Origin of the sequence: Roseovarius sp., from assembly GCF_965228755.1 — a bacterium.
Lineage (GTDB): Bacteria > Pseudomonadota > Alphaproteobacteria > Rhodobacterales > Rhodobacteraceae > Roseovarius.
Genome location: NZ_CBDDIG010000013.1, coordinates 671,928 through 724,145 on the forward strand (window position 1 = coordinate 671,928; position 52,218 = coordinate 724,145).

General features: G+C 66.0%; 67 protein-coding genes (2 of these 67 running past the window's edge). 44 read left to right on the forward strand and 23 right to left on the reverse strand.

What is annotated here, in order from left to right; genetic code table 11:
• The 6 genes in view from ACO07J_RS21480 to ACO07J_RS21505 are tightly spaced (at most 49 nt apart) and all read left to right on the forward strand, a layout consistent with a single transcriptional unit that may run on beyond the window.
• Window positions 1-419, forward strand: the 3' portion of a protein-coding gene (locus ACO07J_RS21480; RefSeq protein ID WP_422032789.1) for an NADPH:quinone oxidoreductase family protein. It extends 586 nt beyond the left edge of the window; only the last 419 of its 1,005 coding nucleotides appear in the window; its start codon lies beyond the left edge, outside the window; the stop codon is at window positions 417-419.
• Entirely contained in the window at window positions 416-838 is a 423-nt protein-coding gene (locus ACO07J_RS21485; RefSeq protein ID WP_422032791.1) for a PaaI family thioesterase, read from the forward strand. Before ACO07J_RS21480 ends, ACO07J_RS21485 begins: the two co-directional genes overlap by 4 nt.
• 49 nt (window positions 839-887) lie before the next feature.
• Window positions 888-1,811, forward strand: coding sequence for a branched-chain amino acid ABC transporter permease (locus tag ACO07J_RS21490; RefSeq protein ID WP_422032793.1), 924 nt, complete (start codon window positions 888-890; stop codon window positions 1,809-1,811).
• Between the two features lies 1 nt (window position 1,812).
• Window positions 1,813-2,772 carry a branched-chain amino acid ABC transporter permease gene (locus ACO07J_RS21495; protein ID WP_422032795.1) on the forward strand — a complete coding sequence of 320 codons (960 nt, stop codon included), beginning with the start codon at window positions 1,813-1,815 and terminating at the stop codon, window positions 2,770-2,772.
• Complete coding sequence (locus tag ACO07J_RS21500) at window positions 2,769-3,530, forward strand: ABC transporter ATP-binding protein (RefSeq protein WP_422032797.1); 762 nt, start codon at window positions 2,769-2,771, stop codon at window positions 3,528-3,530. The genes ACO07J_RS21495 and ACO07J_RS21500 overlap by 4 nt, the downstream gene beginning before the upstream one ends.
• A complete protein-coding gene (locus ACO07J_RS21505) occupies window positions 3,530-4,216 on the forward strand; it encodes an ABC transporter ATP-binding protein (protein ID WP_422032799.1) in 687 nt (228 codons plus the stop codon). Before ACO07J_RS21500 ends, ACO07J_RS21505 begins: the two co-directional genes overlap by 1 nt.
• Before the next feature lie 212 nt (window positions 4,217-4,428).
• Here ACO07J_RS21505 and ACO07J_RS21510 read toward each other — a convergent pair whose 3' ends face one another.
• Window positions 4,429-4,950, reverse strand: coding sequence for a PIN domain-containing protein (locus tag ACO07J_RS21510; RefSeq protein ID WP_422032801.1), 522 nt, complete (start codon window positions 4,948-4,950; stop codon window positions 4,429-4,431).
• 65 nt (window positions 4,951-5,015) lie between these two features.
• Window positions 5,016-5,453: an excisionase family DNA-binding protein gene (locus ACO07J_RS21515; RefSeq protein WP_422032803.1), complete on the reverse strand. Its 438-nt coding sequence runs from the start codon at window positions 5,451-5,453 to the stop codon at window positions 5,016-5,018.
• Between the two features lie 303 nt (window positions 5,454-5,756).
• Here ACO07J_RS21515 and minC point away from each other — a divergent pair, with 303 nt between their 5' ends.
• From minC to minE, 3 genes are read left to right on the forward strand one after another with little or no spacing between them, the layout of a single operon-like run.
• Window positions 5,757-6,503: a septum site-determining protein MinC gene (gene minC, locus ACO07J_RS21520; RefSeq protein WP_422032805.1), complete on the forward strand. Its 747-nt coding sequence runs from the start codon at window positions 5,757-5,759 to the stop codon at window positions 6,501-6,503.
• A gap of 26 nt (window positions 6,504-6,529) precedes the next feature.
• Window positions 6,530-7,348: a septum site-determining protein MinD gene (gene minD, locus ACO07J_RS21525; RefSeq protein WP_422033484.1), complete on the forward strand. Its 819-nt coding sequence runs from the start codon at window positions 6,530-6,532 to the stop codon at window positions 7,346-7,348.
• Window positions 7,345-7,626, forward strand: a complete 282-nt coding sequence (gene minE, locus ACO07J_RS21530) for a cell division topological specificity factor MinE (RefSeq protein ID WP_057818387.1) — start codon at window positions 7,345-7,347, stop codon at window positions 7,624-7,626. The genes minD and minE overlap by 4 nt, the downstream gene beginning before the upstream one ends.
• Before the next feature lie 138 nt (window positions 7,627-7,764).
• Here the strand turns inward: minE and ACO07J_RS21535 are convergent, their stop codons facing one another.
• From ACO07J_RS21535 to ACO07J_RS21545, 3 genes are read right to left on the reverse strand one after another with little or no spacing between them, the layout of a single operon-like run.
• Entirely contained in the window at window positions 7,765-8,271 is a 507-nt protein-coding gene (locus ACO07J_RS21535; RefSeq protein WP_422032807.1) for a (2Fe-2S)-binding protein, read from the reverse strand.
• Window positions 8,268-9,086 (reverse strand): FAD binding domain-containing protein, encoded by an 819-nt coding sequence (locus ACO07J_RS21540; RefSeq protein WP_422032809.1) that lies wholly within the window; start codon window positions 9,084-9,086, stop codon window positions 8,268-8,270. Before ACO07J_RS21540 ends, ACO07J_RS21535 begins: the two co-directional genes overlap by 4 nt.
• The gene (locus ACO07J_RS21545) at window positions 9,083-12,046 is read right to left on the reverse strand and encodes a xanthine dehydrogenase family protein molybdopterin-binding subunit (protein ID WP_422032811.1); all 2,964 of its coding nucleotides are present in this window, start codon (window positions 12,044-12,046) and stop codon (window positions 9,083-9,085) included. The genes ACO07J_RS21540 and ACO07J_RS21545 overlap by 4 nt, the downstream gene beginning before the upstream one ends.
• 133 nt (window positions 12,047-12,179) lie before the next feature.
• On the opposite strand from ACO07J_RS21545, the gene ACO07J_RS21550 reads away from it, so the two are divergent.
• From ACO07J_RS21550 to ACO07J_RS21560, 3 genes are read left to right on the forward strand one after another with little or no spacing between them, the layout of a single operon-like run.
• Window positions 12,180-13,106: an alpha/beta fold hydrolase gene (locus ACO07J_RS21550; protein WP_422032813.1), complete on the forward strand. Its 927-nt coding sequence runs from the start codon at window positions 12,180-12,182 to the stop codon at window positions 13,104-13,106.
• A gap of 33 nt (window positions 13,107-13,139) precedes the next feature.
• A complete protein-coding gene (locus ACO07J_RS21555) occupies window positions 13,140-14,723 on the forward strand; it encodes a class I adenylate-forming enzyme family protein (protein WP_422032815.1) in 1,584 nt (527 codons plus the stop codon).
• 35 nt (window positions 14,724-14,758) lie between these two features.
• Window positions 14,759-15,535 carry a GntR family transcriptional regulator gene (locus ACO07J_RS21560; protein WP_422032817.1) on the forward strand — a complete coding sequence of 259 codons (777 nt, stop codon included), beginning with the start codon at window positions 14,759-14,761 and terminating at the stop codon, window positions 15,533-15,535.
• A 43-nt stretch (window positions 15,536-15,578) separates the two neighbouring features.
• Here ACO07J_RS21560 and ACO07J_RS21565 read toward each other — a convergent pair whose 3' ends face one another.
• Window positions 15,579-16,106 carry a hypothetical protein gene (locus ACO07J_RS21565; protein WP_422032819.1) on the reverse strand — a complete coding sequence of 176 codons (528 nt, stop codon included), beginning with the start codon at window positions 16,104-16,106 and terminating at the stop codon, window positions 15,579-15,581.
• Between the two features lie 180 nt (window positions 16,107-16,286).
• Here ACO07J_RS21565 and ACO07J_RS21570 point away from each other — a divergent pair, with 180 nt between their 5' ends.
• Window positions 16,287-16,877, forward strand: a complete 591-nt coding sequence (locus ACO07J_RS21570) for an exopolysaccharide biosynthesis protein (protein WP_422032821.1) — start codon at window positions 16,287-16,289, stop codon at window positions 16,875-16,877.
• Between the two features lie 84 nt (window positions 16,878-16,961).
• Here ACO07J_RS21570 and ACO07J_RS21575 read toward each other — a convergent pair whose 3' ends face one another.
• The 4 genes from ACO07J_RS21575 to ACO07J_RS21590 all read right to left on the reverse strand — a co-directional run bounded on the left by ACO07J_RS21575 (window position 16,962) and on the right by ACO07J_RS21590 (window position 19,681).
• Window positions 16,962-17,096, reverse strand: a complete 135-nt coding sequence (locus tag ACO07J_RS21575) for a hypothetical protein (RefSeq protein ID WP_422032823.1) — start codon at window positions 17,094-17,096, stop codon at window positions 16,962-16,964.
• Window positions 17,097-17,178: 82 nt separating this feature from the next.
• Window positions 17,179-18,939, reverse strand: coding sequence for a sensor histidine kinase (locus ACO07J_RS21580; RefSeq protein WP_422032825.1), 1,761 nt, complete (start codon window positions 18,937-18,939; stop codon window positions 17,179-17,181).
• Window positions 18,936-19,490, reverse strand: coding sequence for an RNA polymerase sigma factor (locus tag ACO07J_RS21585; RefSeq protein ID WP_422032827.1), 555 nt, complete (start codon window positions 19,488-19,490; stop codon window positions 18,936-18,938). The genes ACO07J_RS21580 and ACO07J_RS21585 overlap by 4 nt, the downstream gene beginning before the upstream one ends.
• Complete coding sequence (locus ACO07J_RS21590) at window positions 19,487-19,681, reverse strand: NepR family anti-sigma factor (RefSeq protein ID WP_422032829.1); 195 nt, start codon at window positions 19,679-19,681, stop codon at window positions 19,487-19,489. The genes ACO07J_RS21585 and ACO07J_RS21590 overlap by 4 nt, the downstream gene beginning before the upstream one ends.
• Before the next feature lie 128 nt (window positions 19,682-19,809).
• Here ACO07J_RS21590 and ACO07J_RS21595 point away from each other — a divergent pair, with 128 nt between their 5' ends.
• Window positions 19,810-20,622: a response regulator gene (locus ACO07J_RS21595; RefSeq protein ID WP_422032831.1), complete on the forward strand. Its 813-nt coding sequence runs from the start codon at window positions 19,810-19,812 to the stop codon at window positions 20,620-20,622.
• Between the two features lie 75 nt (window positions 20,623-20,697).
• Here the strand turns inward: ACO07J_RS21595 and ACO07J_RS21600 are convergent, their stop codons facing one another.
• Window positions 20,698-20,859, reverse strand: a complete 162-nt coding sequence (locus ACO07J_RS21600) for a DUF1328 domain-containing protein (RefSeq protein WP_074940246.1) — start codon at window positions 20,857-20,859, stop codon at window positions 20,698-20,700.
• A 205-nt stretch (window positions 20,860-21,064) separates the two neighbouring features.
• Here ACO07J_RS21600 and ACO07J_RS21605 point away from each other — a divergent pair, with 205 nt between their 5' ends.
• Window positions 21,065-21,388, forward strand: coding sequence for a DUF883 family protein (locus tag ACO07J_RS21605; protein ID WP_422032833.1), 324 nt, complete (start codon window positions 21,065-21,067; stop codon window positions 21,386-21,388).
• 3 nt (window positions 21,389-21,391) lie between these two features.
• Window positions 21,392-21,781: a hypothetical protein gene (locus tag ACO07J_RS21610; RefSeq protein WP_422032835.1), complete on the forward strand. Its 390-nt coding sequence runs from the start codon at window positions 21,392-21,394 to the stop codon at window positions 21,779-21,781.
• 6 nt (window positions 21,782-21,787) lie between these two features.
• Here the strand turns inward: ACO07J_RS21610 and ACO07J_RS21615 are convergent, their stop codons facing one another.
• Window positions 21,788-22,186: a hypothetical protein gene (locus ACO07J_RS21615; protein ID WP_422032837.1), complete on the reverse strand. Its 399-nt coding sequence runs from the start codon at window positions 22,184-22,186 to the stop codon at window positions 21,788-21,790.
• A gap of 87 nt (window positions 22,187-22,273) precedes the next feature.
• On the opposite strand from ACO07J_RS21615, the gene ACO07J_RS21620 reads away from it, so the two are divergent.
• On the forward strand, window positions 22,274-23,005 hold the full coding sequence (locus tag ACO07J_RS21620; protein WP_422032839.1) for a Crp/Fnr family transcriptional regulator: 732 nt from the start codon (window positions 22,274-22,276) through the stop codon (window positions 23,003-23,005).
• Between the two features lie 495 nt (window positions 23,006-23,500).
• On the opposite strand, the gene ACO07J_RS21625 is transcribed toward ACO07J_RS21620, so the two are convergent.
• Complete coding sequence (locus tag ACO07J_RS21625; RefSeq protein ID WP_422032841.1) at window positions 23,501-24,475, reverse strand: glutathione S-transferase family protein; 975 nt, start codon at window positions 24,473-24,475, stop codon at window positions 23,501-23,503.
• 295 nt (window positions 24,476-24,770) lie between these two features.
• On the opposite strand from ACO07J_RS21625, the gene ACO07J_RS21630 reads away from it, so the two are divergent.
• The 9 genes from ACO07J_RS21630 to ACO07J_RS21670 all read left to right on the forward strand — a co-directional run bounded on the left by ACO07J_RS21630 (window position 24,771) and on the right by ACO07J_RS21670 (window position 32,574).
• Window positions 24,771-25,007, forward strand: a complete 237-nt coding sequence (locus ACO07J_RS21630; RefSeq protein ID WP_422032843.1) for a DUF6732 family protein — start codon at window positions 24,771-24,773, stop codon at window positions 25,005-25,007.
• A 5-nt stretch (window positions 25,008-25,012) separates the two neighbouring features.
• Window positions 25,013-26,326 carry a sirohydrochlorin chelatase gene (locus ACO07J_RS21635; RefSeq protein WP_422032845.1) on the forward strand — a complete coding sequence of 438 codons (1,314 nt, stop codon included), beginning with the start codon at window positions 25,013-25,015 and terminating at the stop codon, window positions 26,324-26,326.
• 75 nt (window positions 26,327-26,401) lie between these two features.
• Window positions 26,402-27,049, forward strand: coding sequence for a precorrin-8X methylmutase (locus ACO07J_RS21640; RefSeq protein ID WP_422032847.1), 648 nt, complete (start codon window positions 26,402-26,404; stop codon window positions 27,047-27,049).
• Window positions 27,042-28,244, forward strand: a complete 1,203-nt coding sequence (gene cbiE, locus ACO07J_RS21645) for a precorrin-6y C5,15-methyltransferase (decarboxylating) subunit CbiE (RefSeq protein WP_422032849.1) — start codon at window positions 27,042-27,044, stop codon at window positions 28,242-28,244. The genes ACO07J_RS21640 and cbiE overlap by 8 nt, the downstream gene beginning before the upstream one ends.
• Before the next feature lie 97 nt (window positions 28,245-28,341).
• Window positions 28,342-29,043: a precorrin-2 C(20)-methyltransferase gene (gene cobI / locus ACO07J_RS21650; RefSeq protein WP_422032850.1), complete on the forward strand. Its 702-nt coding sequence runs from the start codon at window positions 28,342-28,344 to the stop codon at window positions 29,041-29,043.
• Window positions 29,034-30,842, forward strand: a complete 1,809-nt coding sequence (gene cobJ / locus ACO07J_RS21655) for a precorrin-3B C(17)-methyltransferase (RefSeq protein WP_422032851.1) — start codon at window positions 29,034-29,036, stop codon at window positions 30,840-30,842. The genes cobI and cobJ overlap by 10 nt, the downstream gene beginning before the upstream one ends.
• The gene (locus tag ACO07J_RS21660; protein WP_422032853.1) at window positions 30,839-31,369 is read left to right on the forward strand and encodes a DUF6882 domain-containing protein; all 531 of its coding nucleotides are present in this window, start codon (window positions 30,839-30,841) and stop codon (window positions 31,367-31,369) included. Before cobJ ends, ACO07J_RS21660 begins: the two co-directional genes overlap by 4 nt.
• Complete coding sequence (cobM, locus tag ACO07J_RS21665) at window positions 31,366-32,133, forward strand: precorrin-4 C(11)-methyltransferase (RefSeq protein ID WP_422032855.1); 768 nt, start codon at window positions 31,366-31,368, stop codon at window positions 32,131-32,133. The genes ACO07J_RS21660 and cobM overlap by 4 nt, the downstream gene beginning before the upstream one ends.
• Window positions 32,134-32,223: 90 nt before the next feature.
• Window positions 32,224-32,574: a hypothetical protein gene (locus ACO07J_RS21670; RefSeq protein WP_422032857.1), complete on the forward strand. Its 351-nt coding sequence runs from the start codon at window positions 32,224-32,226 to the stop codon at window positions 32,572-32,574.
• Between the two features lie 9 nt (window positions 32,575-32,583).
• Here the strand turns inward: ACO07J_RS21670 and ACO07J_RS21675 are convergent, their stop codons facing one another.
• Together ACO07J_RS21675 and ACO07J_RS21680 are read right to left on the reverse strand one after the other, a co-directional pair.
• A complete protein-coding gene (locus ACO07J_RS21675) occupies window positions 32,584-33,117 on the reverse strand; it encodes a L,D-transpeptidase family protein (protein WP_422032859.1) in 534 nt (177 codons plus the stop codon).
• Complete coding sequence (locus ACO07J_RS21680) at window positions 33,114-34,283, reverse strand: MalY/PatB family protein (protein WP_422032861.1); 1,170 nt, start codon at window positions 34,281-34,283, stop codon at window positions 33,114-33,116. The genes ACO07J_RS21675 and ACO07J_RS21680 overlap by 4 nt, the downstream gene beginning before the upstream one ends.
• A 99-nt stretch (window positions 34,284-34,382) precedes the next feature.
• On the opposite strand from ACO07J_RS21680, the gene def (ACO07J_RS21685) reads away from it, so the two are divergent.
• From def (ACO07J_RS21685) to ACO07J_RS21705, 5 genes are all read left to right on the forward strand, one after another.
• Window positions 34,383-34,901 (forward strand): peptide deformylase, encoded by a 519-nt coding sequence (gene def, locus ACO07J_RS21685; protein ID WP_422032863.1) that lies wholly within the window; start codon window positions 34,383-34,385, stop codon window positions 34,899-34,901.
• Window positions 34,898-35,392 carry a peptide deformylase gene (def, locus tag ACO07J_RS21690; RefSeq protein ID WP_422032865.1) on the forward strand — a complete coding sequence of 165 codons (495 nt, stop codon included), beginning with the start codon at window positions 34,898-34,900 and terminating at the stop codon, window positions 35,390-35,392. The genes def (ACO07J_RS21685) and def (ACO07J_RS21690) overlap by 4 nt, the downstream gene beginning before the upstream one ends.
• A 78-nt stretch (window positions 35,393-35,470) precedes the next feature.
• On the forward strand, window positions 35,471-36,376 hold the full coding sequence (fmt, locus tag ACO07J_RS21695; RefSeq protein ID WP_422032867.1) for a methionyl-tRNA formyltransferase: 906 nt from the start codon (window positions 35,471-35,473) through the stop codon (window positions 36,374-36,376).
• A 13-nt stretch (window positions 36,377-36,389) separates the two neighbouring features.
• The gene (locus ACO07J_RS21700) at window positions 36,390-36,632 is read left to right on the forward strand and encodes a hypothetical protein (RefSeq protein WP_300891248.1); all 243 of its coding nucleotides are present in this window, start codon (window positions 36,390-36,392) and stop codon (window positions 36,630-36,632) included.
• Between the two features lie 6 nt (window positions 36,633-36,638).
• Window positions 36,639-36,881: a GlsB/YeaQ/YmgE family stress response membrane protein gene (locus tag ACO07J_RS21705; protein ID WP_422032869.1), complete on the forward strand. Its 243-nt coding sequence runs from the start codon at window positions 36,639-36,641 to the stop codon at window positions 36,879-36,881.
• Window positions 36,882-36,989: 108 nt separating this feature from the next.
• Here the strand turns inward: ACO07J_RS21705 and rnhA are convergent, their stop codons facing one another.
• From rnhA to ACO07J_RS21735, 6 genes are all read right to left on the reverse strand, one after another.
• Window positions 36,990-37,451, reverse strand: a complete 462-nt coding sequence (rnhA, locus tag ACO07J_RS21710; protein WP_422032871.1) for a ribonuclease HI — start codon at window positions 37,449-37,451, stop codon at window positions 36,990-36,992.
• Complete coding sequence (locus tag ACO07J_RS21715; RefSeq protein ID WP_422032873.1) at window positions 37,444-38,037, reverse strand: class I SAM-dependent methyltransferase; 594 nt, start codon at window positions 38,035-38,037, stop codon at window positions 37,444-37,446. The genes rnhA and ACO07J_RS21715 overlap by 8 nt, the downstream gene beginning before the upstream one ends.
• Window positions 38,034-38,489, reverse strand: coding sequence for a DUF3429 domain-containing protein (locus tag ACO07J_RS21720; RefSeq protein WP_422032875.1), 456 nt, complete (start codon window positions 38,487-38,489; stop codon window positions 38,034-38,036). The genes ACO07J_RS21715 and ACO07J_RS21720 overlap by 4 nt, the downstream gene beginning before the upstream one ends.
• A 124-nt stretch (window positions 38,490-38,613) precedes the next feature.
• Entirely contained in the window at window positions 38,614-39,225 is a 612-nt protein-coding gene (locus ACO07J_RS21725) for a LysE family translocator (RefSeq protein ID WP_422032877.1), read from the reverse strand.
• 342 nt (window positions 39,226-39,567) lie between these two features.
• Window positions 39,568-40,518, reverse strand: coding sequence for a 4-hydroxy-3-methylbut-2-enyl diphosphate reductase (ispH, locus tag ACO07J_RS21730; RefSeq protein WP_422032879.1), 951 nt, complete (start codon window positions 40,516-40,518; stop codon window positions 39,568-39,570).
• A gap of 133 nt (window positions 40,519-40,651) precedes the next feature.
• Entirely contained in the window at window positions 40,652-41,227 is a 576-nt protein-coding gene (locus ACO07J_RS21735) for an NYN domain-containing protein (protein ID WP_422032881.1), read from the reverse strand.
• Window positions 41,228-41,394: 167 nt separating this feature from the next.
• Between ACO07J_RS21735 and folK the strand changes: the two genes are divergently transcribed.
• Window positions 41,395-41,961, forward strand: coding sequence for a 2-amino-4-hydroxy-6-hydroxymethyldihydropteridine diphosphokinase (gene folK, locus ACO07J_RS21740; protein WP_422032883.1), 567 nt, complete (start codon window positions 41,395-41,397; stop codon window positions 41,959-41,961).
• A 5-nt stretch (window positions 41,962-41,966) separates the two neighbouring features.
• On the opposite strand, the gene ACO07J_RS21745 is transcribed toward folK, so the two are convergent.
• Complete coding sequence (locus ACO07J_RS21745) at window positions 41,967-42,500, reverse strand: RICIN domain-containing protein (RefSeq protein ID WP_422032885.1); 534 nt, start codon at window positions 42,498-42,500, stop codon at window positions 41,967-41,969.
• 208 nt (window positions 42,501-42,708) lie between these two features.
• Here ACO07J_RS21745 and rpoZ point away from each other — a divergent pair, with 208 nt between their 5' ends.
• The 12 genes from rpoZ to ACO07J_RS21805 all read left to right on the forward strand — a co-directional run bounded on the left by rpoZ (window position 42,709) and on the right by ACO07J_RS21805 (window position 52,031).
• Window positions 42,709-43,065: a DNA-directed RNA polymerase subunit omega gene (gene rpoZ / locus ACO07J_RS21750; RefSeq protein WP_422032887.1), complete on the forward strand. Its 357-nt coding sequence runs from the start codon at window positions 42,709-42,711 to the stop codon at window positions 43,063-43,065.
• 32 nt (window positions 43,066-43,097) lie between these two features.
• On the forward strand, window positions 43,098-45,233 hold the full coding sequence (locus ACO07J_RS21755) for a RelA/SpoT family protein (RefSeq protein WP_422032889.1): 2,136 nt from the start codon (window positions 43,098-43,100) through the stop codon (window positions 45,231-45,233).
• An 18-nt stretch (window positions 45,234-45,251) separates the two neighbouring features.
• Window positions 45,252-45,914 (forward strand): DUF2062 domain-containing protein, encoded by a 663-nt coding sequence (locus ACO07J_RS21760; protein WP_422032891.1) that lies wholly within the window; start codon window positions 45,252-45,254, stop codon window positions 45,912-45,914.
• Between the two features lie 45 nt (window positions 45,915-45,959).
• Window positions 45,960-46,730 (forward strand): pyridoxine 5'-phosphate synthase, encoded by a 771-nt coding sequence (locus ACO07J_RS21765; RefSeq protein WP_422032893.1) that lies wholly within the window; start codon window positions 45,960-45,962, stop codon window positions 46,728-46,730.
• Window positions 46,727-47,173: an ABZJ_00895 family protein gene (locus ACO07J_RS21770; protein ID WP_422032895.1), complete on the forward strand. Its 447-nt coding sequence runs from the start codon at window positions 46,727-46,729 to the stop codon at window positions 47,171-47,173. Before ACO07J_RS21765 ends, ACO07J_RS21770 begins: the two co-directional genes overlap by 4 nt.
• Window positions 47,170-47,619: a hypothetical protein gene (locus ACO07J_RS21775; protein WP_422032897.1), complete on the forward strand. Its 450-nt coding sequence runs from the start codon at window positions 47,170-47,172 to the stop codon at window positions 47,617-47,619. Before ACO07J_RS21770 ends, ACO07J_RS21775 begins: the two co-directional genes overlap by 4 nt.
• Complete coding sequence (gene acpS, locus ACO07J_RS21780) at window positions 47,616-48,032, forward strand: holo-ACP synthase (RefSeq protein WP_422032898.1); 417 nt, start codon at window positions 47,616-47,618, stop codon at window positions 48,030-48,032. Before ACO07J_RS21775 ends, acpS begins: the two co-directional genes overlap by 4 nt.
• A 68-nt stretch (window positions 48,033-48,100) precedes the next feature.
• The gene (gene lepB / locus ACO07J_RS21785; protein ID WP_422032900.1) at window positions 48,101-48,937 is read left to right on the forward strand and encodes a signal peptidase I; all 837 of its coding nucleotides are present in this window, start codon (window positions 48,101-48,103) and stop codon (window positions 48,935-48,937) included.
• Window positions 48,934-49,617: a ribonuclease III gene (gene rnc / locus ACO07J_RS21790; protein ID WP_422032902.1), complete on the forward strand. Its 684-nt coding sequence runs from the start codon at window positions 48,934-48,936 to the stop codon at window positions 49,615-49,617. Before lepB ends, rnc begins: the two co-directional genes overlap by 4 nt.
• Window positions 49,618-49,759: 142 nt before the next feature.
• Window positions 49,760-50,485: a glycosyltransferase family 25 protein gene (locus ACO07J_RS21795; protein WP_422032904.1), complete on the forward strand. Its 726-nt coding sequence runs from the start codon at window positions 49,760-49,762 to the stop codon at window positions 50,483-50,485.
• A 166-nt stretch (window positions 50,486-50,651) separates the two neighbouring features.
• Complete coding sequence (era, locus tag ACO07J_RS21800; RefSeq protein ID WP_422032906.1) at window positions 50,652-51,560, forward strand: GTPase Era; 909 nt, start codon at window positions 50,652-50,654, stop codon at window positions 51,558-51,560.
• Window positions 51,561-51,698: 138 nt separating this feature from the next.
• A complete protein-coding gene (locus tag ACO07J_RS21805; RefSeq protein ID WP_422032908.1) occupies window positions 51,699-52,031 on the forward strand; it encodes a DUF1491 family protein in 333 nt (110 codons plus the stop codon).
• A gap of 8 nt (window positions 52,032-52,039) precedes the next feature.
• Here ACO07J_RS21805 and ACO07J_RS21810 read toward each other — a convergent pair whose 3' ends face one another.
• Window positions 52,040-52,218: the 3' portion of a VOC family protein gene (locus ACO07J_RS21810; protein WP_422032910.1), read on the reverse strand. The gene runs 193 nt beyond the window's last position; 179 of the gene's 372 nt are visible here — the last part of the coding sequence; its start codon lies off the right edge, out of view; its stop codon occupies window positions 52,040-52,042.

A 52,218-nucleotide genomic window follows, 5' to 3' on the forward strand; every position in this document is an offset into this window, starting at 1 on the left:
AGCCGCTGAAGCAGTTCTTCAAGGACAAGGTGCGGACGCATTGGGGCGACGACACCGGCGCCGACGTGGTGATCGACACCGTGGGCGGGGCGATGTTCATCGCCGGGCTGCGGTGTTTGGGGTTTGCCGGGCGGCTGGTGGTCGTGGGTTTTGCCAGCGGGTCGATCGAGTCGGCCAAGGCGAATTACCTGCTGTATAACAACCTGTCGGTGATGGGCGCGCCGCTGGACATTCATTTCGACCACGCGCTTGAGGAGATGCGGGCGGGCACCGAGTGGTGGCTGGGCCTGCTGGCCGAGGGCAAGGTGAAGGCGAATGTCAGCGAGGTGCTGCCCTTCGGCCAGTTGATGCAGGGATTGCAGGACATTCTTGACCGCAAGGTGGCGGGCAAGCTGGCCGTGGACGTGACCACGGGATGAGCTTGGCGGCCGCCTCCGACGCTGCTGCGGACGGGTTCGTGCCGTTCCGCGACGATGACAGCCTGTTGGCGTTCATCGGCGAGATCGGTGTGCGGCGTTCGAATGGCACGGTGTGTTTCGAGGTGCGGCTGAAAGAGGGCGCGCTGAACCCGTTGGGCATCTTGCATGGCGGCGCGCTGGCCTCGCTTTTCGACGTGGCGATGTACGAGGTCGCCAAGGCGGGCGGCGAGGCGGTGACGGTGTCGCAGGAGACGAAGTTCCTGTCGGCCATCCGCGCCGATGCGCCGCTTTACGTGGAATCCGAAGCGCTGCGGGCGGGGCGGAGAACGGTGTTCTGTACCGCGCGGGCCACGCAGGGTGACAGGCTGTGCGGCCATGCCACGGCACAATTCGCCCGGCTGGGCGACACGGGGACCTGACCCCCGAAACCCCGCGCCACATGTGCGCCAGACAAGGAGACGCCGGCAGATGGCCAGCCTTTTCGCGGAACAGCTTCTGAACGGCATACAGCTTGGCATCCTGCTGTTCCTGATCGCGGCGGGGCTGACGCTGATCTTCGGGGTGATGGATTTCATCAACCTCAGCCACGGGTCGCTGTTCATGCTGGGGGCGTATTTCTCGGTTCTGTTCCAGGCGTTGACGGGGAGTTTCTTTTTGTCGGTGGGGCTGGCGGCGGTCGCGGTGTTCGGGCTGGGGATGCTGCTGGAGGTGCTGCTGGTGCGCAATCTCTATGCGCGAAGTCACCTCGACCACGTGCTTGTGACCTACGGTCTGATCCTGATCGCGAACGAGTCGGTCATCCTGATCTGGGGCAGCGTGCCGATCTTCTCGGGCGTGCCGGAGGCGCTGGCGGGGCAGGTGCCGCTGCCGTTCGGGATCGACTACCCGGCCTACCGGATGCTGGTGATCGCGGTGGGGGGCCTTGTGGGGCTGGGGCTGTTCCTGCTGATCCAGAAGACGCGGGTGGGCATGCTGGTCAGGGCCGGGGCGACGAACCGGGTGATGGTGTCGATCCTCGGTGTGAACATCTCGCTGCTTTATGCGCTGGTCTTTGCGCTGGGCGCGCTGCTGGCGGGGTTGGCCGGGGCGATGGCCGGGCCGATCCTGTCGGTGCAGCCGGGGATGGGAGAGGCGGTGCTGATCCTGTCGTTCGTTGTTGTGGTTATCGGCGGGCTGGGCTCGATCCGGGGCGCGCTTCTGGCGGCGATGATCGTGGGGCTGATCGACACGATGGGCCGGGCGTTCCTGCGCGATATCCTGAGCGCGTTCTTCTCGCCGCAGGTGGCGGGCGAGGCGGGGCCGGCGCTGGCCTCGATGCTGGTTTACATCCTGATGGCGCTGATCCTGTTCTTCCGTCCCGAGGGGCTCTTGCCCCTGCAAAGGAGGCATTGAGATGGCCGGTTCCTATCGCATGATCGAAGGGGTCGTGGTGCTGGCCGCGATGGTGGCGGCGGGGCCGGTTGTGGCGCTGCTGTCGGGCGATGTCTATCAGCTGGCGGTGTTCGAGCGGGCGCTGATCTATGCGGTGGCGGCGGCGAGCCTCAACATGATCCTCGGCTTCGGGGGGATGGTGAGCTTTGGCCATGCCGTCTATCTCGGGATCGGATGCTACGCGACGGGGATATTGGCGAATGCCGATATCCTGCCGATCTGGATCCAGTTGCCGGTGGTGATGGCGGCCTCGGCCCTGGTGGCGCTGTTCATCGGGCTGATCGTGCTGCGGACGTCTGGCGTCTACTTCATCATGATCACGCTCGCGCTGGCGCAGATCTTCTATTACCTCGCGGTCAGTTCCTCCTATTTTGGGGGTGATGACGGCATGGTGATCTACGAGCGCACCACCCTGCTGTGGGGTTATGACCCGTTCGATAGCTGGCATTTCTACTTCTTCGTGGCCGGGATCGCGGTGCTGTGCATCCTGCTCGTCAACCACCTGGTGCGGTCGGATTTCGGGCGGCGGCTGGTGGCGTGCCGGGAGAACCCGACAAGGGCGACGGCGCTGGGCTTCAACGTGTTTGCCGTGCGGCTGGTGGGGTTCGTGCTGGCCGGAGTGATCTGTGGCATCGCGGGGTTCCTGCTGGCCAACCAGGCGGAGTTCGCGACGCCGGGCTATGGCAGTTGGCAGCGGTCGGGCGAGTTGCTGGTGATCGTGATCCTTGGAGGCGTGGGCACGCGGTTCGGGCCGGTCTACGGGGCGTTCGCCTTCGTGCTGCTGGAAAGCGTGCTGGCCGGGTACACGACGCATTGGCCGATCCTGTTCGGGCCCTTCCTGATCTGCGTGGTGCTGTTCTTTCACAAGGGTCTGGCGGGGCTTGTCGACCGCCTGATCCCGGGCCGGGCGAGGGCGGGATGAACCATATTCTGAAACTCGAGGATATCTCCGTCAGCTTCGGCGGCATCCATGCCTTGCAGGGGGTGAACCTGCAGCTTGATCACGGGTCGATCCATGCGCTGATCGGGCCGAACGGGGCCGGGAAGACGACGCTGGTTAGCGTGCTGTCAGGGGAGTTGCGGCCCAATGGCGGGGTGGTGCATTTCGACGGGCGGAGCGTGAATGGGTTGTCGACCCATGAGCGGTCGCGGCTGGGGCTGACGCGGACCTACCAGATCACCGCGCTCTTCCAGCATATCGCGGTGTGGGAGAATATCCTGCTGAGCCTGAAGGCGCGGGATACGCCGAAGGTGTCGGTGATGCAGTTGTTGCGGGCCCATGCGGAGCGGCATTATGCGGCCGAGCTGGCCGAGGTGCTGAAGGATTTCGGGCTGGAGGAGAAGGCGGGTGCGCTGCCCTCGGCGCTGAGCCATGGTGACCGGCGGCGGCTGGAGCTGGCGATGGCGATCATTTCCAACCCGTCGATCTTGCTGCTCGACGAGCCGCTGGCCGGGCTTTCCACCTCGGACGCGGCGGAGCTGGTGGCCCTTATTCGCAAGCGTCTGAAAGGCGATGTGCCGATCCTGCTGATCGAGCATGACATGGATGCGGTGTTCGACCTGGCCGACGAGATCACGGTGCTGGTGGATGGCCGGGTGCTGATGACCGGGACGCCGGAGGCGGTGCGCAGCTCGGCCGAGGTGCAGGCGGCCTACCTGTCGGAAGAGGACGATTTCTGATGCTGCAGTTCCGCGATGTCTGCGCCAGCTACGAGGACAGCCAGATCCTGTTCGACCTCAGTTTCGAGGTGGAGGAAGGGTCGGTGACGACGTTGCTGGGCAAGAACGGGATGGGCAAGACGACGACCATCCGCACGCTCTTTGGCCTGACCGACCGGATCGGCGGGGATATCTACCTGGAAGGCGACCGGATCAACGGGGTGCCGACGCACGAGATTGCCAAGCGGGGCGTGGCGCTGGTGCCCGAGGGGCGGCAGGTGTTCCCGACGCTGACGGTGATGGAGAACCTTCTGGCGACCGCGCGGAACGGGCGCGACGGGCTGGAGGAAGTCTTTGATTTGTTTCCCAGATTGGCGGAGCGGAAGGGGTCGTTCGGGAACCTGTTGTCGGGGGGTGAACAGCAGATGCTGGCGATTGGCCGGGCGCTGCTGACGCGGCCACGCTTCCTTATTCTCGACGAGGCGACGGAGGGGCTGGCGCCCGCCGTGCGGCGCGAAATCTGGGGGGCGCTGAAGCGGTTGAAGGACCGGAACCTGACGATCCTGGTGATCGACAAGAGCCTGAAGCCGCTGTGCAAGCTGGGCGACCGGCATCACGTGATCCGCAAGGGCGAGATCGCATGGACCGGGCCCTCGGAGGTTCTGGCGGATGCGGACTCCGAGGCGCGGCGGCACCTGAGTTTGTAAGGGTTAACCGGTGGGGTTGTGGGTGCGGGGCGAATCAGGGTTAAGGCTTTGATTTTGCCGGAAACGCCATGTCGGTATCACGTCGGTATTTTGTCGGTATCGCGTCGGTGTGATTGACGGCGTTTGGCGGGGTTAATGTGGCGGTCGGTGGGGGGTGGGGCGAGATGTAGTGATGGGCGCAACGGGGGTTTGGGTGACGAATGAGCTTGTTCCTAGATCAGGCCGATATGTGCGTGGACATGGGCCGCCAGACGGGGCAGGCCACGTTGGCGGAGAAGCATGATGTATTCAACCGGGCTCGGTGCTGACCTAAGGCCTTGACGGTGCTCGGCAAGTACCGTGAGCGCGATCTGAGGGTAGTGTTCGAGCGTGCCGGATAGGAACTTGTCGGCCGATCCGACCTCCAGCCTGAAGCGCGAGAGTTCGGATTCCGGAAAGTGTTTCAGATTATCGGTGACGATGTAGTCGGACCGCCCGGCTATTGCTGCGGCTACGACGTGGCGATCGTCGGCATCGGGGAGAGTGACCAAATCGATCAAATGGGCATATTCCACCTCTTCAACCCAAGCGCTATCGAAATGGGTGCGCATGAGGCTGTCGGTTCTGAGGAGGCGGTCTTCCTTGTCGGGAAATGTCCTGATCGCGTTTGTCAGCCATTCCTGCTGGATGCGTTCCGTCCATTGAGCCCGGTACAGGTCCGCCTCGAAAAAGCGCAGAAGGACGTCGCGTTTCATGTTGGGGAAAAGTACGCTTGCGTCGAGCGTTACCGTGTAACGGTTTGCTGCCGGAATCACTGTTTTCAGAGGTCCTCTGCGATATCCTGCATTTCTTGCAGCGCGGCTTTGCGACCCTCGGAGCGTTTCGCCTTGTAGGCCAGCAGGTCCTTCAATGCGAGCCGGCGGTGGGTGCCCGTCATCTCGCAGGGGAGCAGTTTCTGGTCGATCAGCTTGATCAGGTGCGGGCGGGATACGTTCAGGAAATCGGCCGCTTCCTGCGTCGTCATGCGCCGGGACAGTGGGGCGATCGTAACCGTCTCACCGCGGGCGACGATGCTTAGTACATCTGTGATCAGGCCAACGAGAGAGGCGGAGAGAGTCGCATCGCCGATATCGAGGCTCCGGTCGCCATTCAGGGTGTTCTCGATGGCCGTCAGCGCGTCCGCGGCGCTATTGATTTCCTCTGGTGTCGGGAGGGTGTTGCCGAGATCCATTGAGGTCACGTTGGAAGAGGCTGTCATGCCGTGTGACTCCTGTTCTTTAGCGGTTGTGGCCAACATGTAGGGCATTGGAAAGCACAGTTCAAACGAAATAAACGAAATAAGTGAAATATACGAAAAATGTGGTCGAGTGTTCTTGAAAGGGGGCAGAGGTGGGTTGGCACCCACCCTACAGCCCCCTCCGCCCCCACCCCGCAGGCATTTTCCCGCTGACGCCCGAGCACCGGCTTTCTTCCGCCGCCGGGATCGGGAACACTGTGCGTCATACCAAGAGCGGGCCGGCCCCTGAGTCGCGATTCGCCAGAGCAGGAGCAGTGGCAAACCGTGTCTACCAGATACGACGAGACCCGGCATGGGGGCATGCCGGGAGAGATCATTCCTTTCCAGATACGCGGGCGGTTCCTGATGGCGCTGTCGCTGCGGGTGGATGTCGAGGCGGATGACGCGGCGTTCTATGAGCGGCTCGACGCGCAGCGCGAGACGTCGCCGCAGTTCTTCGACGAGGCGCCCATGGTGATCGACCTCGGCAACGTGCCGGGGATGGCGGAGCCCGAGCGGCTGCGGGCCATGGTGGCGAAGCTGCGGGAGCGGAACCTGCGGGTGTTCGGGGTGCAGAACCCCGGCGCAATGTCGGAAGAGGCGTTGCAGGAGATGGGGCTGATCCCCGTGCTGGCGGGCAAGGATGCGCCGCTGCCGGATGCGCGGAGCACCAAGCGGCGGCGCCGGACGGCGTTGCGCGGGGTTGAGAACAAGCTGGTCAAAGCGCCGGTGCGCTCGGGGCAGATGGTGGTTTGCGAGAGCGGCGACCTGACGGTGATCGGCTCGGTCGCGTCGGGTTCCGAAGTGGTGGCGGGCGGCAATATCCACATCTACGGGCGTCTGCGCGGGCGGGCGATGGCCGGGGTGCATGGCGACGAGAGCGCGCGGATCTTCTGCCAGAGCCTCGACGCCGAGCTCTTGGCGATTGCCGGGCTCTACAAGACCAGCGAGACGCTGGAGGACACGGCGCGCGACCGCGCCACGCATGTTTACCTGGAAAACGAGAGACTGTGCATGGAGGTGATCGGATGACGGTCGATCTGAAGGAAAAGCCGGCCCTGGGCCGGGTCATCGTGATCACGTCGGGCAAGGGCGGCGTGGGAAAGACCACGTCGGCCGCCGCGATCTCGGCGGGCTTGGCGAAGCAGGGGCACCGCACGGTGGTGATCGATTTCGACGTGGGGCTGCGGAACCTCGACATGACGATGGGCTGCGAGCGGCGCGTTGTGTTCGATTTCATCAACGTGATCCAGGGGGATGCGCGTTTGAAGCAGGCGCTGATCCGGGACAAGCGGCTGGAGAACCTGTCGATCCTGCCGACGTCGCAGACGCGGGACAAGGATGCGCTGACCAAGGAGGGCGTCGAGAAGGTGCTCGACGAGCTGAAGCAGGAATTCGACTACATCATCTGCGACAGCCCTGCCGGCATCGAGCATGGCGCGCAGATGGCGATGTATTTCGCCGACGAGGCGGTGGTCGTGACCAACCCGGAAGTGTCGTCGGTGCGGGACAGTGACCGGGTTCTGGGGCTGCTGAGCAGCCAGACCAAGCGGGCCGAGAGTGCCGATGCGGAGCCGGTGAAGGCGCAGGTTCTGCTGACGCGGCATGATGCGACCCGGGTCGAGACCGGCGAGATGATGAATGTCGAGGATGTGCTGGAGATCCTGGCCGTGCCGCTGCTGGGGGTGATCCCGGAGAGCCAGGCGATCTTGCGGGCGTCGAATATCGGGACGCCGGTCGTGCTGGACCAGCCCTCGGCGGCGTCGCGGGCCTATGAGGATGCGGTGCGGCGGCTGACCGGCGAGGAGGTCGAGATGCGGATCGCGGGCGAGCGGCGGCCGGGGCTGTTTCACCGGTTGTTCGGGCGGGCGTCATGAACCTGTTCGGTTTTGCCCGCAAGCAACGCCGCGCGAGAAGTGCGGAGACCGCGAAGGACCGGCTGCAGATCCTGCTGGCGCATGAGCGCAGTGGCGGGGGACGTGGCGGCGAGGCCGATTACCTGCCGATGCTGCAGCGCGATATCGTCGAGGCGATCCGGAAATACGTGTCGATCGGCGAGACGGATGTGGAGGTGCGCATGGAGCGCGGCGAGCAGATGTCGAGTTTGGAGATCAACGTGGAATTGCCGTCGGAGGTGGGGTCGAAGGCGGGGTGAGGTCCTGGCGTTAAGCCGCGGACCGTCGGGGCGGCCCACCTCTCGGCGATTGCTTTGCAATCGCCTGCCGGTCAGCGGACGATGCGCGGCGGCCTTCGGCCTGGATTCCGCGCATAGTGTCATGCTTAGGCGTTAAGATTACTCCGCCGCCACCTGTCCCTTGTCGCCCAGCACCGCCATCGCCGCGTCGACGATTTCCTTGTAGCCCGTGCAGCGGCAGATGTTGCCGGAGAGGGCGTCGCGGATTTCGGCCTCGGTGTAGCGTTTGCCGGTGGAGGCGAGCTCCGACAGAGTCATCAGCATCCCCGGCGTGCAGTAGCCGCATTGCAGGGCGAAGTTCTCGTGGAAGGCCTGTTGCAGGTCGTTGAACTCGTGGTCGGGGGTTTCCAGCCCCTCGATGGTGCGGATCTCGCGGCCCTCGGCCTGGTGGGCCAGGGTCAGGCAGGAGCGCACCGCCTTGCCGTCCATCATCACCGTACAGGCGCCGCAGACGCCGTGTTCGCAGCCCACATGGGTACCGGTGGCACCGATCTCGTGGCGGAGGAAGTCGCTGAGCAGCATGCGCGGCTCGGCGAAGCCTTCGACCTCTTCGCCGTTCAGGGTGAATTCGACCGAATGTTTCTGGCCGTGTTGCAGGACCTTCATGCGCGGGTCTCCTCGATGAGTTTCTGGCCGATGCGGCGGACAAGCTCGCGGCGGTAGCGGGCGGAGGCGTGGATGTCGTCGGTGCCGCCCATCTTCCACGCGAGGCGGTTGAGGGCGTCGGGGATGTCACTGGTGGCAAGGTCCGTCCATTCCTCGACCGTGGGCGCGTCGGAGACGCCGCCGACGCCGAGGCGCACGGTGCCCTTGTCGGCGATGCAGGCCATGGCGACGATGGCGAAGTCGCCGTCGCGCCGGGCGATTTCGCGGAAGCCCCATTTGGCAGAGGACGGCAGGGAGGGGAAATGGGCGGAGATGCAGAGTTCGCCCTGTTGCTTGGCCGTCTCCAGCAGGCCGGTCTGGAACTCGCTGGCCGAGAGGGTGCGGGTGCCTTCCGCCGATTGCAGCGTCACTGTGCCGCCGAGCGTGGCGAGGAGGAGCGGCATCTCCGCCGAGGGGTCGGCGTGGCAGAGCGAGCCGCAGATCGTGCCGCGGTTGCGGGTCTGGATGTGGCCCACATGGGTCAGCGCCTCGCGGACGAGGGGCATGTGGGTGGCGAGGTCGGGGTGGTGGAAGACCTCGGCCTGCGTGGTGGCGGCGCCGACGGTGAGGCCGTCGGGGCCGATCTCGAGCTTTTTCAGGTCGGCAAGGCGGGAGACGTCGACGAGGATCGACGGTTCCGCCAGCCGCATGTTGAGCATCGCCATCAGCGACTGTCCCCCGGCGATGACGCGGGCCTCCTCGCCATGTTCGGCAAGGCAGGCGACGGCTTCGTCGATCGTGTCGGGGATGTGGATGGAGAAGGGGGCCGGTTTCATGAATTGCCTCCGAATTTCGAGCGGATCTTGCCGAGGAGCCCCTTGCGCGGTGCGGCGTCGGGGGCCGCGCGGGCCACGAGGGCGCGGAAGAACTGGTTGATGAGAAGGCGGGCTGCGCCGGAGAGGAGGCGGCCGCCGACGGAGGCGATGGTGCCCGAGAGGTGGATTTCGTAACGGTAGCGGACGTTGGTTCCGCCCTCCACCTCGTCGAGTTCCACCCAGCCGGTGCCGCGCGAGACGCCGAGGGAACCGTCGAGCGTGCCGGAGATTTCGACGCTTTCGGGTTTGCGCATGTTCCTGAGCCGGATATCGGCCTCGAACGTGCCGCGCACGGCGCCGACGCCCATCTTGAGCGTGCCGGTGAAGTGATCCTCGGCGTGCTTGTCGAGTTCCCTGCAGCCGGGGATGAGGGCGGCCATTTCCTGCGGGTCGAGCAGCGTCTCCCAGACCTTTTCGCGGGGAGCGGGGACGAAGGTTTCGCCTTCGCCGCGCAGCGCGTCGCCGGAGAAGTCGACGGAGAGGCGTTCCTCGGTTTTCTCCACGTCTGTCGGGGGCGCCATTTCCTCGCCACTGTTGATCCAGCCGAACACCTTGGAGGGGGTGAGCGGCATGGTCACGTCTTCGTAATCCAGCGCGTCGGCCACGGCGTTGGCGAGGCAGACGGGGGTGGTGTACTGGTTGCCCTCGGCGATGCCCTTGGCGCCGAGGCGCGTGAAGGGCGAGGGGATGGCAACGGTGTCGACCAGCACCGGGTCGATGGCTTCGGCCGCGGTGGGGATCAGGTAGTCGGCCATGGTGCCGGAGAGGAAGGTGCCGTCTTCCTTGTAGACGAATTCCTCGTAGAGGGAGGCGCCGATGGCGTTGGCGAAGGAGCCGCGGATCTGGCCCTTGGCGAGGCCGGGGTTGAGGATGGTGCCGCAATCGTGGGCGGTGACGTAGTGGTCGACCTTCACGTTGCCGGTGTCGGGGTCGATTTCCACGCCGCAGAAGTCGAAGGCGAAGCCGTAGGCGAGGGATGTGTTTATCTCGTCATTGGCGGTGGTGGGGGTGAGTTCGGGGGCGTTCCAGTAGGCGACCTCCCTGATGCCGGGGTCCATGCCTTCGGGGAGGGAAGAGGGCGACCAGTGGGCGAGCCCGCCGACCCGGCGGAATTCGAGGCCGTTATCGGGGTTCGACCTGGAGCGGATCATGCTGTCGGCGAATTCGATATCGTCTTCCGGCACGTTGAGGAAGCGGCCGGCGACCTTGGTCATCTTCACGCGCACCCGTTCGGCGGCGGTTTTCGCGGCCGAGGTGGAGGCGGGGGAGAAGCGGCAGGAATAGTTGCCGGCGGCGATGGACCAGTTGTCCTTCTGGGTGTCGGTCTCGAGGTTCACCGTGATGTCGGAGAATTTCAGCCCCAGCTCGTCGGCGACGATCTGGGCGAGCGCGGTCTGGTGGCCCTGACCTTGCGGCGTGGAGTCGCCTACGACGTTGACCGAGCCCAGCGCATCGACCGAGATGGTGCAGGAGGCGACGGCGCCGTCCTTGGGCCCGGCCTTCTCGCGTTCTTCCTTGGTTTTCAGCGTCGAGATGTAGCCCATGTTCGACTGGCTGGGCTCGACCGCGGCGGCGAAGCCGATGCCGTAGAGCTTGCCCTCGGCGCGGGCCTGTTTCTGGCGCTCGCGCAGCCAGTCGAGCTTGCCCTGTTCTACGGAGTCTTTCACGACCTGCTGGTAGTCGCCGGAGTCGATCAGGGCGCCCGCGGGGGCGCGGTAGGGGAAGGAACCGGCGGGGATGAGGTTCTTTTCCATCAGCGCGAGCGGGTCCATCCCCAGCTCTTTCGCGACCTTGTTCATCACCCGTTCGATGGCGAAGTAGAGCTGTGGCCCGCCGAAGCCGCGCACGGCGCCGGTGGGGCACTTGTTGGTGAGGACGATGTTGTTCGTCACCTTCACGTTGGGGATGGTGTAGCAGTTGGTCGAGAGGCCGTGCATCCGGTAGATCGGCGCGGGCATGGGGGCGCGGAGATGGGCGCCGTGGTCGTCGTAATGCTCCATCCGGAGGGCGTTGACTTTGCCGTCATCGTCGTAGGCGGCCTCGATCGTGGTGACGCGGCTGGGCGCGACGGAGGAGGAGGCGTGGTGTTCGAGGCGGTCCTCGATCCATTTCAGCGGGCGGCCGGCGAGGCGGGAGGCGACGCAGAGCACCACGATATAGGGGAAGAGCGTGAGCTTGGAGCCGAAGCTGCCGCCGGAGTTGGCGGGGCTTTTGTGGCGCAGCTTGGCGGAGGGGATCTTGAGGGCGATGGCCATCACGGTGTGGACCGAGAAGGGCCCCTGGAAGTTCGAGGTGACGTCGTAGCCGCCGGTATCGGGCTTGTATTCGGCGACGACGCCGTAGGTTTCCATCGGCGTGACCGAGTTGCGCGGGTAGCGGATGGTGATCTGCGTCTTGTTCTTCGCCGCGTCGAGCACCTTGTCGGCCTCGCCGTGGTTGAAGACGCGGTGGGAGACGCGGTTGGAGCCGGCGGCCTCGTGCAGGACGGGGGCGCTTTCCTCGCAGGCGCGGACCGGGTCGACCACGGCGTCGAGCACCTCGTAATCGACCTTGATGAGCTTGAGCGCATCCTCGGCGCGGTAGCGGTCGGTGGCGCAGACGATGGCGACGGGTTCGCCGACATAGCGGACCTTGTCCATAGCGATGCCGCGATAGTCGAGCGGGTTGGCGAAGCCGACGATCAGCGGCTTGGTGTAGGGCTTGATATCCTCGCCGGTGATGACGGCATGGACGCCCTTGAGCTTGAGCGCCTCGGTGGCGTCGATGCCCTTGATCCGGGCATGGGCATGGGGCGAGCGCAGGAACGCCGCGTGTAGCGTGCCTTTCGCGATGGGTATATCATCCATGAAGGTCGCCTTGCCGCGCAGCAAGGTCTGATCTTCGGTGCGCAGGATCTTCTGCCCTACCAGCGGTTCGCGCATTTCTGACACATCGTCCTCCATACCCGTCATGCGAGCTTGAAATTCATTAAATACTTATTGTATAATAAAGCTGGATCGTGTCAACTCGTTTGCGACGGCAATTCGTTGAAGGGCTTGAACCGGAAGGCTGGGAATGACCGAAGGATTTGATTTCGAAGTGGAAAAAGAAGTGGTCGGCGTTAGCGATGGCGGCCGGGTGGCCATTCGGCGCTGGGGCGGGGCCAGGCCCGAGCGGATCGTCCTGTCGCATGGCAACGGGCTGGCGATCGACGGGTTTCACGAGTTCGCCAGGGAGCTGATGGCCGATTTCGAGGTCGTGGTGTTCGACATGCGCAGCCACGGGCAGAGCGGGCCGGGCGAGGTGATGGAGAACCCCTGGCCGCGTTTCGTGGCGGATATTCCGGAGATCTACGATTCGATTCAAGGACGGTTCGGCGAGAAGCCGACGCACGGGGCGTTTCATTCGCTGAGTTCGATCGCCACGCTGATGGCGCAGTCGCAGACGCCGCTCGGGTGGCGGTCGCTGACGCTTTACGAGCCGCCGGTGCCGCCGGTGGCGGATGCGGGGCTGCTGGAGGAGTTCGAGGAGGCGCACCGGGGCCTGTCGCGCCGGACAAGGGCGCGGCGGCGGCGGTTTTCGGGGGCGGAAAGGCTGGTCACCTCGCTGCGAAAGTCGCCCACGTTCGGGGGGATTCCGGACGCGGTCATCGCGCGGCTGGCGGAGGCGATGCTGTACCGGGCGGATAACGAGCCGGAGGCGCCTTACGAGCTGGTCTGTGATCCGGACATGGAGGCCAACACCTTCGACATCCGCCTGCCGCGCGAATGGTGGGACGGGATCGCGAATGTGCGCGTGCCGGTTCAGGTGGTGACGGGCACGACGCTGGGCCACGACCTGCCGGTGCTGATCCGGACGGCGGGGTTCCTGGCGGAGAGTTTCGGGTTCGAGACCGCCGCCGTCGAGGGCGGGGGGCACCTGATGCAGATGCAGAGGCCGCAGCGCAGCGCGGAGCATGCCGTGCGGTTCGCCATGGCCCATTCGGAAAATACCACCGCCTGAACGGCGCCTTCATCCAACAGAGGGGAAACGACAATGGACGACAAGCTGAGAGAGGCCCGGGGCATGGGCACGATCCTTGACTGCATGCGCTTCTGGGCGGCGGAGACGCCGGAGCAGCTGGCGGTGGAGACGACGGACCATGGCAAGCTGACATATGCGGAGCTGGCGCGGAACGCCAATGCGCTGGCGGCGGCGTTCAGGACGTTGGGGTTGAGGACGGGGGACCGGGTGGCGATCCAGTTGCCGTCCTCGCCAGAATTTGTGACGACCTACATGGCCTGCGCGATCTCGGGCTGTGTGCTGACGACGCTGCACATGCCTTACCGGCAGGAGGAGCTGCACCCGCTGATGGCGTTTGCCGGGGTGAAGGCGGTGGTGACGGCAGAGGTCGGGAAATACGACGGGCCGGAGGTGATGGAGGCGCTGAAGGGCGAGATCGGGAGCCTCGAGCACGTGATCAGCGTGACCGAGCCGACAATCGCCGGGCAGCATCATCTCGCGGCGTTGGTGGCCGACAATCTGGATGCACCGGAAATGGAGGGTGCGGGGCCGGAGGCGGAGGTGGCGCTGTGCTTTACCTCGGGCACCTCGGCCGCGCCGAAGGGGGTGATCCGCAAGCAAACGCTGATGGCGCAGAATGCGCGGCGGTTCGGCGAGATGGTCGGCATGACCCAGGCCGACCGGGTGATGATCGCGCCGCCGCTGACGCATGTGTTCGGGCTGCTATGCGCGGGCAATGCGCTGATGTCGGGGGCGACGGTGGTGCCGATCCCGATGTTCACGCCGCCGACCTATGGGCAGTACCTGACCGAGATGCGGCCGACGGTGGTCTATTCGGCGCCCGCGCATCTGGCGGCGACGCTGAAGAGCGGGGTGATGGATGCAAGCCCGCCCGAGACGGTGCGCGACGTGATCGTCGGCGGCTCGATCTGCCCGCCGGAGGTGGCGGCGCAGTTCGAGGCGCGGCTGCCCAATGGCCGGGTCGGGTGCCTCTTCGGGATGACCGAGGCGCTGCTGGCGACGCAGACGGTGGTGACGGACCCGGCGGAGATCCGGCACGCGACGGTGGGGCAACTGGCCGAGGGGCTGAGGGCGCGGATCATGACGGCGGAGGGCGTGGACGTGACGAAAGGTGGGGAGGGGGAGTTGCAGTTGTCTGGCTATTCCATCCTGCCCGAGTATCTCGACAACCCCGATGCCAATGCCAGTTCGTTCACCGGGGATGGCTGGTTCCGCACCGGCGACCTGGCCTCGATCGACGAGAACGGGAACATCATGATCACCGGGCGGAGCAAGGACATCATCAACCGGGGCGGGATCAAGATAAACCCGGCGGATATCGAGAGCATCCTGGACGGGCACGCCGACATCGTGCAGTCGGCGCTGGTGCCGATGCCGGACGAGGTGTTGGGCGAGCGGATCTGTGTTTACGTGGCGCTGCGCCCCGACACGTCGCTGACGTTGGAGGACCTGTGCGCCTATCTCGACGGGCAGGGGGTGGCGAAGATGCGCTGGCCCGAGCGGCTGGAGGTCATACCGGAGATGCCGATGACGCCGACGAAGAAGATCATCAAGCCGGTTCTTGTTGCGGATATCCGAGAGAAAATGTCAAGTTGACTTACCGTTCAGGTTGAGAGGGTGAAGAGCACGTCATGGCACAGAAGAAAGAGGACGCCGGCATACTGGGCGGCGGTCAGGTCGAGAATTTCGAGAAGCGGGCCAAGCGCGGGCGGCCGCGGGGCAAGGGCACGCAGGTTGTTTACGACGCGCTGCGCAAGGAGATCCTGACGCTGGTGGCCAAGCCCGGCGACCACCTGGACGAGGCGCAGCTGGAGAAGAGATTCGGGGTGTCGCGTACGCCCATCCGCGAGGCGCTGATCCGGTTGCAGGCGGACCGGCTGGTGCGGTTCTCGGCCAACCGGGGGCATTTCGTGGAGGTCATCAACCTCAACGACGTGCCGCGGATCTTCGAGGCGATGGACCTGTTCCAGGCCGCGGTGCTGCGGTTGGCGGCGGGGCGGCACGCGGAGGATCAGCTGACCGTGCTGCGCGAGATCAACGAGGGGTACAAGGCCGCCGCGAAGGCCGGGGATTTCCAGGCGATGACCGAGCGGAACCACGAGTTTCACAAGCAGATCGCGCTGATGGCGGGGAATGATTTCATCCGGGAAGGTTACGAGACGGTGCTGAATTTCAGCCTGCGCCTGACCTACCTGATGTTCGAGAACGAGGATCGCACGTCTCAGGAGCCGGACACCTATTACGAACGGATCTATGACGAGCATGACGAGATGATCGACCTGATCGCGGCGCGGGATGGCGATGCGCTGGACGAGGTGAGCCAGAAGCATACGCGGCTGTTCTGCAGCCGGGTGTCGGCGTTCATGGAGAACCGGATCGCCCTGCGGACGCGGGCGCAGACGTTCTGAAGGCGCGCGCCCCGGTCGGCCCGGGGCGCGCGGCCAGGGACGGTTATTCGTCGAGGCGACGGACGGTTTCGAGGGCGAAACCGCCGATCATGGCGGCGTAGAAATCGGCATCCGACGGCGGGATGGCGATATAGCCTTCCGGCACGATGGCCTCGCCGGTGACGGCGCTGACCTTGATCGGGAAGCTGCGCTCGATCTCGTTGGGGGTAGCGTCGTCCTGCGAGCCGGAGGTCACGTCTTCCTCGAGGCCGCGGAAGACGGCAATGGTGCCTTCCATCTCGTTGAACTCGCCGGTGGCGGGAAGGATCGGGCTGCCCGAGATGGCGATCTTGTTGATCTCGACCCGGATGGCGGGCGCCTCGGCGGTTTCGTCGACAGTGACGACAGAGGCGATGGCGCGGCCAAGATCGGCCTCGAGCGACGGCCAGAACTCGCTGGCGTTGCTGCCTTCGTAGGCCGACAGGTCGGTTTTCACCTCGATGCGGGAGAGGGTGACATCCTGCGCCTGAACGGCGACGGGAGCGGTGAACATCAGCACGGCGGCAGCGGCACTGAGAACGTAGTGTTTCATAACAGTGTCCTTTGTAAAAGACTGGCTTATGGAGGGTGTAACGCCCCTGCGGGCAAACGGTTCCCGGCGTACAAAGGCGGTTTCGGCGTGCAAGGCGGGCCCGGTGCCGTTTCCCGGGAACTGGCGGGGGCATGGTACGTTGGGTTCCGGTCTGGAGGCGTTGCACAGGAAAGGGCAGGGATGACAGCATCCGCAAAGGGCCGGCCGATGGCCGCGGTCGACATCGTCCTGGAAACGGAACATGCGCTGGAAGGCGAGCGGTCGTCGGTGCGCGAGGTGGTCGACCGGCTGGGGCGGGCGAGTTACACGCCGCTGCTGATGGTGCCCGCGCTGATGGTGATCTCGCCCCTGAGCGGCGTGCCGGGGTTTTCATCGGTGTGTGGTATGCTGATCGCGGCGGTATCGGTGCAGCAGATGATGCGGCGGCCGTCGCTGTGGCTGCCGGGTTGGCTGAGCCGCGCGAGCCTGCCGGCGCGGCGGGTGCATGACGCCGTGGGCTGGCTGCGCAAGCCGGCGCGGTTGCTTGACCGGGTGACGCGGCGGCGGATGCAGTGGCTGACCCATCCGCCGTTCTCGATCATGCCGCAGGGGTTGTGCCTGGTCTGCGGGCTGCTGATGCCGTTGCTGGAGCTGATCCCGTTCACCTCGTCGCTGCTGGGGGTGGTCGTGGCGGTGGTGGCGACGGGCATGTTCATGGCCGACGGGCTTCTGGTGCTGTTCGGAATGTTGGGGGCGGCCGCGGCGGTAGGCGTGATCGTGGCGGCGATCTGAGACGTCGGATTTTTCGGGGAAATCGTCGGGGGAGAATTTTGCGCGGCGCGAAACCGGGTACCTTCGCACCGCGCTGGTCGTTGGTCAGCTCTTGGCCTTGGCGACGGCGGGCACGCGTTGTGCTTCGTCCATGTTGTCGCCGATCCGTTTCAAGACATCCCAGGCAGCCACAGCAATGAGGGCGAACAGGGATATCATCGAGAAATGCTTGCGTCTCATGATGTGTACCTCCGTGCTGTTGTTCTGAATCAGGAACGTCCGAAACCTTACGCTGGTTCCCGGCAGGTCACCGCAGTCGTCATCATTTCGCCGGTAGCGCGTCGTCTTCCTCGGCTTCGGGCCAGGACAGGGGGAAGGTCACGTGCAGCTCGTAGCGGTCGGGGGTGACGTGGGTGTCGAGCGTGCCGTCGAGTTGTGAGACGAAGGACTGGATCAGCCGGGAACCGAGGCCGGAGCCGTCGGTGTCGTGGCGGTCGTGGTCGTCTTCGTGGGCCATGCGGGAATTGACGATGCTGAGGTTGAGCGTGTCGGCGCCGACCTGCTTGAGCGCGATGTTGATCCAGGCGGTCGCGCCGCGTTCGACGCCGGAATGCTTGACCGCGTTGATCGCTGCCTCGGTGGCCAGCAGCGAGAGGGGGACCGACTGATCCGGGTCGATCTCGACCGGGTCGAAGCTGGTCGAAATCTCGATCCGGTGCTCGTACTCGTCCAGGGCGCCGATGGTGACGAGCTGGCGGATGATATCCTCGAGCAGCGAGTCGGCACGGACCTTGGAGAGCTTGCGCGCGAGGTAGAGGTAGCGGTGGATGGCGGATAGGGCCATCACCCGGTCCTGCACCCGGCGGAGCAGGTGGCGGGCCTCGGGGCTGCCGGTGTTGCGGATCTGCATGTTCATGATCGAAGAGATCAGTTGCAGGTTGTTCTTGACCCGGTGGTGGATCTCGCGCAGCAGGACGGTCTTTTCCTTCAGGTCCTCGTCGCGGCGGCGGTCCTGTTCGGAAATGCGGCGGGTCATGGCGCGGAAGGCGTCGGCCAGCACCTCGAATTCCTCGGGCGCGTTGTCGAGCCGGGCGGTGTCGAGATCGGTGCGGCCGGCGGCGAAGAGGCGCATCCACGTCCGCAGGCGCCAGACATGGCGGATGGCGAGACGGTGGACCCCGATATAGGCAACGGCGATGGCGATGATCCACATCAGCAGCGGGAAGTAGAGCGAGATGGCGCCCTCGTAGCCCGGCAGGAAGGTGCTCTGGCTTCTGGGGCGCCAGCTTCCCAGCGCGAAGACGCTGCCCTCGACGATGGGGACAACGGCGAAGTGGCGCGGATTGCCCTGGCGGTTCAGGTCGCGGAAGGTCTGGCGGCCCTGATCGACGAGATCGGGGAGGGAGCGGTCGGCCGGAAGGACCGAGCGGCGGTCATCCGTGAAATCGCCGGTGGCGATGATGTCGCCGTCACGCTGGAACACCACCAGGTCGACGTCGGAGGCGGTATCGGCCAGCACCTCGTTGATCTGCGATAGAGGGATGGCGATCCAGGCGGTGCCGCGATGCAGGCTGGAATCGGTTACGGGCACGGTGACGATGACCGCCGAGCCCGGCCCGATGAATTCGAGCGGCTGGACGATGATGCCGGGCTCGCGGTTCTCGAGGTCGGAGCGGATGATGTCGAGACCAGCGAGATCCTGACGCTCACCGTTCGAGGCGCAGACGAGTTGCAGGGTCGAATCGATGAAGCCGGCGAAGCTGTAGATGTCGGACTTGTCGACGACCTTGGACATGATCAGGTCGCAGCTGTCGTTATTGGCGGAGAAGGCCTCGACCGCCACGGCGAGGGTGTGGGCGGAGCTGACCGCGGAGCGGATTATCTCGCGGGTTTCGGAGACGGCCTGCTGGGTCTGTTCGAGGAGGGCGGTTTCGGAGAGGGTGCGGCGTTCCTCGAGAACCTTGAGGGTCTGGAAGACGGAAATCAGGCCGAGCGGCAGCATGGCGAGACTGAGGACGATGGCCAGCCGGAAGGCGAGGCCCGGCTTCAAGCCCCGGTGCCGCGCCGCCGGCTTCTCGCTCATACCGATGGCTTTCCGTTGACCACCGCCAATGTTGCTGAATCCGTCATCTCGAGTTCGCTGTCATCGTCCAGGTGCATCAGTTCCGCCAGACGCTTGCGCGCCCGGTTCGCCCGGCTCTTGATCGTGCCGACCGCACATTTGCACATATCAGCCGCTTCTTCGTAGGAAAACCCCTCGGCGCCGACAAGAACCAGAACCTCGCGCTGTTCGGAGGTGAGCTGGGCGAAGGCCTCGCGGAAATCGGTCATGGCGAGGCGGCCGTCATGGTCGGGCTTCTGCGACATCGACGCGGCCATGATCCCCTCGGGATCCTCGACCTCGCGGCGGCGCTTGCGGTGCTGGGAATAGTAGGTGTTGCGCAGGATCGTGAACAGCCAGGCCCGCAGGTTTGTGCCGGTCTGGAACTTGTCGAAATTATCCCATGCTTTGACGACCGCATCCTGTACGAGGTCGTCGGCCGATGATGCATTGTGCGACAGGCTGAAAGCGAACGCACGCATGGCGGGAAGATGCTCGATCAGCTCTTCCCTCGGGTCTTTGTGTGTTGTCACGCGTCATCCTCGGTCTTGGTATTGGCGTCCCGATTCCGCGTCGTACTGCTCTCTTGCTCTTTTGCGCGCAGCTGGTCCAGGAGCTTGGTAAACCGCTCCGGCACCGGCTCCTCGAAAGCTTCCGAGTATACACGCCGCAAGTTATCATCAATTTGCTGATCCACTTTGTTGATCCTGCTAGTCTTCGTCATAGTACCCGATTTTCCGCACAAGCCCTCAGGCGCTTTTTTTGCACCTGATCTGGAACATAACCTAAAGATATGCGTTTGGTTCCTTACGACGACCGATTTTTTTTAGAGGACACCTGAGGGAAATATCCATGATGGACAGCAATCCTGATGTTACCACGCGCATCGCGCAGGAACTGCCGTATCTGAGGCGGTATGCTCGGGCGCTGACGGGCAGTCAGAACACCGGAGACAATTACGCCGCGGCCACGCTCGAGGCGCTGCTTGAGAATCAGGAGGTCTTTACCAACGACCGGGCTCCGAAGACGGCGCTGTTCCGGGCGTTCCACGATATCTGGGTGTCCTCAGGCGCCCCGGTTGACGAGGGTGGAAGCCTTGATTCCGCGGAAGGCCGGGCGCAGTGGCGCCTGTCGGGCCTGACCCGCAACACGCGCGAAGCCCTGCTGTTGCAGAGCCTCGAAGGGTTCCGCACCGAACAGATCGCCGACATCATCGACGTGAGCCCCGACGAGGCGGCCGAGCTGCTGTCGATCGCCCGGCGCGAAATGTCGGACGCCGTGCGCGGCCGGATCATGGTGATCGAGGACGAGGCGATCATCGCGATGGACATCTCCTCTATCGTCGAGAGCATGGGGCACGAGGTGACCGGCGTGGCCCGCACCCGCGACCAGGCGGTCAAGCTGGCCAAACAGACGCCGCCGGACATGATCCTGGCCGATATCCAGCTTGCCGACAAATCCTCGGGGATCGACGCGGTGAACGATATCCTGGGCCAGATGGACGAGGTGCCGGTGGTGTTCATCACCGCCTTCCCCGAGCGCCTTCTGACCGGTGAGCGGCCGGAACCTGCCTTCCTGATCACGAAGCCCTATTCGGAGGACCAGGTTCAGTCGGCGGTGAGCCAGGCGATGTTCTTCTCGAGTACGGAGACGTTGCAGGCCTGAGGGAAAGGCCGCTTTATCCTGACAGAGACCTGCGCGCCGGTCGGCGGCGCGCAGGTCTTTTTCGTTTCATGTCCGTCAGCTGCGGACGGCGCGCATGATCAGGGCGCCGAGGAACAGCACGAGGAACACGAAGAACAGGATCTGTGCGATCCCGGCCGACGCGGATGCGATGCCGCCGAAGCCGAACACGGCCGCGACGATTGCGACGACGAAGAAAACAAGTGCCCAGTACAGCATCGGATAACTCCTTTGGTTGCCTTGGTTCGTCTTGTCTGATGGCTGATAAACCGCGCCGAGGAAGGAATGGTTCCCAGAAAAATTTCCGTGAGGGGCAAAGAGTTGCTCCAAATTGCCGCAGCCGCGAAAAAGGCAGGAACCTGTCGCGCGCTTACGCGTTGATGCGGGGAACGCACCACAGTTTTCACGGAACAAGGAGGCCGACATGGCACGGGCTGAAACGGGAACACCGAAAAGTGACCTCGACGATCTTTCAGCGCAGATCGCGACCTTGAAAAAGGATGTCTCGGCGCTGACCAAGACGCTGGGCGACCTTGGCGTCCATTCGAAGAACGCCGCCATCAACGGCGCCAAGCGCACGGCCTCCGACGCCTATGAGGCGGGCGAGGCGCAGTTCCATGCGGCACGCGACCAGGCCGAGCGTGCCGGGCAGTATGCCGCCGACACGGTGCGCGCGCAGCCTGCCACTTCGATGGCCGTGGCGGTCGGCGTGGGCTTCATGCTGGGAATGCTGACAAGCCGGAGGTAAGGGATGTTTGGAATTCCCGCCACGATCGAAATTCGGGCGCGCGCTGCGGCGCGCGCTTTCGCGTTCAATCTCGTGGGCATAATTCTCGTACTGATCGGCAGCGGATTTCTTGGCGCGGCCCTGTGGCTCGTGATCGAGGCCGAACACGGCGCGATCATTGCCAACGCCGCGATTGGCGGGCTGTTCGTTCTGTTGGCCGGTATCTGCTTCCTGCTGAGCCGCTCGCGGGTTCCCGTGCGCGGGGCGGCCGCCGCAACGGTGGCCCCGACAGCCGCGACGGGCAATACCTCGACCATCGTGGGGATCATCGAAGGGTTCGCCATGGGGATGCAGGCCGGGCGCGCGGCGCGGGCGCCGCGGAACCCCAACCCCAACCCCAATCCCAACCCATAAGCGGGCTCAACCGCCCGTCTTGCGCGGGCGGATGGCGTGGCGGATCATCTCGTCGGTGAAGGGGCGGACCAGCATGTTCCAGCCAAGGCTGCGTACACACTCCTCGTCGTCCTCGCCGGCGGTGAGGATGATCTGTGTGCCGCATGTCCGGAGCATGTCCGCCAGCCCGCTGTTGACGACCTGCGCATAGTTCATCTCCAGGAACGCCGCTTCGATCCGGTCATTCGCGGCAAGCCGGCTGGCCATTTCTTCCGTCGACTTGATGCGGATGATATCGCAGGGGCCCGCCGCCCTGAGCGAGCCGGCAATATCCTCTGCAATCAGGGAATTGCGCTCCAGCACAAGGTAGACGGGGGCCGACTGAGCCGGCACGTCGCGCCGGGAATCATCGGGCCGTTCATTCATGAGGTCGTCTCCAAACATAATTGTAAAATACAGTTTAAATTTTGGGCTGCATTAAACTATGACATACAAAAGTGGGAAATTTCGCTGATGGTCACGGATTGCCGAAACTGCTGGCTGCGCAAGCGGCCCGTCTTCCTGCCGATGTCGGAGGCCGAGCTTGATTTCATGGAGGATTTCAAGACCGGCGAACTGAGGGTCGACCCGGGCACGACGCTGATGCTGGAAGGCTCGAACAGCCCGCAATTGTTCACCGTTCTCGACGGCATGGGCCTGCGATACAAGACGCTGGAGAATGGCGAGCGGCAGGTAATCAGCTTTGTCATGCCGGGCGATTTCATCGGGCTGCAGGCAGGCGTGATGGACGAGATGCAGCATTCGGTCGAATCGACCACCGCGATGATGCTGTGCGTGTTCGACCGGCGGGGGCTTTGGCGGCTGTTCCAGGATCATCCCGAGCGGGCCTATGACCTGACCTGGATCGCCGCGCTGGAGGAGCATTTCCTGGGGGAGCAGCTGGCCGTGGTGGGCCGGATGCCGGCGGAGCAGCGGCTGGCGACGGGGCTTTTGCGCCTGTATGACCGGGCGGTCGCGCTGGGCCTGTCGAACGGGCCGTGGATGAAGCTTCCCTATACGCAGAAGGACCTGGCCGATGCGCTGGGCCTGTCGGTGGTGCATACCAACAAGACGCTGAAGGGGCTGCGCGACCGCGGGATCCTGAACTGGAAGAACGGCGACATGGAGATCCGGGATTACGAGGGGCTGGCCCGGTTGGCACATCGCGATCCGGATTCGGATGTACGGCCGAGGCCGCTGATCTGAGCGGGGCGGGGCCGGGCACGGGTCGTCATTGTTGGCGCCATTGGTCTCGCGACGATGGCGCGCGCCCCGGGCCGGCGTTTCTCAACCCGGCGTGAGATGCTGTCGTGGCGTGGGAACACCCCCAGAAAGAAGCGGCCCCCGCCTTAAATGAAGGCGGGGGCAGGCACCCGAGGGACAGGAAGGGTGCTGAATGTCTGCCTGGGATTTGGGGATGATGGGCAGACATCCGGTCGAAACGATTTCTCCATTCCGACGTCGAAAATACAACGCGCCTCGTGGGAAAAGGTTTCCTGCGATGTGATGTTTTTTTGAAAAAAGTTTCAAGCCATTGAAACTGTTACTTAAATGGTTGAATTTTTTCGTGGGCGAGCGGGCGATTTCGGCGGATCAGGGCCTTCAATGCCCTACGTGGGGCGGCGCAATCGGGGTCTTGGACCAGGAAGCCGAACGCCACGCCTTCCTGGTCTCGATGATCCACGTACCGGTGTGGCCCGGTCACCCCCGGCCGTGGGGCGCGTCGAAGTCGGGGTCGGGGTTGATCGGGATGATGCCGTAGGGGTTAATCGTGCGGTGGCTCATGTGGTAGTGGCGGGTGATGTGGTCGAAGTTGACCGTCTCCTTCACGCCGGGCCACTGGTAGAGCTCGCGCAGGTAGCCCCAGAGGTTGGGGAAATCCATGATCCAGTTGCGGTTGCACTTGAAATGGGTGTGGTAGACGAGGTCGAAGCGGACCAGCGTGGTGAAGAGGCGCCAGTCGGCCTCGGTGATGGTGTCTCCCATCAGGTAGCGGTTTTCTGACAGGCGGGATTCGAGCCAGTCGAGACTGTCGAAAAGCGGGTGGACGGCTTCGTCATAGGCCTTCTGCGAGGTGGCGAAGCCGGCCTTGTAGACGCCGTTGTTGACGGTGTCGTAGATGCGGTCGTTGACCGGTTCGATATCGTCGCGGAGGTTTTCGGGCCAGTAGTCGTCGGTGTTGCCGGTGATCTCGTCGAAGGCCGAATTGAACATCCGGATGATCTCGGCGCTTTCGTTGGAGACGATGGTCTGGCGCTCCTTGTCCCAGAGCACGGGGACAGTGACGCGGCCGGAGGCCTGCGGATCGGCCTTGAGGTAGAGCTCGCGCAGGTAATCAAGCCCATAGAGCGGGTCGCCGGTGGCGCCGGGGTAGTCGTCGCGCAGTTCCCACCCTTCCGAGAGCATGTCGGGGTGGACGACGGAGACGCCGATATGGTCCTCGAGCCCCTTCAGCTTGCGGAACACCAGCGTCCGGTGGGCCCAGGGACAGGCGTAGGAAACGTAGAGGTGGTAGCGGTCGGATTGGGCGGGGAAGCCGCCTTCGCCCGAGGGGCCGGCGGAGCCGTCGGCGGTGATCCAGTTGCGGAACTTGGTTTCCGAGCGGACGAACTTGCCGCCCGTCTTGTCGGTGTCGTAGCCCTTGTCTTTCCATTCGCCGTCGACGAGCAAACCCATGGGATCCTCCTTTGGTTAGGCAACGAGGTAGGCCGGCGCGGGTTCCTTGCACAGGGCGGGAGGCGCGCAGCGGCCGTGCGCGGCTGCACATGTCGTATCCGGCGCCGGGCGTGCCGATTCTTGGTTTGCAAGGGCCGCGCCCGGCGCCTATAGAGGCGGGAAGACGATGCCCGGAGATCGGGCCGGAAAGGTGTGTGAAGGGCGGCCGACCCAAACCGGGGGCTTAGCTTCATGTCGTCAGTGCTCTCCTTTTCGACCGGGCCGGGACGTGACGTTTGGACAAGGGAGACGCCGCATGAGAATTTCCAGTTTCGTGGCCACCAGCATGGCCGCCCTGATGGCCGGGGCCGCCGCCGAGGCGCATCCGGGGCACCTGGCCGAGGTGGCCGGGCACGGGCACTGGCTGGGCGCCGCCGCGATCGGGGCGGCGATTGCCATCGGGCTGTGGGCCGGGCTGAAGGGCCGCAAGGGCGAGGCGCCCGAGGCGGAGGCCGGTGACGAGGACACCGACGCCGAGCCGCGGGAGGCCTGAGCCAGATGGTCAAGACCGGGGTGATGATCTGTGGCCACGGCTCGCGCAGCCAGTCGGCGGTGGACGAGTTCGCGACGCTGGCCGAGAAGCTGCCGCCGCTGCTGCCGGCGGAGTGGGAGATGGAATACGGCTATCTCGAGTTCGCCAACCCGGTGATCCGCGACGGGCTTGACCGGCTGCGGGAGAAGGGCTGCGAGCGCATCCTGGCCGTGCCGGGGATGCTGTTCGCGGCGATGCATTCGAAGAACGACATTCCGACGGTTCTGAACACCTATGCGGCGAAGCACGGGATCGAGGTGAGTTATGGCCGGGAGCTGGGGGTCGACCCGAAGATGGTGGCGGCCGCCGGGGCAAGGGTGCGGGAGGCGCTGGAGCGCGCCGATGCCGAGCATGGCGCGGTGAGCCGGCATGATACTTGCCTGGTGGTGATCGGGCGGGGCGCGTCGGACCCGGATGCCAATGCCAACGTGTCGAAGATCGCGCGGCTGTTGCAGGAAGGCATGGGGTTCGGCTGGTGCGAGGTGGGCTATTCCGGCGTCACCTTCCCGCTGGTGGAGCCGTGTCTGCAGCACGTGGTGAAGCTTGGCTACAAACGGGTCGTCGTGTTTCCGTATTTCCTGTTCTCGGGCATCCTGATCGACCGGATCTATGGCTTCACCGACCAGGTGGCGGGGGAGTATCCCGGCACGCAGTTCGTGAAGGCGGATTACCTGGGCGATCATCCGCAGGTGCTGGAGACCTTTGCCGAGCGGGTGGTCGAGCAGGTCGGCGCCGTACCGCCGCCCAATTGCGGGACGTGCCCCTACAGGACACAGGTTCTGGCGCTGGAAGGCGAGGAGGTCGTGGAGATCTCGGCCGAGGCGCGGCGGGGGCATCCGGCGTTCAGCGACACGCCGCCGCCGACTTGCGTGATGTGCAAGTATCGCACCGCCGTGCTGGGCTTCGAGGCCGAGGTGGGGGCGGTTCAGGAGAGCCATCACCACCATGTCGAGGGGCAGGGGGCGTCGGCGCCGGGGTCGAACGTGGAGGATTGCCAGCTGTGCAGCACGTTCTGCACGGGGCTGTGCCGGTTGGAGATGGCGGGCCATCATCACCATCACCACCATCATGATCACCACCACCATCATCATGATCACGGGGATGGGCACCATCATCACCATCATGACCATGGGCATGATCACCAACATCACCACCATCACCACGATCATGACCATCATCATGACCACGGGCACGATCACCACCATCACCATCATCACGCCCCCTATCCGCATGCCGACCACCCGCTGGGGCCGGAGAGTTCGCGGAAGGCCAAGGCCTGAGGCGGGCGGTTCGTTCGTTTGAGAGATGCGTTGCCGGAGCGGTGTCCGGTGTCCGAGAGAGCCGAGGCCAGACCAGTGCGCCCATACGAGAAGAACCCGCAGGCGATTTATGCCGAGAGTTTCGCGACCGTCCGCAAGGAGGCGCGGCTCGAGCGGTTCGGGCCGGGGATGGAGGCCTTGGCGATCCGGCTGATCCATGCCTGCGGCATGGTCGAGGTGGCGGACCGGCTGGCGTTTTCGGACGGCGCCTACGAGGCGGGGCAGGCGGCGTTGCGGGCCGGTGCGCCGGTGCTTTGCGATTGCGAAATGGTGGGGGCGGGGATCATCCGGCGGTATTTGCCGGCCGGGAACGAGGTGATCGTGACGCTCAATGACCCGAAGGTGCCGGGGATCGCGGCCGGGATCGGGAACACGCGCTCGGCGGCGGCGGTGGAGCTGTGGGCCGAGCGGCTGGAAGGGGCCGTGGTGGCCGTTGGGAATGCGCCGACGGCGTTGTTTCATCTGCTGGAATTGATCGACGAGGGGGCGCCGAAGCCGGCGGTCATACTCGGCTTTCCGGTGGGGTTTGTCGGGGCGGCGGAGTCGAAGGCGGAGCTGGCCGCGAATCCGCGGGGGTGTGAGTTCGTGGCGCTGCGCGGGCGGCGCGGCGGATCGGCGATGGCGTCGGCGGCGGTGAATGCGCTGGCGGCGGGAATACCGGAGGGGCGTGACGGGAATGGCTGAGACGTGGCTGCATATCGTCGGGATCGGCGAGGACGGGATGGACGGGCTGCTTCCGGCGACGCGGGCGGTTGTCGAGGCGGCGGAGGTGATCGTCGGCGGCGACCGGCATCACAGGCTGTCGGAGGCGGTGACGGCGGAGCGGGTGGCCTGGCCGAGCCCGTTCGATGCGCTGATCGATCTGCTGATGTCCTTCAAGGGGCGGCGGGTGGTGGTGCTGGCGACGGGCGACCCGCTGTGGTTCTCGGTCGGTGCGCGGATCGGGCGGGCGATCGACCCGGCGGAGATCACCTATCATCCGCAGGTCTCGGCTTTTCAGCTGGCCTCGGCCCGGATGGGGTGGAGCGTTGCGGATGTGGAGACGCTGACGGTGCATGGACGGCCCGTGGAGCAGATGATCGCCTTCATCCAGCCGCAGGCGCGATTGCTGATCCTGACAACGGGGGCGGAGACGCCCGCGAAGATTGCCGCGTTCCTGACCGAGCGGGGGTTCGGCAAGTCGCGGATGACGGTACTGGCGGCGATGGGCGGCAAGGACGAGGCGCGCTTCGACGGGGTGGCGGAGAGCTGGGCGCATGAGGTGCCGGCCTTCAACACGCTGGCGGTGGACTGCGTGGCGGCGCCGGATGCGGCGCTGTTGCCGCGGGTGCCGGGGCTGGCGGATGCGCTCTTCGAGCATGACGGGACGATGACCAAGCAGGAGGTGCGGGCGGTGACGCTGTCGAAGCTCATGCCGATGCGGGGGGCGCTCTTGTGGGATATCGGGACCGGGTGCGGGTCTGTCGCCGTGGAATGGATGCGCGGGGCGCGGTATGCGCGGGCTGTCGGCATCGAGCCGAGGGCGGACCGGCGGGCGATGGCGGCGGCGAATGCGCTGGCGCTGGGCGTGCCGAAGCTGGAGCTGATCGACGGGTACGTGCCGGAGGCGCTGGAAGGGCTGGAGGCGCCGGATGCTGTGTTCATCGGCGGGGGCTTGAGCCGAGAGGTGTTTGAGGCGGCCTGGGCGGCTTTGCGGCCCTTGGGACGGTTGGTGTGCAACGCGGTGACGCTGGAGAGCGAGGCTTTGTTGCTGGAGCTGCATAAAGAGTTTGGCGGGGAGCTGGTGAAGATCGGCGTGGCGCGTGCCGAGCCTGTCGGCAGGCTGACCGGGTGGCGGCCGTTGATGCCGGTGACGCAGTGGAGCCTAGTGAAGCGGTGATGTTTGCGCGTTTTCTTCCAATGATGGCGCTTGGCGAGAGTGCGGGATGCCTCCGGCGGGGATATTTGGGCCAAGAAGAAGCTTGGGGGTGTGCTTCGTGAGCGGCGTTTTGTATGGGGTCGGGCTGGGGCCGGGGGATCCGGAGTTGATGACCTTACGGGCGCATCGGTTGATTTCGGGGGCCAAGGTGGTGGCTTATCCGGCGCTGGCGGGGGCTGAGAGTTTTGCGCGGTCGATCGCGGCGGGGGCGATTTCGCCCGGGGTGCGGGAGATCGTGATGGATGTGCCGATGACCACCGAGCGCGGGCCGGCGCAGGCGGCGTATGACACCGGTGCGGCGGAGATCGCGGCGGTGCTGGAGGCGGGGGAGGACGTGGTTTGCCTCTGCGAGGGAGACCCGTTTTTCTATGGCTCATTCATGTATCTGTTCGCGCGCTTGTCGGGGCGGTTCGAGGTGGAGGTGGTGCCGGGGGTGACGTCGATCACCGCCTGTGCCGCAAGGGCGGGGATGCCGCTGGCGGCGCGGAACGAGCGGGTGACGGTGTTGCCGGGACCCTTGCCCGAGGATGAGCTCAGGGCGCGGATCGAGGGCGCGGAGAGCGTCGTGATCATGAAGGTGGGACGGCATTTGCCGAAGATCCGGGGGGTGATCGAGGCCCTCGGGTATGGGGGGCAGGCGGTTTACGTGGAGCGCGCGAGCCTGCCGGGCGAGGTGGTGTGTCCGCTGGCGGAGGCGCCGGAGAAGGCGCCGTATTTCTCGATGATTTTGCTGACGAAAGGGGCCGATCCATGGCTGTGACACCGGTAGTTCTGGCGCTGAGCCGGTCGGGGGAGGACGTGGCGCATCGCGTGGCGGCGCTGTTGGGCGCGCAGGTGCATGGGCGCGAAGGGCGTGTTGGCAAGGCGGATGCGTTTTTCGGCAATGCGCTGGATCATGCGCGGGATTTGTTTGCGGCGGGTGTGCCCGTGGTGGGGGTTTGTGCCAGTGGCATCCTGATCCGGGCGGTGGCGCCGATGTTGTCGGACAAGCGGGCGGAGCCGCCGGTGGTGTCGGTCAGCGATGACGGGGCCGTGGTGGTGCCGCTGCTGGGCGGGCACCGGGGGGCGAACCGGCTGGCGGCGGAGATTGCCGAGGGGCTTGGAGGTATCGCGGCGGTGACGACGGCTGGCGACGTGGCGATGGGCGTGGCGCTGGATGCGCCGCCGGAGGGGTATCGGCTGGCCAATCCGGGCGATGCCAAGGCGGCGATGGCGGCGATGTTGTCCGGGGCCGGTGTGTCTGTTGCCGGGGAAAACATCTTTGGCGTCGAGGATACCGGCGGGGCCGTTGAACTCGTGGTGAGCGAGGCGCCTGTCGAGGGGGGCGAGCGGCGGCTGGTCTATCATCCCCAGCGGCATGTTGTCGGCGTGGGCTGTGCGCGGAATGCCGATCCGGAGGAGCTTTGGGAACTGGTCGCGGCGACCTTGTCGGAGGCCGGGATTGCGCCGGGGGCGGTGGCTTGCGTGGCGACGATTGATTTGAAGGCGGACGAGCCGGCGATGAACGAGGTGGCGCGGCGGCTGGGGGTGCCGCTCCGGTTGTTCACGGCGGCGGAGCTGGAGGCGGAGACGCCGAAGCTGGCGAACCCGTCCGAGGTGGTGTTTGCCGAGGTGGGCTGTCATGGCGTCTCGGAAGGCGCGGCGCTGGCCTGTGGCGGGGCGCTGGTGGTCGAGAAGCGGAAGACGGCGAATGCGACCTGTGCGGTTGGGCGCTGTGACGTGCCGGTGACGGAGATGCCGGGGCGGGCGCGCGGGCGGCTGTCGGTCGTCGGGATCGGGCCGGGGCAGGCGACGTGGCGGACGCCGGAGGTCTCAAAGCTCATTGCCGAGGCGGATGAGCTAGTGGGCTATGGTTTGTATATCGACCTGCTGGGGCCGCTGGCCGCGGGCAAGGAACGGTCGGATTTCCCGCTGGGCGGGGAGGAGGCACGGTGCCGTTATGCGCTGGAGCAGGCGGGGCTGGGGAAGAACGTGGCGCTGGTGTGCTCGGGCGATGCCGGGATTTACGCGATGGGGGCGCTGGTGTTCGAGCTGCTGGATCGGGACGCGGCGGCGCAGGGCGTGAGCGATGCGGCGCGGCGGGTCGAGGTGGTGTGCTCGCCCGGCGTGAGCGCGTTGCAGGGCGCGGCGGCACGGGCCGGGGCGCCGTTGGGGCATGATTTCTGTACGATTTCCCTGAGCGATCTGCTGACGCCGCGGGACGATATTATCCGGCGCTTGCACGCGGCGGCGGAGGGGGATTTCGTGATCGCCTTCTACAACCCGGTGAGCAAGACACGGCGGACATTGCTGGCGGAGGCAAGGGATATCCTGTTGCAGCATCGGCCGGGGGAGACGCCGGTGATGCTGGCGACCTCGCTGGGGCGGCCGGAGGAGCATGTGCGCTATCGCAGGCTGGATGAGCTGGAGGTGGACGAGGTGGATATGCTGACCGTGGTGCTGGTGGGGTCGAGCAATTCGCGGCTGGCCATGCTGGGCGAGGGGCCGAGGATGTTCACGCCGCGGGGCTATGCGCGGAAGATCGACGGCGACCTGGCGAAGAAGGAGGGCACGGGATGAACGGGATCCTGCTCGAGTTCGCCGGGCGCATGTCGGATGCCGGGGCGACGCAGTTGCCCGAGACCTTCAGGCAGATGGCGGTGAACGCACGGTTCTTCATGGAGACGCGGATGGCCGGATCGGAGTTTGCGAAACGGCTTGGAGAGGCCAGTGATTTCCGGGTGAACCAGAAGAAGGGGCGGATTGTCTGGAGCTTCGACGGGGCGCCGGAGGTGGCGGCGGATGCGCAGGTGATCGGGACCTATTCGGACGATGGCAGCTTCATGTGGGGCTGGGGCCATCCGGATGTCGTCGAGCCAATGCAGCAGGCGGCGTGGGCCGTGCAGCAGCTGGGCGAGCGGCAGCAGATCGAGGAACTGCTGACGCGGGGCGGGCCGACGGAAGAAGAGCGGCTTAAGGATTACATGGCGATCTGCGCCTATGTCTCGGACGCCGACGGGGTGTTCATGGGCGAGCATGGCGGCGGCGGCAAGGTGTGCATCTGTTACTATCTGAACGATCAGCTGAAGGGGCTTCTGGGACAATGACGGTTTATTTCATCGGGGCCGGGCCGGGCGACCCGGAGTTGCTGACCAAGAAGGCGGAGCGGGTGATCGGGGAATGCCCGGTGTGCCTTTATGCCGGGAGCCTCGTGCCGGCGGAGGTGGTGGCCTGTGCGCCGGAGGGGGCGCGGGTGATGGATACCGCGCCGATGACGCTGGACGACACCCATGCCGAGATCGTGGCGGCGCATCAGCGGGGCGAGGACGTGGCGCGGGTGCATTCGGGCGATCCGTCGCTTTACGGGGCGATTGCGGAGCAGATCCGGCGGTTGCGGAAAGACGGGATCGATTACCAGATCATTCCGGGGGTGCCGGCCTATGCGGCGGCGGCGGCCGCGCTGGGGCAGGAGTTGACGGTGCCGGAGGTGGGACAGTCGATTGTCTTGACGCGGGTGAGCATGAAATCGACCTCGATGCCCGAGGGCGAGACGCTGGAGAATTTCGCGCGGACGCGGACGACGCTGGCAATCCATCTGGGCGTTCGGGCGCTCAGGGAGATCGAGCGGGTGCTGGTACCCTATTACGGGGCGGATTGCCCGGTGGTGGTGGCCTATCGCGTGGGCTGGCCCGACCAGATGTTTATTCGCGGCACGCTGTCGGACATTCGCAAGAAGGTGCGGGACGAGAAGATCACGCGCACGGCGCTGATCCTTGTCGGGCCGGTTCTGGGCGAGATTTCGGACTTTACCGACAGCGCGCTGTACGACCCGGCGATCCCGCATGTTCTGCGCCCGAAAGCGACAGTTTGATGAAGAATCCCGGAGAGGGCCGAAATATCTTTTGAGAATCGGCGCTTACGCTTTACATGGTGACTCGGTAATTTTGCGTTGGGGTTCATCATGACAACCTATCTGCCGCCGGAGGTTCAGCAGGGGCTCGACGAGGCCCGCAAGCGGGCGCTGAAGAAGAGCCAGCGGCTGCGGGTGCAGGCGGGCGAGGAGACCTTCCGCGTGCTGGAGGCGTGGGACGAGGGGTTCGCGCTGGAATTGTCGGTGGCGGATCACCTGCGGGGCATGGTCGACCTTTACGATGGCGAGCGGCTGTTGTCGCAATGCCTGATCGTCGCGTCGGAGGAAGACGGCGACCGGATGCGGTTCGAGTACAAGCGCATGACCGAGGCGACGGGCGAGCAGCCGGTGGATTTCGAGAAGCCGGAGAATGCGCCGGTGGCGCTGATCGCGAAGGACTGACCGCGAGGGTCAGGGGCGGATCACTACCTCGGTTCCGATGGGCGTGATGCGCCAGAGTTCCTCTATGACATTATCGGCGACGGCGATGCAGCCGGCTGTCCAGTCGCCCGGCAGGGTGCGCAGGCCTTTGACGGCGTTGGGCTGGCCGTGGATGAAGATATCGCCGCCGGGGGAGACGCCGTTGGCCTTTGCTTCCGCGATATGCTGTGGCTGCGGGTAGTCGATGCCGAGGGAGAGGTTGAACTTGCTGTTGGGGTTGCGGCGGTCGATGCGGAAGGTGCCTTCGGGCGTGCGGCCGTCGCCCTGTCGGGTTTTCGGGCCGACGGGGTCGCGACCGAGGCCGATGGGGTAGGTTCGGAGCGCCTCGCCGCCTTTGAAGACCGTCAGCAGGCGCTGGCCCTTGTCGATCTCGATCCGGTCGATCTGTTCGGTGAGGGGCGGCAGGGGTGGTGCAGGCGGTGGCAGGGCGAAGCGCTGCCACAGGATGACGCCGCCGGCGATGAGCACGGCCAGCGCCGCCGCCCGCAGCGCCCACCGGATCATTGCAGGTCGGAGAAGGCGTCTTGCAGGCGCGAGACGGCCTCTTCCACGCGGGCGCGCTGGGTGCCGATGTTGAAGCGCAGGAAGGTCTCGCCCCCCGTGCCGAAGCCGCCGACGGAAGGCACGAGGCGGGCGTCGTCGTGGACGCGATGCAGCACATCCTCCATCGACAGGCCGGTATTGGCGAAGTCGACCCAGGCGAGGTAGGTGGATTGCATCGGCATCGGTACGGCGCCGGGAACCTGTGCCACGCCGTCGTTGAAGCGGGTGGCGTTGCCGGCGAGGTAGGCCTTCAGGTCGTCGACCCATTCCGCACCGCGCGGTGTGTAGGCCGCGGCGGTAAGCTCGACGCCAAGAAGGTTGGGCTGGGTCTGGTGGACGAGGAGTGCATGGCGGAAGGCCTTGCGCTTTTCCGCCTCTGGGATGGTCACGGCGGCATGGCGCGCGCCGGCGATGTTGAAGGTCTTCGACGCGGCGGTGAGGACGATGGTGCGGTGGGCCATGTCGGGCGCGGCGACCAGGAAGGGGGTGTAGCCGTGGCCCGGGAAGGTCAGGTCGTGGTGGATCTCGTCGGAGATCATCAGCAGGTCGTGCCGCTCGCATAGCTCGGCCAACTGTTGCAGCTCTTCCGCCGTCCAGATGCGGCCCGCCGGGTTGTGGGGGGAGGAGATCAGGACGGCCTTTTCCTTGCCTGTCAGGCCGGCTTCGAGCGCGTCGAGATCCATGTGGTAGATCCCGTCGCGGATGACCAGCGGTGACTCGTGCACCACGCGGCCGGAGTTGCTGATCTTGTTGGTGAATTCGTGGTAGACCGGGGTGAAAATGATCACCTCGTCGCCCGGATCGGTGAAGGTTTCCAGCAGCAGGGCGATGGCATGGCCGAGGCCCAGCGTGCTGGTCATCCAGGCGGGGTCGACGGCCCATCCGTGGCGGTGCTTCATCCACCAGGCGGCGGCCTCGATCGCCTTCGCGTCGGAGGCGAAATAGCCGTAATTGGCCTTGTCCAGCAGGCCCTGCACCGCTTCCTGCAGCACGGGGGCGGCGGCGAAGTCCATGTCGGCCACCCACATCGCGATCCCGTCCGCGGGAGAGACGCCGCCATAGGCCTCCATCCTGTCCCACTTGGTGGCGTTGGTGCCGCGGCGGTCGATGGGGTCGTCGAAAGTCATGGGGCCTCCGGTTTCCGGTCCGTCGCGGCAAGCTAGCGCACTGGGGCCCGAGCGCAAGAGGCGTTGCGCCTCGTGCGGGCATCGCCTACATGAAGCTGCATGAAACGGCCTATTCTCATCCATCCCGACCCGCGCCTGAAAAAGGTGTGCGAGCCCGTGAGCGACGTCTCGGACGAGCTGCGCGCGCTGGCGGACGATATGCTGGAAACCATGTATGACGCGCCGGGCATCGGCCTGGCGGCGCCGCAGGTGGGGGTGATGAGCCGCCTGCTGGTGATGGATTGCATGAAGGAAGAGCACGAGACGCCGCGGCCGATGGTGCTGATCAACCCGGAAATCGTGGCGAGTTCGGATGAAAAGAACGTCTACGAGGAAGGCTGCCTGTCGATCCCTGAGCAATATGCCGAGGTGACGCGGCCGAAACTGGTCGACGTGCGCTGGATCGATCTTGACGGGAACGAGCAGCAGGAGACGTTCGACGGGCTGTGGGCGACCTGCGTGCAGCACGAGATCGACCACCTGAACGGCAAGCTGTTCATCGATTACCTCGGGCCGATGAAGCGGCAGATGATCACCCGCCGGATGCAGAAGCTGAAGCGGGAAAAGGCGCGGGCGTGAGCATTCGGCGCTGTCTGCCCTGGCCCGACGGGCGGTTGCGGCGCAAGGCCGAGCCGGTCGACGAGATTACCGACGAGATCCGCGCCACCTGGGGCGACATGATCGACACGATGGAGGCGATGCCGGGCGTGGGCTTGGCCGCGACGCAGATCGGCGTGATGCTGCGGCTGGCGGTGGTGGATGCGAGCGCCGAGCGGGGGAAGGCGGTGAAGATGGCCAACCCCGAGGTTCTGCATGCCAGTATCGAGCTGCGCGAGCACGAGGAGGCGAGCCCGAACCTGCCCGGCGTGTCGGCCAAGGTGAGAAGGCCCCGGGCGGTGACGGTGCGGTTTCTCAACGAGGCCGGAGAGGTGGAGGAGCGTGATTTCGTCGGGCTCTGGGCGACCTCGGTGCAGCACCAGATCGACCATCTGAACGGGCGGCTTTACTTCGACCGGCTGGGCAAGGTGAAGCGGGACATGCTGTTTCGGAAGGCGAAGAAGGCCGGGTAAGGCGGGTGGTGGTGAGAGGTGGGTTGGCACCCACCCCACGGGCCGTAACCGTTTGACGGCGAAGGAAAGGGGACACCGATGCGCGTGGTTTTCATGGGAACGCCCGATTTCTCGGTGCCGGTGCTGGAGGCGCTGGTGGAGGCCGGGCACGAGGTGGCGGCGGTCTATTGCCAGCCGCCGCGACCGGCGGGCCGGGGCAAGAAGGACCGTCCGACGCCGGTGCATGCCAGGGCCGAGGCGCTGGGGCTGGAGGTGCGGCATCCGGAGCGGTTGAAGGGCGCGGCCGAGCAGGCGGAGTTCGCGGCGCTGAAGGCGGATGTGGCGGTGGTGGTGGCCTATGGGCTGATCCTGCCGCAGGCGGTGCTGGATATGCCGAAGCACGGGTGCCTGAATATCCACGCCTCGCTTCTGCCGCGCTGGCGCGGGGCGGCACCCATTCACCGGGCGATCATGGCGGGCGATGCCGAAACCGGCGTGTGCATCATGCAGATGGAGGCGGGGCTCGATACCGGGCCGGTCTTGCTCAGGCAGGCGACGCCGATCGCGCCGGTGGATACGACCGGTTCCCTGCATGATCGGCTCTCGGCGATGGGCGCGGCGCTGATCGTCGAGGCGCTGGCGCGGCTGGAGGAGCTGAAGCCGGAGGCGCAGCCCGAGGCCGGCGTGAGTTATGCCGAAAAGATCGACAAGGCCGAGGCGCGGGTCGACTGGGCCGCGCCCGCCGCGGAGGTCGATGGCAAGATCCGGGGGCTTTCGCCCTTTCCCGGCGCCTGGATCGAGGTGGACGGGCAGCGGATCAAGCTGCTGGCCTCGCGCGTGGTGGAGGGCGGGGGCACGCCCGGCGAGGTGCTGGACGAGGCGCTGACCGTGGCCTGCGGCGAGGGTGCGGTGCAGGTTTTGCGCTTGCAGCGGGCGGGCCGGGGGCCGCAGGATGCGGAGGAGTTCCTGCGCGGCACGAAGCTGCCCGCGGGCACGCGGTTGTAGAGAGGGGGCGCGCATGTTCCTGCAGCTTTTCGGCACGGTCGTGATCGCGGGCATCGTGGGTTATGTCAGCGAGAAATCGGGCTTCACGCGGAACGGTTACCTGCCGTCGATCATTATCTGCGTGGGCGGGGCGTTCCTGTTCTATTTCGTCCGCATCATGTTCGGGCTGCGGTTCGGCGCGCCGGGGGTGGATGCGATCATCTCGTCCATCGGCGCGCTGATCATCGTGCCGACGCATTGGCGCAAGGGGAGGTAAGCGGCGATGAACATCATCTTTCTCGTCATCATCGGCGCGGTCGCCGGGTATCTTGCGACGCGGATCATGCGGGTCGAGGCGGGCCTTCTGCCCACGATCGGCATCGGCATCGCGGGTGCGCTGATCGGCGGGCTGGTGCTGCAACTTGCGCTGGCGGTGCTGGGCATCCTGGCCGGGCTGATCGGGGCGGTGCTGGGGGCGCTGCTTCTGATCTGGATCTACCGGACCTACTGGGTGGGACGGCGGTAGGCCGGGCGCGCCGCCCAGGTTTCATCTTTCCGAAAATACTCAATGCGCTGCGCCTGCGTCTGGGCGAAGCGATTCGAGTATTTGGAGAAAGATGAAAGGCTTGGGTGCTCAGCCCCTGGCCGGCTTGAAGGGTTTCATGCCGGCGCGGGCGAGGGCGTCGGCGCGTTCGTTCTCGGGGTGGCCGGCATGGCCCTTGACCCATTCCCAGGTGACCTTGTGGCGGGCCTGGGCCGCGTCGAGGCGTTGCCAGAGTTCGGCGTTCTTGACCGGCTTCTTCGCGGCGGTTTTCCAGCCGTTCTTCTTCCAGCCGAAGATCCAGCCGGTGACGCCGTTCTTCACATAGGCGCTGTCGGTGACGATGGTGATGGGGGAGGGGGATTTCAGCGCCTCGAGCGCGTGGATCGCGGCGAGAAGCTCCATGCGGTTGTTGGTGGTCTCGGCCTCGCCGCCCTTCAATTCGCGTTCCCTGACGACGGTGTCGCCGTCGATGGCCTGAAGCAGCACGCCCCAGCCGCCCGGGCCGGGATTGCCGGAACAGGCCCCGTCGGTATAGGCGAAGAGCTCAGCCATGGGCGGCGATCGTGATCCAGGGGTCCATCGTGCCGGCAAGGCCCTTGTCGGTGCCGGTATGCGAGGAGAAGGGGGTGAAGCCCGCGTCGGTGAGCAGCGTGTGCAGTTCCTCGGCGGTGTAGTAGGTGTAGTGGCGGCCGAGCGCGTCGCGATGCGCGCCTGCGCCGGTTTTCATGCCGATATGGAAGAGCCCGCCGGGTTTCAGCGCACGGCGCAGGGCGGCGAGGTGGCGGGGCATGGCCTCGCGCGGGGCGTGGAGGAGGGAGAAATGCGCCCAGATGCCGTCATAGGCGTCGGTTTCGGTGATGTCGTCGAAGCTGGCCACCCGGGCGGTGACGCCGGCGATCTGGCTGGCGAGCTCGACCATCTCCGGCGAGGCGTCGGTGGCTGTGACGGTCAGCCCCGCTTCGGCCATTTGCGCCGCTGCCCAGCCCGGCCCGCACCCGAGGTCGAGCGCATGGGCGCTCGAGGGCAGGGCGCCGATGAAGGCGGTGAGCTGGGGGTCGTCGGATTGTGCATCCATGGTGCGGACGTAATCGTCGCGCTTGGCGGCGTAGACGTCGAGGGTTTGCTTGTCGGCTGTCATGAGAAGATCACTCCGATCGCGAGGCAGGTGGTGACGACGATGGTGAGCAGCAGGCGGAGTTGCATCCACCATTCCGGCGCCGCGCCCATCCGCCAGAAATACCAGTCGATGCCGAGGATGGCGATGAAGCCCGCGATGAGCGAGAGCCCGGCGGAGGTGACGCCGCCGCCGGTGGTGAAGAAGGCCCAGAGCGCGGGCAGGACCGAGAGGATGTAGCCGGTGGTGGCGCGGGAACCGTCGAGCCGCGTGGCGAAGCCCCAGAGCACGCCGGACATGAAGGCGAGGATGATGGCGCCGTAGAACAGCATGACATAGGCCCCGGCGAAGCGCGGCCCGAGTGCGCGCGCGCCCCATTCCGCGAGCCCCGGCTGGAGCACGGTGAGGACGCTCCAGACGAAGGGGGCGAGGCCGGCGAAGCCGAGCAGGAGGGGCGTGCGGGGGATGTCGGTCAAGGGGGTATCCGGGCCGTGGCGTGGTGGGTCGGGTGTAAGGCCCGGGCGGGGCGGGTTCAAGGGTGGGGTTTGCGGCTTGGGAGGCGCGAGGCCCCGGGACGGGCCCGAGGCGTGGGGCGCGGGATCAGGCGCGCTCGAAGGCGAGGCGGCCTGCGAGGGCGGCGAAGATCGCCGCGAAGCCGCGGCCGAGCCAGCGCATGATCCGTTCCGAGGCGAGCAGGCGGTCGCGGGCGGCGGCGGCGAAGAGGCCGTAGAGCAGGAACACCGCGAGGGTGAGGGCCATGAAGACGCCGCCGAGGGCCAGCATCTCGGTCGTGGCGCTGGCCGGGTTGCCCGACAGGAAGGGCGGCAGGAGGGCGAGGAAAAAGATCGAGAGCTTGGGGTTGAGGATGTTGATCAGCGCGCCGCGGCGGGCGACGGTCAGGCCGGGCTCGGCCCGCGCGTCGGGGCGGACGGCGAGGGCGCCGTCGGATTTGAGCGCCTGCCAGGCGAGGTAGAGCAGGTAGGCGACGCCCGCGAACTTGACGATCTGGAAGAGGAGGGCCGAGGCGTGGAGGACGGCGGCGAGGCCGAGCGTGGCCGCGAGGATATGCGGAACGATGCCGAGCGTGCAGCCGAGCGCCGCGAAGGCCGAGGCGCGGCGGCCCTGGCCCAGGCCGATTGCCAGCGTGTAGATCACGCCGGTGCCGGGGGCGATGACGACGACAAGGGCGGTGATGAGGAACTGAAGGGTCATGAGCGGGTCTCGCGGCTGGGGTTGGCCGGAGCTTAGGCTCGGGGGTGGCCGGGGATCAAGTGCGGGGTTTGCGTGCGTGGTTGCGGAGGTGGGAGAGGCCCCGGGTCAGGCCCGGGGCGGGGTTCCGACACGGAGGGTGGGATTTCCGAGGCTCAGGCTCCGTGTGCAACCCTTCTCGGCCCAATCCGGCCCCTGAGCAGGGGCCAATTGGAACCAAATGATGCAAGGCGCGCCGGGTTGTGCCCGGTGCGTAGAGGTTCAGGTGGCCCCGCTTCGGGTTCGGGGCCCGGAAAATGCGCATTTTCCGGGGCGTTTTCCGCGCGGAAAACGGCGGCGCCCAGATCAGGCGGGTTCGCGGAGGACGCGGGGGACCTTGAATTCGACGTTTTCCTGCGCGGTTTCCACCTGTTCGGTGGTCACGTCGTAGCGGGCGCGGAAGGCGTCGATGACCTCGTCCACGAGCACTTCCGGCGCCGAGGCGCCGGCGGTGATGCCGATGGAGGTGATGCCCTCGAGCGCGCGCCAGTCGATATCGGCGGCGCGCTGGACGAGCTGGGAATAGCTGCAGCCCGCGCGGGCGCCGACCTCGACCAGCCGGCGGGAGTTCGACGAGTTGGGCGCGCCCACCACCAGCATGGCGTCGGCCTTTGCGGCCATCGCCTTGACCGCTTCCTGCCGGTTGGTGGTGGCGTAGCAGATGTCTTCCTTGTGCGGGCCCTTGATGGCCGGGAAGCGGGCGTTCAGCGCCGTGACGATATCGGTGGTGTCGTCGACCGAGAGGGTGGTCTGGGTGACGAAGGCCAGCTTCCCGGGGTCGCGGACGGTGACATTGGCCACGTCGGCCACGGTTTCGACAAGCAGCACGTCGCCCTCGGGCAGCTGGCCCATGGTGCCGATGGTCTCGGGGTGGCCGGCATGGCCGATCATGATGATCTGGAGGCCGTTGGCGGCGTGGCGCTCGGCCTCGATATGGACCTTGGAGACCAGCGGGCAGGTGGCGTCGACATAGACCATCTCGCGGCGGGCGGCCTCGGCCGGGACGGCCTTGGGCACGCCGTGGGCCGAGAAGATGACGGGCCGGTCGGCGGGGCAGTCCTCAAGCTCTTCGACGAAGACGGCGCCCTTGGCACGCAGGTCGTCGACCACGTACTTGTTGTGCACGATCTCGTGGCGCACGTAGACCGGGGCGCCCCATTTCTGCAGCGCCATCTCGACGATCTTGATTGCCCGGTCGACACCGGCGCAGAAGCCGCGCGGGGCGGCGAGGTAGAGGGTGAGGGGCGGTTTGGTCATCGGGCCTCCTGCGTCGTGGGCCAGAGGTAAGGCCTGTGGCGGCCCGCGTCCAGAGGGGGCGGACATGCGAAGGCCCGGGCGGCGGGCGCCCGGGCCGGATGGTGCCAGGTCAGGGCGCTTCTGGCCCGAGGGGTCAGTTTTCCTGGGCGTAGGCCGTTTCGCGCTCGGAGTTCTGGTTGTCGCGCGGGGGGCGGCCGATCACGTCCTTGAGGTCTTCCAGCTCGATGAAGTTGTCGGCCTGGCGGCGCAGGTCGTCGGAGATCATCGGCGGCTGGCTGCGGATGGTCGACACGACCGAGACGCGCACGCCCTGGCGCTGCAGGCTTTCCACCAGCGGGCGGAAATCGCCGTCGCCGGAGAAGAGCACGATATGGTCCACGCGCGGGGCGAGTTCCATGGCATCGACCGCAAGCTCGATATCCATGTTGCCCTTGACCTTCCGGCGGCCCTGGCTGTCGGTGTATTCCTTGGCCGGCTTGGTGACCATGGAAAAGCCGTTGTAGTTCAGCCAGTCGACCAGCGGGCGGATGGGCGAATACTCGTCATTCTCGAGGAGCGCGGTGTAGTAGAACGCCCTCAGAAGCTTGCCACGGCGCATGAATTCGGCACGAAGCAGCTTGTAATCGATGTCGAAGCCCAGGGATTTGGCCGCCGCATACAGGTTGGAACCATCGATGAACAGCGCAAGCCGTTCGTCCTTGTAAAACATCGAAATGTCCTTTCAAATGTAGAGCCCGGTCCGGTTTCGAGTGTGAGTGGTGGGAGTGCAATTCCCGGAGTGGGCTGGCCAAGGAGGATAGGATTTGTTCTCGGGATGCACAAGGGCGTTTCATGAGACCTAAATTCAACTTTGAGCGGTAAACCGGACAAGACGTTGTGTCAAAAGATCAATTTTATCTGATCGCGCTCGGCGCGAACCTGCCGTCGGCCGCCGGTGCGCCGGACGTGACGCTGCGTTCCGCGCTCCAGGCCCTGGCGGAGGCGGGCGCAAGGGACGTGGTGACGAGCCGGTTTTTCGCCACGCCCTGTTTTCCGCCGGGGGCCGGGCCGGATTACGTGAACGCCGCCGCACGGCTGCATTTCGAGGGCGGGGCGGGGGCGCTGCTGGCACTGTTGCACCGGATCGAGGCCGAGTTCGGGCGGGAGCGGGTGCAGCGCTGGGGCCAGCGGGTGCTCGACCTCGACCTGATCGCGGTGGGGGACACGGTGCTGCCCGACGAGGTGGGGTATCGGGCCTGGCTGGATCTGCCCCTGGAAGAGCAGAAGCGGCAGGCGCCCGACCGGCTGATCCTGCCGCATCCGCGGTTACAGGACCGGCCGTTCGTGCTGGTGCCCCTGGCCGAGGTGGCACCGGACTGGCGCCACCCGGTGCTGGGCCGGAGCGTGGCCGAGATGGTGGAAGCCCTGCCGCAAGCCGCCCGGGAGGAGGTCGTGCCGCTCTGAGCCCGTCAGTTGGCGGGGCGGCCCGTGGGGATCAGCGCCCAGTATTGGCCGCTATAGTTGGCGCAGGGCACGAGATGGGTGAAATTGTCGAGCCCGCCGCCATTATGGACGTCGAGGCACATGTTCGGCCCGCGGAAATCGGTGGTCAGCCGATAGCGGTTGTTGTCGGGCCGGATCGTCCAGAACTGGCCGGAATAGTTCCCGCAGGGCGCGAGGTGGGTCATGTTGTCCTGCGGCCCGCCGTTGACCACGTCGAGGCACATGTCGCGGCCGCGGAATTCGGTCGTCAGGCGGTAGCGGTCGGCGCCCGCCGGTTCGAGCCGCCAGTACTGGCCCGAGTAGTTGCCGGCAGGCGCAAGGTGGCTGAAGTTGTTCATTGCCCCGCCATTGGCGATGTCGAGCTGCATTCCGGGCCCGCGGAAATCGGTGGAGAGCTTGTAGAAGACCGACGTGTCGAAGGCCGAGGCGGGGGCGGCGAGGAGCAGGAGTAACGCGGTGGCAAGGGCGGAAACGGGGCGGGAAACCGGGGAGGCGGACATGGCTGAAATCTCCGATGAATGGCAGGCGTTCCCGAATGGAGAGGCACTGCCCGGAGTATCGTTAGGCGGTGGCCGGGATAAATCAATCTTTCTTGTGAAAACGGGCGCCGGAACCGGGGGGCGGGCGCCAAATATCTCCTTGTAAACCGGGCGGAGAGGATTTAGATAAGGCACTTCCATATTTCTGTGCCACCCCTCTGGAGGTCTCATGGCCCGCGTGACAACCGAAGATTGCGTCGACAAGGTTCCGAACCGGTTCGATCTGGTGATGCTTGCCGCCCACCGGGCGCGCGAGATTTCCGCCGGATCGCAGATCACCGTGGACCGCGACAACGACAAGAACCCGGTTGTCGCCCTGCGCGAGATCGCCGAGGAGACGCAATCGGCCGACGAGCTGCGCGAGCGGCTGATCGAGTCGAACCAGACCCAGATCGAGGTGGACGAGCCGGAAGACGATTCCATGGCGCTGCTGATGGGCGGCGGCGAGCCGGACAAGCCGGTCGAGGACGACATGTCGGAAGAGAACCTTCTGCGGGCGCTGATGGAGGCGCAGGGGCAGGGCTGACCTGTTCCCCGCCTTGAGGGGTTTCGCACGGCATGATCGCGGCACAAGACCTTATCGAGCTTGTCCGCACCTATAACCCGCGCACCGATGAAAAACTGATCACCGCGGCCTTCGATTTCGGCCGCGAGATGCACGAGGGGCAGTTCCGCCACTCGGGCGAGCCCTATTTCACGCACCCTGCCGCCGTGGCCGCCATCCTGGCCGAGCAGCGGCTGGACGATGCGACCATCGTCACCGCCCTGCTGCACGACACGATCGAGGACACCCGCGCCTCGTACAAGATCGTGGCCGAGAAATTCGGGCCGGAGATCGCCGACCTTGTCGATGGCGTCACCAAGCTGACCAACCTGCAGCTTTCCAGCACCGAGACCCAGCAGGCCGAGAATTTCCGCAAGCTGTTCATGGCGATGTCGAAGGACATGCGGGTGATCCTGGTGAAGCTGGCCGACCGGCTGCACAACATGCGCACGATCAAGGCGATGCGGCCCGAGAAGCAGCTCAAGAAAGCGCGGGAGACGATGGATATCTTCGCGCCGCTGGCGGGCCGGATGGGCATGCAGTGGATGCGCGAGGAGCTGGAGGATCTTGCCTTCCGGGTGATCAACCCGGATGCGCGGGCCTCGATCATCCGGCGGTTCATCACGCTGCAGAAGGAAGCCGGCGACGTGATCGAGCGGATCACCTCGGACATGCGGCACGAGCTGGACAAGGCGGGGATAGAGGCGGATGTGCTGGGCCGCGCCAAGAAGCCCTATTCGATCTGGCGGAAGATGCAGGAAAAGGAGATGGGCTTCTCCCGCCTGTCGGACATCTACGGCTTCCGTATCATCACCGCCTCGGAAGAGGATTGCTATCGCGTGCTGGGCGCCATCCACCAGCGGTGGCGGGCCGTGCCGGGGCGGTTCAAGGATTACATCAGCCAGCCCAAGTCGAACGGCTATCGCTCGATCCACACCACGGTGTCGGGGCGCGACGGCAAGCGGGTCGAGGTGCAGATCCGGACCCGCCAGATGCATGACGTGGCCGAGACCGGGGTGGCGGCGCACTGGTCCTATCGCGACGGTGTGCGCTCGGAGAACCCGTTCGCGGTCGACCCGGCCAAATGGATTTCCAGCCTGACCGAACAGTTCGATTCGGAAGAGGATCACGAGGATTTCCTCGAGGCCGTGAAGCTGGAGATGTATTCGGACAAGGTGTTCTGCTTCACGCCGAAGGGGGACGTGGTGAAGCTTCCGCGGGGGGCGACGCCGATCGACTTTGCCTATGCCATTCACACGCGGATCGGCCATGCCTGCGTCGGCGCCAAGATCGACGGGATGCGGGTACCCTTGTGGACGCGGATCAAGAACGGCCAGTCGGTCGAGGTGATCACCGCCGACGGGCAGACGCCGCAGGCGACGTGGCTGGATATCGCCACCACCGGCAAGGCGCGGGCGGCCATTCGCCGGGCGCTGAGGGAGCTGGACCGCGACCGGTATATCAAGCTGGGCCGGGAACTGGCGCGGTCGGCCTTCGAACATGTGCGCAAGCGCGCGACCGAAAAGGCGTTGACCGCCGCCGCCAAGACGCTTCGGCTGAAGAATGCCGACGAGGTCCTGGCCCGGCTGGGCAGTGCCGAGCTAACCGCGCAGCAGGTGCTGCACGCGGTCTATCCCGACATTGCCCCGGACGAGAGCAACGTGGTCGGCCGCGACCGTGCGGTGATCGGGCTGGGCCGGAACCAGAGCTTTGACCGCGCCCGCTGTTGCCAGCCCCTGCCGGGCGAGCGTATCGTGGGCATAACCTATCGCGGCAAGGGTGTCGTGGTGCATACGATCGACTGCGAGGCGCTGTCGGCCTACGACGATCAGCCGGGCCGCTGGCTTGACCTTCATTGGCACGCCGGCAAGCATCCGGCCGAGTACGAGGTGACGCTCGATATCACGATGAGCAACGACGCGGGCGTGCTGGGACGTATTTGCACATTGATCGGAGAGCAGAAGGCCAATATCTCGGACCTGACATTCGTCGACCGCAAACCGGATTTTTACCGCCTGCTGATCGATGTCGAGTTGCGCGATGCCGAGCATCTTCACAGCGTGATCTCGGCACTGGACGCGGAAAGCGATGTGGCCGCGATAGAGCGTTTCCGCGATCCGGGCCGGGCCGGTGGCGGGGAGAACAAGTGAACCGGGGAGCCGCGCAAGGTGGTCTTCAAGCGCAGAGACAGACGACCATGGTGGAAGATCGTTTATGAAACGGTCTGGCCGAAGGGCGGCTGGAAACGTGCGTTCTATTACATCAAGCACCGGGTGCGCCGCCTGCCCGATCCGCCGCACCGGATCGCGCGGGGGATCTTTGCCGGGATCTTCGTGACCTTCAGCCCGTTCTTCGGAATGCATTTCTTTGCCGCCGCGCTGGTTGCGCTGATCATCCGGGGCAATGTCATCGCCTCGCTGCTGTCGACCTTCGTGGGCAACCCGCTGACCTTCGTGCCGATCGGGGCGATTTCGTTCCAGACGGGCAACTTCCTTCTGGGCCGGACCTTCGACCACGAGACCGGCGCGCACCGGTCGCTGGGCGGCAAGTTCGTCGATGCGTGGAAGGACCTGAAGGACAATTTCCTGACGCTGTTCGGCGACGGCAAGGCGGATTGGCACAACCTCTATGTCTTCTATGACGAGGTGTTCTTTCCCTACATGATCGGCGGCATCATCCCCGGGCTGATCTGCGGGATGATCGGCTATTACGTCAGCCTGCCGGTGATCCAGGCCTACCAGAAGGGCCGCAAGGGGCGGCTCAAGGACAAGTTGCTCGCGCTGAAAGAAAAAGCTGCGGGCAAGGCTGACGCCAAGCAGAATCAGGATTAGGGTGGCCTCGGGCCCCATGGGGCCGGGCTTGTAGAGGAGGGCGGAATGACGTCTGCTGGAAACCTGCGCCTTGGCGTGAACATCGACCACGTGGCGACCGTGCGGAACGCGCGCGGCGGCGAGTACCCCGACCCGGTGCGCGCCGCGAAGCTGGCCGAGGAGGCGGGCGCCGACGGCATCACCGCGCACCTGCGCGAGGACCGGCGGCACATCTCGGACCGGGATATCGACGGGCTGATGGCGGCGTTGTCGGTGCCGCTCAATTTCGAGATGGCCGCGACGGAGGAGATGCAGGAGATCGCGTTGCGCCACCGCCCGCATGCCGTCTGCATCGTGCCGGAGAAGCGCGAGGAGAAGACCACCGAGGGCGGGCTGGAAGTGGCGCGCGAGGAGAACCGGCTGGCGCATTTCATCGCACCTTTGCGCGACGCGGGCTGCCGGGTGTCGATCTTCATCGCCGCCGACCGCCGCCAGATCGAGGCCGCGCACCGGATCGGGGCGCAGGTGATCGAGCTGCACACCGGCGCCTATTGCGATGCCCATGCCGAGGGGCGGACCGGGGACCGCGACCGGGAACTGGCCGCCTTGCGCGAGATGTCGGCCTATGCCCACTCGCTGGGGCTGGAGGTGCATGCGGGCCACGGGCTGACCTATGACACGGTGCAGCCGGTGGCGGCGTTTCCGGAGGTGATGGAACTCAATATCGGGCATTTCATCATCGGGGAGGCGATTTTCCGCGGGTTGCAGCCGGCCATCGCCGAGATGCGGCGGCTGATGGACGATGCGCGGGGCGAAGAGGCAAGGTCGGCGGGATGAGCGCCGCCAGCCTGATCCGCTATGCGCTGGTGTTCCTGGCCGTCGCCGTTGGCGTGGCGCTGCTGGTGGGGTTCCTGAACACGCAGATTGATTCCGCGCTGGGGTCATCGGCACAGCTCATGGTGCCGGCGATGATCGCCGCGGTGATCGAGGGGCAGCAATTCGCCCGGCGCGAAAAGCGCAAACCGGGCGGGGCGGAGGCGTGGAACTTTGCCTGGATCGCGACGGTGATCGCGGTGGCGCTGAACGTGGCGCTGGCCTATGGCGCGGGGCGGTGGCTGCCGGAATTCGGCAAGCTGGCGGTGACCGAGCCGGGCTCGCGCCAATTCCTGATCCTGCTGGGGCTCTATGCCGGGGGCTATCTGATCTGCAACCGGTTCTTCCTTGGCATCGCGGCGGGCAACCAGGTGAGCCTGATGCGCGGGCGGGGAGAGATCGAATGAGGTGCGCGATGAAGGCGATCGCCTTCGGGTTGGGGCTGTTGGCCGGTCTGCCGGCCACGGCGCAGGAGGCGGTGCCCTGCGACTGGCCCGCGCGGGCCGACAATATCGCCGAGCCGTGGGAGGAGAATACGCGCACCTTCGCCAATGGTGACGTGCGGCTGGCGCTGCTCGATACGGTCGAGCCGGCGGGCGCACCGTTCCATATCCTCGTGATGTCGCCGCCCTATGACGAACTGGGCCTGCGGCAATGCCGCACGGTGGGCTTGAACGGCATGGGGTTCGGCGGGGCGGATTTCGGCAGTCTCGAGGCGGAATACGACCCGGCGGAGGGGCTGGTCTTCACCATGGCGGTGAAGGTCTTTGACGGCGCGGATTTCCAGCCGCGCAGGCTGCGGTTCACGCTGAACCAGGCGACCGGGGCCATCGGGGCGCAGCTTCTGCCATGATCCTCGGCATCGGCACCGACCTTGCGAATATCGACCGGATCGCCGGCACGCTGGAGCGGTTCGGCGACCGGTTCCGCAACCGGGTCTTTACCGAGGTCGAACAGCGCAAGGCCGAGCGCCGGGCCGACACGCCGGGCACCTATGCCAAGCGCTGGGCGGCGAAGGAGGCCTGTTCCAAGGCGCTGGGCACGGGGCTTCGGATGGGGATCGCGTGGAAGGACATGGCGGTCAGCAACCTGCGCACCGGGCAGCCGGTGATGCATGTCACCGGCTGGGCCGCCGAGCGGCTGGCGGAGATGACGCCGGAGGGGCACGAGGCGATCATCCATGTCACGCTGACCGACGATCACCCCTGGGCGCAGGCCTTTGTAGTGATCGAGGCGCGGGCGATCGAGGGGGCGCCGAAGGCGTGACTTGACACTATCCCGCATGGCGCTCATGAAACCCGCAACTACCCGGAAACCGAGGCGCGGAGACAGGCATGGCCGAAGAGGGCAAGAAATCGAGCTCGCTGTGGGAGACCGTCAAGACGGTGTTCTGGGCGCTGGTGATCGCGGGGATCTTCCGCACCATCTTCTTTCAGCCGTTCTGGATTCCCTCCGGGTCGATGAAGGATACGCTGCTGATCGGCGATTTCCTGTTCGTCAACAAGATGGCCTATGGCTATTCCTACGCCTCCTGCCCGTCGATCCGGATCCAGCGGCTGGGCATCAATATCGACGCCAAGGATATCTGCGGCTTCCTCGACGGCGACAACACGCGGCTTTTCGGCGGCGAGCCGGAGCGGGGCGACATCATCGTCTTCCGCCACCCGGTGAACGGGACCGATTTCATCAAGCGGGTGGTGGGCCTTCCGGGCGACCGGGTGCAGATGCGCGATGGCGTGCTGCATATCAATGACGAGGCGGTCGGGCTCGAGAATGCGGGCACCTATACCGAGGTCAAGGAGCGGCAGGGCCCGCTTCAGGTGACGCCGCGCTGCGAGAACGGGCCGGTGGGCATGGGCGCGGAGTGCCGCAAGTCGCGCCAGATCGAGACGCTGCCGGGCGGGCGGAGCCATGCGATCCTCAATATATCGCGCCAGTCGTTGGACGATACGGGCGTGTTCACCGTGCCAGAGGGGCATTACTTCTTCATGGGCGACAACCGCGACAACTCGACCGACAGCCGGGTGCCGCTGGCGGCGGGCGGCGTGGGCTTCGTTCCGTATGAGAACCTGATCGGGCGCGCCGGCCGGGTGATCTTCTCGTCCTCGGGGCGGTCGATGTTGTTCTTCTGGACATGGCGGGGCGACCGGTTCTTCGAGAAGCTTGAATGAAGCTTTCGGGGGAGCTGAAGGCCTTCGAGGGCCGGCTGGGGCATGTGTTCGCCGAGCCGGAGTTGCTGGTGCGGGCGGTGACGCATTCCTCGATGTCCTCGCCCAACCGGGACGACAACCAGCGGCTGGAATTCCTGGGCGACCGGGTGCTGGGGCTGGTCATGGCCGAGGCGCTGCTGGAACGCGACCGGGCGGCGCAGGAGGGCCAGCTTGCGCCGAGGTTCAACGCGCTGGTGCGCAAGGAGACCTGTGCCGACGTGGCCCGGCAGATCGACCTTGGCAAGGTGCTGAAGCTTGGCCGGTCGGAGATGATGTCGGGCGGGCGGCGCAAGCAAGCCTTGCTGGGCGACGGGATGGAGGCGGTGATCGCCGCCGTTTACCGCGATGCCGGGTTCGAGGCGGCGCGCGAGGTGGTTCTCAGGCTTTGGGGCAAGCGGATCGAGAGCGTCAAGGAGGACGCGCGCGACGCCAAGACCGCGCTTCAGGAATGGGCGCAGGCGCGCGGGCTCAACCCGCCGGATTATGTCGAGACGGCGCGGTCGGGGCCGGATCATGCGCCGAAATTCACGATCGAGGCGCGGCTGGCCGACGGGCAGGCGGAGAGCGCCACGGCCGGGTCGAAGCGGCAGGCCGAGCAGGCGGCGGCGCAGGCCTTGCTGGCACGGGTCGAGGCGGGGTAGCGCGGCCGGCGCCGGGTGCCTGGCGCCGTTGCAACGGCGGCCAGAAGCTGCCACTCTCGCTTTGTGAGAAGGTGCTTGCGTCGCTGTACGGGCGGGGCGGCACACTGCACGGGCGCAAGAGGATTTGAGGATTGCACGGTCGATGACACCGAAAGAGATCGGCGCGGCGCTGGAGCGGGTTTTCGGCCGGATCTACGTGATCAATCTTGCCTCGCGCCCGGATCGCCTGGCGGAAATTGGCGACCAGTTCGCGGCGGTCGGCCTGACCGTCGGCGAGGGCAACGTGCAGCGCTTCGATGCCGCGCGCCCGGCGGAGCCCGGCCCGTGGCCTTCGGTCGGGGCACGGGGCTGTTTCATGAGCCACCTGGGCGTTCTCGAGGATGCCGTGGAGCGGGGATTCGACAGGATCACCATCGTCGAGGACGATCTCGACTGGAGCCGGGCGTTCATGGGCATGGGCCCGGCCGAGGTGGAGGCGCTGGGCGAGGGCGACTGGCGGTTCCTGCATGGCGGGCTCGACTCCGGGCAGGGGCCGGTTCGGCTGGCACCGCTGGAGGCGGAGCGCGCGGTGCTGCTGGCGCATTTCATCGCCCTGCGTGGCGACGCGATCGGGCGCATGGCGCGGTACCTGCAGGACATGGCGGCCCGTCCGCCGGGAAGCCCGGAGGGTGGACCGATGCATGTGGACGGGGCGTATTCGTGGTTCCGGAACGAGAACCGCGATGTGCCTGCCGCGATCTGTGTGCCGGCGCTGGCGCATCAGCGATCATCGGCGACCGATATCGCGGAGCGACGGTGGTTTGACCGCGTGCCGGTCGTGCGGCACGTGGTGCGCGGGCTGCGGCGGTCATGGCGGCGGCCGAAATAGACCCTTTCGCGGGACACCGCGTTTCGCTGTCCGGTTTTCGCCATCCGCCCGAGTGCCATGTTCAGGGCGGCTTGCCTTGGGGTGTGCCCGAGGGTCAGTCGTTGCGATCTCTGGCAAAGTGGTCCGCGATGGGCTAAGGCGCATCAACTGAGCCAAGGAAGAGAGAATGACCCAGCGCGCCGGTTTCATCGCCCTGATCGGAGAGCCCAATGCGGGCAAGTCCACGCTTCTGAACCGCATGGTGGGGGCGAAGGTGAGCATCGTGACCCACAAGGTGCAGACCACCCGCGCCCGCATTCGCGGCGTGGCGATGGAGGGCGAGGCGCAACTGGTGTTCGTCGATACGCCGGGCCTGTTCAAGCCACGCCGGCGGCTGGACCGGGCGATGGTGGCCGCGGCCTGGGGCGGGGCGGCGGATGCCGACGTGGTTGTCCTGCTGGTCGAGGCGCATCGCGGGATCACCGCGGGGGTGGGCCATATCCTCGATGCGCTGGGCGAGGCCACGAAGGGCCGCAAGGTGGCGCTGGCGATCAACAAGATCGACCGGGTGAAATCGGAGGCGCTGCTTGGGCTGACCGAGGAGCTGAACGCGCGGTTCCCGTTCGAGCGGACCTTCATGATTTCCGCCGAGCGGGGGCACGGGGTGGACGACCTTCGGGAATGGCTGGCGGGCGAGGTGCCGGAGGGGCCGTGGCTGTACCCCGAGGACCAGATCGCCGACCTGCCGATGCGGATGATCGCCGCCGAGATGACGCGGGAGAAGCTGACCCTGCGGCTGCACCAGGAATTGCCTTACCAGCTGACGGTGGAGACGGAGAGCTGGGAGGAACGGAAAGACGGTTCTGCCCGGATCGACCAGGTGGTTTACGTGGCGCGGGACGGGCACAAGGGCATCATTCTTGGCCGCAAGGGCGAGACGATCAAGGCCGTGAGCCAGGCCGCGCGGGAGGAGTTGGAGGAGTTCCTCGGGCGGAAGGTGCATTTGTTCCTGCAGGTGAAGGTGCGGCCCGGGTGGCTGGACGAAGCCGAGCGGTATTCGGAGATGGGGCTGGAATTCAAGGACGGGAACGGGTGAGGGTTGCGGGCCTTGAACGTGGCATGGTGGGTTGGCACCCACCCTACGGGGCGCGGGGCTGGGAACACCCCGTCCCGGGCTTGACCCGGGACCTTCGGGTTTGCGGCGAGGCCCCGGATCGGGTCCGGGGCGGGTAGAATGGCGCGGCTGACGGCGGAATTCTGGGTGCAGGCCTACCTTGCAAGGCTGCGGTTGCAGGACATTCCGGCCTTCGTGACGGCACATGGCGATGACACCGCCGGGGCGGTGCTGGTGAAGCTCAACACGCTGGACGGGCAGGCGCGGGCGTTTCAGCGCAGTTTCGACCTGATGAGCGGCGAGCGCGCCTGGGTCGTGCTGGCCGAGGGCGAGGAGCGGGCGGTGGACGAGGCGATTGCCAAGCAGCGGGGGTTTGACCCCGACCTGTGGGTGATCGAGGTCGAGGAACGCGCCGGGCGGCACCTGCTGGACGAGCCGGGGCTGGCGGACTGAGGGCCGGGTCAGGCGACCTGCCGGGCGATCCACCATGTCACGCCGCCGGGCCCGCGGACGCCGCCGCGGAGGTCGCCGTCGCCCTTCTCGGTCATCGGCTGGACCACCTCGGCGCCGGCCGCGACGGCGCGGTCGAAGACGGCGTCGGCATCGGCAAGGTAGAGGTGCAGATGCGCCTCCGGCCCGC

Coding starts and splice junctions, on each gene's coding strand:
- ACO07J_RS21485 (WP_422032791.1), top strand. CDS start 416: ATGAGCTTGGCGGCCGCCTCCGACGCTGCTGCGGACGGGTTCGTGCCG.
- ACO07J_RS21490 (WP_422032793.1), top strand. CDS start 888: ATGGCCAGCCTTTTCGCGGAACAGCTTCTGAACGGCATACAGCTTGGC.
- ACO07J_RS21495 (WP_422032795.1), top strand. CDS start 1,813: ATGGCCGGTTCCTATCGCATGATCGAAGGGGTCGTGGTGCTGGCCGCG.
- ACO07J_RS21500 (WP_422032797.1), top strand. CDS start 2,769: ATGAACCATATTCTGAAACTCGAGGATATCTCCGTCAGCTTCGGCGGC.
- ACO07J_RS21505 (WP_422032799.1), top strand. CDS start 3,530: ATGCTGCAGTTCCGCGATGTCTGCGCCAGCTACGAGGACAGCCAGATC.
- ACO07J_RS21510 (WP_422032801.1), bottom strand. CDS start 4,950: ATGAAACGCGACGTCCTTCTGCGCTTTTTCGAGGCGGACCTGTACCGG.
- ACO07J_RS21515 (WP_422032803.1), bottom strand. CDS start 5,453: ATGACAGCCTCTTCCAACGTGACCTCAATGGATCTCGGCAACACCCTC.
- minE (WP_057818387.1), top strand. CDS start 7,345: ATGAACCTGTTCGGTTTTGCCCGCAAGCAACGCCGCGCGAGAAGTGCG.
- ACO07J_RS21535 (WP_422032807.1), bottom strand. CDS start 8,271: ATGAAGGTCCTGCAACACGGCCAGAAACATTCGGTCGAATTCACCCTG.
- ACO07J_RS21540 (WP_422032809.1), bottom strand. CDS start 9,086: ATGAAACCGGCCCCCTTCTCCATCCACATCCCCGACACGATCGACGAA.
- ACO07J_RS21545 (WP_422032811.1), bottom strand. CDS start 12,046: ATGCGCGAACCGCTGGTAGGGCAGAAGATCCTGCGCACCGAAGATCAG.
- ACO07J_RS21550 (WP_422032813.1), top strand. CDS start 12,180: ATGACCGAAGGATTTGATTTCGAAGTGGAAAAAGAAGTGGTCGGCGTT.
- ACO07J_RS21555 (WP_422032815.1), top strand. CDS start 13,140: ATGGACGACAAGCTGAGAGAGGCCCGGGGCATGGGCACGATCCTTGAC.
- ACO07J_RS21560 (WP_422032817.1), top strand. CDS start 14,759: ATGGCACAGAAGAAAGAGGACGCCGGCATACTGGGCGGCGGTCAGGTC.
- ACO07J_RS21565 (WP_422032819.1), bottom strand. CDS start 16,106: ATGAAACACTACGTTCTCAGTGCCGCTGCCGCCGTGCTGATGTTCACC.
- ACO07J_RS21570 (WP_422032821.1), top strand. CDS start 16,287: ATGACAGCATCCGCAAAGGGCCGGCCGATGGCCGCGGTCGACATCGTC.
- ACO07J_RS21575 (WP_422032823.1), bottom strand. CDS start 17,096: ATGAGACGCAAGCATTTCTCGATGATATCCCTGTTCGCCCTCATTGCT.
- ACO07J_RS21580 (WP_422032825.1), bottom strand. CDS start 18,939: ATGAGCGAGAAGCCGGCGGCGCGGCACCGGGGCTTGAAGCCGGGCCTC.
- ACO07J_RS21590 (WP_422032829.1), bottom strand. CDS start 19,681: ATGACGAAGACTAGCAGGATCAACAAAGTGGATCAGCAAATTGATGAT.
- ACO07J_RS21595 (WP_422032831.1), top strand. CDS start 19,810: ATGATGGACAGCAATCCTGATGTTACCACGCGCATCGCGCAGGAACTG.
- ACO07J_RS21600 (WP_074940246.1), bottom strand. CDS start 20,859: ATGCTGTACTGGGCACTTGTTTTCTTCGTCGTCGCAATCGTCGCGGCC.
- ACO07J_RS21605 (WP_422032833.1), top strand. CDS start 21,065: ATGGCACGGGCTGAAACGGGAACACCGAAAAGTGACCTCGACGATCTT.
- ACO07J_RS21610 (WP_422032835.1), top strand. CDS start 21,392: ATGTTTGGAATTCCCGCCACGATCGAAATTCGGGCGCGCGCTGCGGCG.
- ACO07J_RS21615 (WP_422032837.1), bottom strand. CDS start 22,186: ATGAATGAACGGCCCGATGATTCCCGGCGCGACGTGCCGGCTCAGTCG.
- ACO07J_RS21620 (WP_422032839.1), top strand. CDS start 22,274: ATGGTCACGGATTGCCGAAACTGCTGGCTGCGCAAGCGGCCCGTCTTC.
- ACO07J_RS21625 (WP_422032841.1), bottom strand. CDS start 24,475: ATGGGTTTGCTCGTCGACGGCGAATGGAAAGACAAGGGCTACGACACC.
- ACO07J_RS21630 (WP_422032843.1), top strand. CDS start 24,771: ATGAGAATTTCCAGTTTCGTGGCCACCAGCATGGCCGCCCTGATGGCC.
- ACO07J_RS21635 (WP_422032845.1), top strand. CDS start 25,013: ATGGTCAAGACCGGGGTGATGATCTGTGGCCACGGCTCGCGCAGCCAG.
- cbiE (WP_422032849.1), top strand. CDS start 27,042: ATGGCTGAGACGTGGCTGCATATCGTCGGGATCGGCGAGGACGGGATG.
- cobJ (WP_422032851.1), top strand. CDS start 29,034: ATGGCTGTGACACCGGTAGTTCTGGCGCTGAGCCGGTCGGGGGAGGAC.
- ACO07J_RS21660 (WP_422032853.1), top strand. CDS start 30,839: ATGAACGGGATCCTGCTCGAGTTCGCCGGGCGCATGTCGGATGCCGGG.
- cobM (WP_422032855.1), top strand. CDS start 31,366: ATGACGGTTTATTTCATCGGGGCCGGGCCGGGCGACCCGGAGTTGCTG.
- ACO07J_RS21670 (WP_422032857.1), top strand. CDS start 32,224: ATGACAACCTATCTGCCGCCGGAGGTTCAGCAGGGGCTCGACGAGGCC.
- ACO07J_RS21675 (WP_422032859.1), bottom strand. CDS start 33,117: ATGATCCGGTGGGCGCTGCGGGCGGCGGCGCTGGCCGTGCTCATCGCC.
- ACO07J_RS21680 (WP_422032861.1), bottom strand. CDS start 34,283: ATGACTTTCGACGACCCCATCGACCGCCGCGGCACCAACGCCACCAAG.
- def (WP_422032863.1), top strand. CDS start 34,383: ATGAAACGGCCTATTCTCATCCATCCCGACCCGCGCCTGAAAAAGGTG.
- fmt (WP_422032867.1), top strand. CDS start 35,471: ATGCGCGTGGTTTTCATGGGAACGCCCGATTTCTCGGTGCCGGTGCTG.
- ACO07J_RS21700 (WP_300891248.1), top strand. CDS start 36,390: ATGTTCCTGCAGCTTTTCGGCACGGTCGTGATCGCGGGCATCGTGGGT.
- ACO07J_RS21705 (WP_422032869.1), top strand. CDS start 36,639: ATGAACATCATCTTTCTCGTCATCATCGGCGCGGTCGCCGGGTATCTT.
- rnhA (WP_422032871.1), bottom strand. CDS start 37,451: ATGGCTGAGCTCTTCGCCTATACCGACGGGGCCTGTTCCGGCAATCCC.
- ACO07J_RS21715 (WP_422032873.1), bottom strand. CDS start 38,037: ATGACAGCCGACAAGCAAACCCTCGACGTCTACGCCGCCAAGCGCGAC.
- ACO07J_RS21725 (WP_422032877.1), bottom strand. CDS start 39,225: ATGACCCTTCAGTTCCTCATCACCGCCCTTGTCGTCGTCATCGCCCCC.
- ispH (WP_422032879.1), bottom strand. CDS start 40,518: ATGACCAAACCGCCCCTCACCCTCTACCTCGCCGCCCCGCGCGGCTTC.
- ACO07J_RS21735 (WP_422032881.1), bottom strand. CDS start 41,227: ATGTTTTACAAGGACGAACGGCTTGCGCTGTTCATCGATGGTTCCAAC.
- ACO07J_RS21745 (WP_422032885.1), bottom strand. CDS start 42,500: ATGTCCGCCTCCCCGGTTTCCCGCCCCGTTTCCGCCCTTGCCACCGCG.
- rpoZ (WP_422032887.1), top strand. CDS start 42,709: ATGGCCCGCGTGACAACCGAAGATTGCGTCGACAAGGTTCCGAACCGG.
- ACO07J_RS21755 (WP_422032889.1), top strand. CDS start 43,098: ATGATCGCGGCACAAGACCTTATCGAGCTTGTCCGCACCTATAACCCG.
- ACO07J_RS21765 (WP_422032893.1), top strand. CDS start 45,960: ATGACGTCTGCTGGAAACCTGCGCCTTGGCGTGAACATCGACCACGTG.
- ACO07J_RS21770 (WP_422032895.1), top strand. CDS start 46,727: ATGAGCGCCGCCAGCCTGATCCGCTATGCGCTGGTGTTCCTGGCCGTC.
- ACO07J_RS21775 (WP_422032897.1), top strand. CDS start 47,170: ATGAGGTGCGCGATGAAGGCGATCGCCTTCGGGTTGGGGCTGTTGGCC.
- acpS (WP_422032898.1), top strand. CDS start 47,616: ATGATCCTCGGCATCGGCACCGACCTTGCGAATATCGACCGGATCGCC.
- lepB (WP_422032900.1), top strand. CDS start 48,101: ATGGCCGAAGAGGGCAAGAAATCGAGCTCGCTGTGGGAGACCGTCAAG.
- rnc (WP_422032902.1), top strand. CDS start 48,934: ATGAAGCTTTCGGGGGAGCTGAAGGCCTTCGAGGGCCGGCTGGGGCAT.
- ACO07J_RS21795 (WP_422032904.1), top strand. CDS start 49,760: ATGACACCGAAAGAGATCGGCGCGGCGCTGGAGCGGGTTTTCGGCCGG.
- era (WP_422032906.1), top strand. CDS start 50,652: ATGACCCAGCGCGCCGGTTTCATCGCCCTGATCGGAGAGCCCAATGCG.
- ACO07J_RS21805 (WP_422032908.1), top strand. CDS start 51,699: ATGGCGCGGCTGACGGCGGAATTCTGGGTGCAGGCCTACCTTGCAAGG.